Origin of the sequence: Corynebacterium mustelae (assembly GCF_001020985.1) — a bacterium.
GTDB lineage: Bacteria > Actinomycetota > Actinomycetes > Mycobacteriales > Mycobacteriaceae > Corynebacterium > Corynebacterium mustelae.
The window spans coordinates 2,594,231-2,651,901 of record NZ_CP011542.1; the positions used below are offsets into that span (position 1 = coordinate 2,594,231).

Here is a 57,671-nt window from a genome sequence, read left to right on the forward strand (position 1 = left end):
AGCCAAGGGGCTAAGTCCCATGCAGGCATTGCGAGCACACGGGATACGAAATGCCGCACTACCGGTGATAACCGTTACCGGCTTGCAGCTGACCAATGTGCTTATCGGTGCGGTTGTTATTGAGAAAGTCTTTGTCATTCCGGGACTAGGCACGATGTTGCTAAGCGCGGTGACCTCTCGGGATTTGCCAACCGTTCAAACCATCGTCATGGTTTTGGTGATCTTCGCCGTGGTGGTTAATGCCCTGGTCGACTTGGCTTACATAATCGTTGATCCTCGCACCCGAAAGGAAACTTCCGCATGAGAACCAGATGGCCGTTATCCGGCGTGGTCGGTGGTGTGATTGTTATCGGAGTAATTCTCATGGCGATTGTGTCGTTGTTGTGGACGCCCTATGACCCGCTGCAGGCGTATCCGGCCGAGCGGCTTGCCCCAAGTAGCACCAGCCACATTTTTGGTACCGACCGGTATGGCCGGGACGTTTTCTCCCAGATCATGGTGGGGTCCCGGATTACGTTGCTTGTCGGCGTTGTGGCGGTCACAGTTGCCGCGATCTTAGGTGTGCCGCTGGGTATGTGGGCAGCAATGCGACGAGGTGCGGTGGAAACCGTAGTAATGCGGGGCTCCGATTTGCTTTTGGCGTTTCCTGGCTTGTTACTGGCGATTATCGCCACGGCTATGTTCGGCGCCACCACGGTCACCGCGATGGTCGCCATCGGTTTGGCGAGTGTGCCCGCCTTTGCTCGGGTGGCACGTGCCGCCACACTTACGGTGATGTCATTGGATTACGTCGCTGCGGCCCGCACCGCCAAAAAATCCGGGTGGTATATTGCCAGACGTCATGTATTGCCTAATATCTTCGGGGTAATTATTGTCCAGGCATCCGTGTCGTTTGCACTAGCAATCTTGGCGGAAGCTGGTTTGAGTTTCTTGGGACTAGGCACCCCACCGCCGGATCCCAGCTGGGGTCGAATGCTGCAATCGGCGCAGTCCTCGTTGGCTACTGCCCCTACCTTAGCTTTGTGGCCGGGGTTTGCGATAGCGATCACTGTATTGGGGTTTAATTTGCTTGGCGACGGCCTCCGGGACCTCTACGACCCGAGGTTTAGCCGAGGTATGGCGGCTAAACGGAAGAAAGGGGCAGTTTAAGATGGCTGTGCTGTCAGTAACTAATCTCAACGTCAAAAACGTTGTAAGCGACGTGAGTTTTGACATTGCTCCTGGTGAACGAGTGGGGTTGATTGGTGAGTCCGGCTCCGGAAAGACACTTACCGCCCTGTCGATCATGCGGCTAATCTCATCAACCGGTGCCATTACGCTCAGCGGACACCGGATTGATGCGTTTGATGAAAAAACCATGTGTACCATTCGGGGCAAGCGGGTGGCTATGGTGTTTCAGGAACCCATGACTGCACTGAATCCGCTGATGAAGGTGGGCAAGCAGATCACTGAGGCAATCATGATTCATTCGCGTGTTCCCAAGAAGCTTGCCCATGCTCAAGCGGAGGAGCTTTTAGAAAAAGTGGAACTAGATCCGCAGCTTATGCGGCGCTACCCACATCAGCTATCCGGTGGGCAACGACAGCGAGTGCTTATCGCCATGGCGTTGGCTCACGACCCAGAACTGTTAATTTGCGATGAGCCAACAACGGCTCTAGATGTCACCAGCCAACGGGCAATCGTGGACTTGATCGTGAAATTAGTTCGAGAGCGCGGCACCGGTTTGTTGTTTATCACGCACGACCTGGGCTTGGTGGCGCAGACCTGCGAACGGGTGCTGGTTATGCGCCGGGGAGAAATTGTGGAATCCGGCGCGGTAACAGACATCCTGGAAAACCCACAGCAGGACTACACCAAGACTTTATTAGCTGCTTCCATTTTGCCTGCCGCCAAGCCCGCGCAACACAGCGACGAGGTAGTCATTCGCATCCAGGATGCGTCGAAAAGCTATCGCAACACTGTCGCCGTCGATCATGTCAGTCTTGATGTTCATCGCGGGGAACGCCTCGGTATCGTCGGTGGCTCCGGATCGGGTAAAACAACTACGTTGAAACTAATTGCGGGACTAATCCGCCCGCAACAGGGCACGATCGAAGTTGCCGATTCCATGCAGATGGTTTTCCAAGATCCCATGGGGTCACTCAACCCCCGGATGCGGATCAAAGACATCGTCGCAGAAACCCTGCCCACCCCCAACCCACAACGGGTCATTGAAGTGCTCACTGAAGTGGGGCTGGATGCGACCGACATGTTGGATCGATTCCCACACGAGTTTTCCGGTGGGCAGCGTCAACGAATTTCCATCGCACGGGCGCTAGCGCCAAAGCCAAAAATTTTGCTTGCCGACGAACCAGTGTCCGCGCTGGATGTATCCGTGCGGAAAAAGGTACTAGAGCTAATCGATACTTTGGTATCTGAACATAACCTCAGCCTAGTTTTCGTCTCCCACGACATTCAGGTGGTTCGGAGTGTCTGTACCACGGTTGCGGTAATGAATCAAGGAAGAATTGTTGAATATGGCCCTACTGCCGAGGTCCTTACTACCCCCGCTACCGCTTATACACGCTCTCTCATCGACGCCATCCCCAGCTTAAATACGACCACTTGTAACGCCCGTAAGCTGAGCTTAAGAGGACTGAATTAGTAGTAACACTGAATCGTCGAGAACATGCTCTTCGTCGTACTCGAATATGCTTGTCAGCTCGTCGAATTCAGCCGCTTCAGCCGAACTGATGACAATCTTTTCTCGCATAGTCTTCCATTGTAACCTAAGGCAGCCACCACCTAAGGAATGTCGATCATTACCCTAGATCGACTAGGTTTTTATCGCGCGGATACCTTTCTTGCGATGTAAAAAGAAAAACCGCACCCGTGCCGCAACACTATCAACCAGGTTACAGGCCGAGGGGTGGTGGCCTTTTCACCAGGGTGTTTACTTCCGAATAGTGATCATTGTTATGTGTTTTAGGAGTAATCCGGAAGTGTTGCACCAGGGTACGGTTTGGTGATGCCATAGCAGCAACACCGAGGATTAATTTATGCCATAGATCACATAATTTCAAACCTCGCGGGTGCCATGGGGGCACCCACACGACTAGTGGTCGGCTATCTTTTCGTCCAGAATCTCCGCAATACCAGCACCATCATGACGTATGCCATCATGCTGAAAGTAATTGGTGATGTGCGCACGCAGATCCCGGAATTTCGAAGCGGTATCCATCGAGAACTCAAAGGGGACGAAAATATCATCGACATACACAGCCGCAGCACACACGGGTGCCGAAGCGCTACCCAAGGCATCCTTATCATATGGCGAACGTTGCCACTGATGCTGCGCAAGTTCCTCCGCCACCGCCGCAAGCGGGCGCAGTGCTGGATCTTCTTCAAATTGCCATGGGTAGATATGCTCGCCTGTTAAGTAGTATTTTTCTGCACTGCGCGGATCCGAGCCTTCCTCGAAACCGGGAATCTCCGCCCGTATCCGGTGCGCGGACCACCGCGTTGCGGAATCTAGCGCTACCGTCTGCCCTACCCCACCATAGATCGACTCGTGAATAGCAGCATAAAGCGGTGCCGCCGCAAAACTAACAGCCCCACCAACATGGCTTAAGAAATCTGTTTTCAACTTCTTTTCGCCCCGCACAATACGAAACGGATCTTCCAAAGCATAGGCCAGCGACAAAAACCCATCCCCACGGCCTAATTCAATGCCAATGGTTCTAAACCGACGAGAGCTTAACCGTTCACCGGTGGGAAGAATCTCCTCCGCATTATCCAAATGATGGCCAATTTCTCTAATCCGATCCGCAGCCCACGGAACCTGGTGGAAAAATTCCTCCTGGCGGCGAGCCAATGTCGTATATGTTGCGCGATAAACATCATCAACTGGGGCTGCGACCGCCGGCAAGCCACCAGTGAGGTAGGCGTAGGTAACTGATTGCGGAAACAGCGAAAGATAGGTGGTAATACAAAACCCACCGAAACTTTGCCCAAACAACGCCCATTTTTCAATCCCTAAGGCACGTCGTAACGCTTCGGCATCGTGCACAATATATTCCTGACGCAACCGCGAAAGCCGCGCCAGGCACAGATCCTCAACGGGGCTGTTTCCGTCTATCCGATGCGACCTGCCAGTGCCACGCTGATCCAATAGAATCCACCGGAACTTACCCAACCCCCATCCAATCACGCCGGAGGCTGATACCGGCCGTGGCGCCGGAAATCCCGGTCCGCCCTGGAGATACACGATAACAGGGTAGTTTTCACCGCCATCTGGAACGATTTCGCGGGCGAACAATTCAAATGTGTCGCCGTGGGGGTCATCCGGCTCCCACGGAACCTCAATTCTGTGTTCGATAATCTGATGCCCAAAGCGGCGCACCGCTGGTGAGCTTTTGACAGTGGGAGTTACTGCGGTATTGGTCATGCCACTTATTGTAAATGCACTGAAAATCCCCCAACCCTATGCCAGTGGATCACACGGTACTGCCCACGGCTCAAGTTGGGGGATGATGTTGCGACTGAAAGCTAGCGAAACACGATAGCTTTACTATTTAGCCCTTATTTCTTGAAGAAATCAGCAATCTTCTGGAAGAACTTAGCAAAGAACTCCCACACTGGCTTGAAAATGCCCTTCAGCTTGGAGCTGAAGCTGTTGTCGGAGGACTTGTCGTTGGAGGACTTGTTGGAGCTCTTGTCGTTGGAGCTCTTATCGTTGGAGCTCTTATCGTTGGAGCTCTTATCGTTGGAGCTCTTGTCGTTGGAGCTCTTATCGTTGGAGGACTTGTCTTCAGACTTAGCGGTGGTTGCTGCAGCCTCTGCTGGAGCGGTCTGTGCTTCCTGAGCGAAAGCAGCAGGGGTGGTCAGCGCAGCAGCGGTGATAGCAGCGGTGCTGAGCAAAGCAATCTTACGGGTGATCTTCATGGAATAGATCTCGCTTCCTAATTCGAGGTTTCGCAGCGACATTTGTGTAAATGTTGCTGTGCTATCGCAGGCTAATGGGGTGAACATACCCCAGTCCACCACCTGATAAATCCCACAGCTTTAACTAACTTAAATCTCATAAAATAACCCCCTATCCGGGGGATTGTGTCACAAAACCGCAGGTTTACAATGAATCAAAACCCAGTTTCTTAATAAAAGCTGATGTTGAAAAACGCTACCTTCACACCAAGCCAACCACCCCCAAGTTGACAACCATGCCCATTGGGCACCTTTTCACCAAATAAAACATCACTGTTCTAGATGTGGTTTTCACGCACAATTCTTAGCCCCCATCACCAATATGTAACGTTTTCAAAACAACGATTTTTTGTTACAGGGCTTGCATCGAGAATACATGCACGTCAATAAAGTATAGAAAATTTGAAGCGTTTGAAATCTAAGGAAATCATATGAAAACTTCCGTCGGCGACAACGGGGACACCTAATAACGGATTCAACCATCAGACAATAAAAAATCGCTACAAACCAACCCTCATGAGGTTGTGTCGGTGGTCTTTTCATCGGCGCTAGTAATACACACTGCAAGATCGCTTTGACGGAATTAGAGCAATTCGTTTCACTGCAGCTTGACTTGCGACACGTTAATGCCGAAATTGCCCGGTCGAATATGGGAAATCTGCCGTTAGACGGAAAAATTCGTGCTGGCCCATTAAACGCAACTCGACTTTTTCATGCTTCGGTGGATGGTTTCGTAGCGTGGGCGACGAATAGGTCGAGTTGGGGTATATGCACTCAAACTGCCTGTTGCTTTTGCAGTGGGTCACAAAACCTATATCCGGGAAACAACGCGGAAAAGTACTTTTGCATCATCGAAAACCCAGCGCAATGCACTAAACATTCAGAGCATTGCCCGCAATAACGTAGAGATTCGACTACCAAACAATAAAAATCGCTGATTAACTCTCATGCATGAGTGTTAATCAGCGATTATCACTTACGTTAGGCGGGGTGGGATTTCAACACCGTACTGGTGTGATTAAGGCAATGAGCTTAGCTGCGAGCTGTTGTGCTCACTACTGTTAAGGGTGCTGATAACTGCAGTGCGCGCCAGCCACCGCATGGCCAATTGGACCTGCCCCAACCATTTTCCAATCGGGCCGAAATTCCCCAACCACTCCGCAGACATGATTGCAGTTTCCATCACTTTGTCGTAAGCGGTGGTGATGCCGTCAACGACGGAGCTGCCAGCGGTATGGGTGACCACAACTGGTTGCGGTTGTTCGGCCTGTGCGGGTGGGGTGAGCGTCGTAAAGCTCAATGCAGCAGCGGTGACGAGCCCGCAGGCAAACCGCGACATCTTCATAGTGACTCCTTATAACGAACAAATATTTTAAGACTCGGGCTAACAGAATGGGCGGTACTACAAATTCGCGCCACCTGCCGCGACACAACCAACGGTTCAAAAATCTGTTACTTAGATCTGGTTGGCAAAACCCGTCAACGCGAGCATGTCACGGCGCACGTGGCGTATCGGTCATAGCCATTCTAACGATTCGGTTACAAAATACCTATTGGAATCTACTATTACCCTGTTACAAATCCCATATATATCGCATGGTGTTAACGGCACCGACTACACTGTGCAGCTATGTCAATGCCGAGCACAGTTGCAGAATTTCGAGCAAATTTCTCCGCCGTATCCAGCACAGTCGCCGAAGCTGCCAGCGCCGCCGAGAGAAACCCAGAAGAGATTAGGATCATCGCTGTTTCCAAAACTTTCCCGGTCACACAAGCCTTACTGGCAGCCGAAGCCGGAATAAAAACACTCGGCGAAAACCGGCCGCAGGAGTTGACGGAAAAAGCCGCCGAATTTAACCAGCGTGGCATCACCGATGTCACCTGGTGTGCCATTGGTCACCTTCAACGCAATAAAGCGAAAGATATTGCCCAATGGGCGGATGAGTTCCATGCCTTGGACTCGGTGCGGCTAGCGCAGGCTCTTGACAGTCGGCTTGCAACTCTTGGCCGCACCCTTGATGTGTTTATTCAGGTCAATACCTCCGGCGAGGAGCAAAAAGGGGGCCTTGCCCCAACCGATGTAGAAAAATTTTTGACCGACATTGTGCCTCTTAATCATCTGAAGGTTCGGGGATTAATGACAATGGCGCGTTTTAGTAGTGAAGAAACTGTTGTGCGCCCCAGCTTTGCGGCACTGCGTAACTTACGCGACACGCTTTCACCTAACCTGCCCGAAGGTATGTCGTTAGCGGAGTTATCGATGGGGATGAGTGGCGATTTTCACTGGGCGATCGCGGAAGGTGCCACCAGCGTCCGCATCGGAACCGCCATCTTTGGGCATCGCCCTCATTCGCCGTACCAGAATTAAGCCTTACAGGTAGGGGAAGCTTTCGCGAGTGGCGAACCGGCATTTCTAGCACCCTTTGCTGTTAGCATACCTTCTACATGGCACCGGGTGTGCTGGGTAATGCGAGCAGCTGTGCGCTTAATTCCGTTATGTCAGCTACCCAGTATTCGCGGGGTCGGGGCCGAAGGCTTCCCGGACCTGGTTGGCAATTATCCACCACGGTTTTCCAACGATCTGGTATGCCGCTTGCCCCGCACACTGAGCCGTAAAGCGCACCACAGATTGCCGCATTGGTGTCAGTATCGCCACCACATGCGATTGTCCGCACCAGTGCTTCTTCAAAATTCGCAGCAGTGGCCAGCTGGTATAGAGCGTTTCGAAATGCGATTATCACCCAGCCCATATGGGTCTGATAATCCTGTGGCCTCACAATATCACCGGGGTTGAACATCGCTAATACTTCGGTTTTGTCCACCCCCTCCCCCACTGCGCGGGCGATAGCTGCGGCGAATTGTTCATTAATGGAAATACACCATGGATGTACATGAGTTAATTGTGCATCGCGGGCGGCGGCGTTTCTGGCCGCTTCTTCGTCACCGGCAAAGGCTACTCCTATGGGGCTTACCCGCATGAGTGCGCCATTGGCTTGGCTATCCGGATTGAAAACTCCACGTAGTAATGCATCAGCACAGGTATTCCCAATATCGAAGGGGTCTGACTGTGCCCAACGGCGATAACTTTCTGCCACATCGGCGACGTTGAATCCACCGCATCGCACCATACTGCGGGCTAAAGCTAGAGCCATTTCACTGTCGTCAGTTGCCTGTCCTGCGCTTAAGTTAAAGCACCCGCCATCGGTTAGTTCCCGCACCCCACCCGGATAGTCTGTTGCTATTTGTGCCGCCGTTTGAAATTCCACTAAGGAACCAAGACTGTCACCAATAATCTGTCCGTATAAAACTCCCTGTGCCCGGTCGAGTTGCGGTAAATCAACGGGGTGGTTGTTTGGCTGCCCCATTGTGGTTCTCCTCTTTTGAAGTTACTGCCGTTATGCAACAGATAGTTGCTTGTTTTGACTTTAGGTGCGATTACCAGCACACGGTAGCCGTAGTTGGGGCTTAGTGTCGGTGTGGGGGCAGGGCTTTTGTCATGTGCCATCTTGCACTTTTTATCAAACCGGCGCAGGCTAGGTGATCGAAGTGTGGTTTTATTTTTCTGCGCTGTTTTTTCTGTGTCTGTAATTTTGATGTTTGTAACCGTGGCTATAAAACTGGCGCAGCCGGTGTTAGCGCGGAGATTGGTGGATACCTGATGGTTGGTGTGTTAGAAGGCTTTGTCATTATTTTCACCATCATTTTCATTGGGTTTCTTCTTGCTAAGTTTCGGGTGATTTCTTCCGATGAACAGCGTTTGGTGCTTAATCGGGTAGCGTTTTTCGCAGCGACTCCGGCGTTGCTTTTCACTGTTGTGTCTAATTCCACACCGGAGGAGCTCTTTAGCTTAGTTATTTTGGGTTCCTCATTGGCTGCCTTGGCCACTGCTACGGTCTTTGTGCTGTTGTCCCGACTATTTTTCCGCATGGATCGGGGTAGCACGGTGATGGGCGCGGCGTCGACTGGCTATGTTAATTCCAATAACATTGGTTTGTCGGTAGGAATGTACGTCCTTGATAATCCGGCCTATGTAGCACCGTTATTAGTGGTGCAGATTGTGTTGTTTACCCCGTTGGTTCTGGCGCTGATAAGTGAGCCGAGTGGAGCTAAGAGTCGGCCGCGTCAGATTGCCAGTGCCATTTCTGCTGGGGTGTTTAGTCCGATCGTGGTGGGGGCGGCGTTGGGATTGGCGGTGACGGTCACGAATTTTTCCACACCGTTGCTGGTAGCTGAACCGATGCGAATTTTGGGTGGGGCAAGTATCCCGATGATTTTGCTCAGCTTCGGCGCTTCCCTGTATAAGGCAACACCGTTGGCTGATATAACGCAGCGGAGTGCTACGGTGACGGCAACGTTGTTAAAGGTTGTGGTTATGCCGTTGTTTTCAGCGGGTATCGGCTGGTTATTGGGGTTGCAGGGTGATTTGTTGTATGCGGTGGTTATTCTGGCGGCGTTGCCAACAGCCCAAAACGTCTACAACTATGCGGCGACCTATCAGCGGGGGATGACGATTACCCGCGACACTATTTTGTTGTCCACGTTCTTAGCGCTTCCAGCCATGTTGGTGATAGCTGCGGTGTTTGGTCGTTAGAGTTTCGCTGTAGCTAGGCAAGGTGGTTACGTATCAGTCAGGTTGAGCGATACATTCTAGGAATTAAAATTAACGGGTCCGATTGTGAGGTTGTTGTGAAGAAGGTTTCGTCTCGTTACGCTCGTCGATTGCGGTTACTATGTGTTCCGTTTCTTGCTATGTCGCTTTTCGACGCCACCACCGTGGCCGCCCAACCAGCGGTCGTGTCCGGCTCGACGGATGTAGGGCATTCGATCACTGCTGATCCCCGCACCGCTGAGCTGTTTGAGCACGTGGTTACCCAGCGGCAAAATTCCCCGTTCAAAGATCTGCCACTGCCGCCAATCTTTGAAAAGGAGGCGTGGTACCCCACCGCAGCGCCTCAGGATTTTTCCGCCCCACGGTTGGTGGGTATATCCGACGATAATGGCCTTCGGTTGCAACGTTGGTTTATCGAATCTCCCGCTATGCGACGCGTAGTTGAGGTACAGATCATGCAGCCAGTCGACGCCGAGAAACCAGCACCAATGCTATATCTTCTCGATGGTGCAACTGCCTCCACCAGAAGCGGCTGGGTACGTAGCGGTAAAATCGACGAAATCATGGCTAATGAACAAATCACTGTGGTCATGCCGACCCAAGCTTCGGGCAGCATGTATATGGATTGGGAGAAACCCGACCCGGTTATCGGCCACCCGAAATGGGAGACGTTTCTCACCACAGAATTGCCCACCATATTGGAAAACCCAACACACGGTTTACGGTTTGACGGCAAAAGAATCATCGCTGGTTTATCAATGGGGGCCAGTGGCGCAATTCGGTTAGCCAATGCGCACCCAGATTTATTCCACGGCGCTATCGGGCTTTCGGGATGTTATTCCTATACTTCACCGATGAGTATCTGGAAAACAAAGGCCGTTGTGGAATCTGTCCGTGCCAACCCGGCTAACCTGTGGGCTGATGGTTACACCGAGCAGGCGCGTCGAATGGATGTGGTGCACAACCCCACCGGTTTACGCACGATGCCGGTGTATTTGTTCACGGGCAACGGTGTAATTGGGCAACAAGAAAAACATCTGTATAACGGCCATGTCACCACGGATATGATTGGCGGGGTTGGGTTGGAATTTGCCACAGATAAGTGCACCCATGAGCTCGATCAGTCGATGCGAAACCATGGCATTACTCACCAGAAATTTGTCTATGAGCAAGGAATCCACGACTGGCCGTATTACACCACTCAGTTGCCGCGCGGGCTGGCACATATTCGATCCGCGTGGGAATAGGCGCGGCTATACGTCGACTAAAAGTTTCTGAGAGAACCTGGTCAAGCTGCTGGGTTACCCTATGCTCTCCCCCATTATCGGCCAATGAGGTCGCTTTGGGTTTCAGTAATCTTCCCCTCACCTTTAGAATTGATCGGCGATGAACGATAAACCTGGTGCCACTCGACGCTACTGCAACATAGTTGCAGCTTTTACTAACGCCCCTATTAGCGGTGCGATTATTAAGGCGGGTATCGCTACAGTTCAGAAATTCCCTAGCATTTGGCGACGCATTCCCCCGATCTACTTAGAGGAACGCGCTCAGCCAGCTTCCGGCTCCATGCGTTTTAATACACCGCGTCTTATCGACAGGATGCCGGATGAGGATCCTCGGGTTCAACGGTGGTTCGTGGAATCCCCAGCTATGCAACGCATTGTGGAAGTTCAAGTTATGCTTCCAACCCGCCTCGGCGAACCTGCCCCCATGTTGTACCTCCTTGACGGGGTTTCCGCACCACGCCGTTCGGGGTGGCTGCGGGAAGGCAGAATACTGGAAATAATGGGTGACCAACAGGTCACAGTTGTTATGCCTACTGAAGCATCCGGTTCTCTTTACGAGGATTGGCTTTACGACGACCCGATCTTAGGTCGGTGCCGCTGGGAAACTTTCCTCACTCAGGAACTCCCCCAAATATTGGAACATCCAGATCAGTGTTTGGCGTTTAATGGCAAACGGATCATCGGTGGATTGTCCATGGGGGCTACTGGCGCAGTACGAATTGCAGCAAAAAACCCCGAGTTCTTCCACGGTGTCATTGGGCTATCCGGCTGCTATTCCACCACCTCAACTATGGGCCGTGGCATGACGCTGGCCATGATCCGGTCGGTGGGCGGTGAACCAGACAACATTTGGGGTGCGGGACGCACCCCACGCAGCATCGCCGCCGATGTCACCCGCAATCCGGAAGGCTTGCGTAATATGCCAGTGTATTTATTTACCGCGAATGGGCATATCACCAATCACGATATTGGGCTTCATTTAGGGCGCCCACGTCACGAGCTGCCCGGCGCGGTTCTGCTAGAGCACGCAGCGTATGCCTCGACCAAGGAATTGGAGGCTGCGATGCGCCGGGCGGGAATGACCCACCAAGTGGTTCGTTACCAACTTGGTGGGGTGCATGACTGGGCCTATTACGGACCAGAATTGCTTAAAGGTTGGGAAACGGTCTATATCCGTCATCATTCCCGGGTGCGGTAGGTAGCCATTCTTAGGCTGCCGGACTGTTCATAAACCACGATCAGGTTGCCTTCAACATAAAGCGCGTCACTGTAGCCGAAGGCCTGATCGGTGATGGTGGCCACGGTGCGCCAGGTATCGTCGTCAAGCACAGCGATATGCCCGCCGATACGATCCGGACCAGCGTAACTCAACGCAATGGTTCCAGGTAGCTCCACTAAAGCGGCATTACACGCGGCGGCCGGTAGGCTGTTATCCCACGCGAGATCCTGCCAGCTTCGACCGAAATCGGTACTTTCGGCTTGCCACCGCCCCAGTTTTCCACTGGCATAGGCGCTGGTTGACCTCGCGGAAAGAAGCAGCCTAGTGCCGATTGTCGCCAGTGCCGTTTCGTCCATATCTATTCCGATAGGCTGTCCGGATTCCCACGTCTGACCAGCATCAGTGCTGATAGCTGCAACGAAGCTGGTGGTGCCGTTTAGGTTGCGGGCAATCATGGGAAAAACCCAATCGCCATTCGCTGCGATAACTCCATGTCCGCTGGTAACAAACGCTCCGGAAAACTCCCGCGCCACATCACCGGTAATTGTGCTTATAGACCAGCTTTTACCCGCATCATCAGAGCATGCGACGTCAATGTGTAACACGTTGCGGGCATCGTTTCCTGCCGGGTTATCACACCAGCGCCCAGAGCCGAAGAATCCAACGTCAGCGCTACGCGCGTGGGCAATGACTACCCGATTACCCGACGTTATTATCGCAGGATCGGAAAACCCACTCCGAGGGTCGATGCTTCCCTGCCGCAGAACAGTCGGTTCCGCCCAGCTGATCCCGCCTGCGATCGTGGCATCAAGACGCCCACGTAGCAAAAGGAGGGAATTTGGGTTGGGCAAATCCGCTGCCATGGCACCGCCTATGGCCGCCCAGTCATCATCGACTGGAGCCAACCGCGCGTCACATGCAACCAGGATCTCACTGGTTCCCACCTGCGCGATGGCGGGTACCCGCACTTCTATCGCGCCAGGAACCAAGTGTTGTATTGCTGCGGGACTGAGCAATGGTTCATCGGTGAGCTTAGTAAAGGTCACCATTTTAGTTACGGGAGTCAATAACTACTTCAAAGGACATGAGTGTTGCACCAGTAGCTGCTGGTTTGCGCTCGGCATCGTGGGCTCCGTGCCCACCATGTGCCCCATGCCCACCAGCTTGTGCCTCGGCTGCGCGCCACGCTTCATAGCTTTCCTCGTCGTCCCATTCGGTCACCACAAAGTACCGATCTTCACCTTCGACTGGCCGCAACAGTTTGAAGCCGCGGAATCCTGGCTGGTTATCCACTGCATGCTTACGTGCGGCGAAGCGCTTTTCTAGTTCATCTCGGTTTTCTGCTGGCACTTCAAGTGCGTTGATTTTTACAATGCTCATGCCTTTAGATCCTAGCCACGTTTTAGTAACCTGCACTAGCTGAACCGCATGGATTGAAGATTTCAAAAACCCCGCGGCGTGGGCGATATAATTGCCACAAAATCTTGTATTGAAACTTTTTAAGGGCTTCAAGTGTTTAACGTGTTTTCTTCAATTCACCGGTATCGTCCGACGACACGCCGCTTAGCTACAGTGGTGGCGGCGGTTATGGTTTCGGCCTCAGCAACGACAACCTTGTTTGCGCCTGCGGCTTTATCCCAATCGGTTTCCGGTTCCTCAGCACTTGACGAGGCTGGTTACAATCTTTCATCCGATGCGTTGGCTTCATGGTCTTATAATCCGCAGCTGGGCCAGCAGCTTAATTCCATTTTTCAGCAGTTTCATGCCACATCACCGTGGGGACAGCTGCCTATCCCCAATATTTACGGCTCCCCCACCCCATATCCGGCCAATTCGTTGCGCGATTACGACCAACCGCGTCTAATCGATCGCCGCCCAGATGACCGGTTCCCCTTTGTGGAACGACTATTTATCGAATCACCAGCAATGAAGCGAGTGGTTCAAGTACAGGTGCTCTACCCACGTGATCGTTCAACTCCCGCCCCAATGCTTTATCTGCTGGATGGGGTAACTGCACCTCAGCAATCTGGGTGGTTACGTGAAGGTGACGTCCAAGGCGCGATGGCACACGAACACGTCACCGTTGTCATGCCTACTGAAGCCACCGGCTCCAATTACACCAATTGGAATACTGACGACCCGTACCTGGGCCGTAGTCAGTGGGAAACGTTCTTGGTGGAGGAGCTTCCTTCGGTTTTGGAGGCACCACAATCAGGTTTCGCATTCAACGGCACCCGCTACATTGGTGGGTTGTCGATGGGTGGTTCTGCCGCGATTCGGATTGCTAATCTTTATCCCCAACGGTACTCAGGCACTTTTAGTGTCTCAGGTTGTTATTCCACCATTAACACCTCGGGCCGCGAGTTTTTCAATTTCATTACCCGCTCGGTCGGAGGTACCCCGGATCTGATATGGGGTGCGGGGATAACTAAAGAGCGTCGCCGCAATGATGTAGTATCCAATCCAACCGGGTTAAAGAACATGCCAGTATATGTGTTTACAGCTGACGGTAATGTCACTGAGGCAGATAAAGCACACTACCGACCGCATGGTGCCCACGAATTGGCAGGGGGAATCATTTTGGAAAAGGTAGTTCATCAATGTACCCGTGAATTTGATGATGCGATGCGGGCCCACGGCATGACGCACCATAAGGTGGACTACCAACGCGGTGGTATTCATGATTGGCCGTACTATAAGGCACAACTACCCATCGCATGGAAACATATCAGTTCCAAACCGCAGTAGCTTAAAGATACCCCTAGGGCGTCGACAAGCTGTATCGCCATTGCTTGTCGACGCCACCCTGGTTTCATTTAGCCACCTGTACCCAAAGACCTAGGCGTTGAGTTGTGGGATATGAGCAATACCCTTCACATCCCAGCTAGGGTCGGATTCAATTCCCTTGTCCACCAACGCCGGGTCAGCTGCAAGCGGTGTGCGCAACTTCGGGTACCGATGATCCTTGTGCCACCACGGCATGGTGCCCACCCAACCGTCGAGCGGCGGCGTTGTTGTCTCTGGCTGGTAACCCAATTCCGTCGGAGTTTGTCTAATCATGTCGGTGACAAAATACTTATCCGCATCGTCAGCATGTTCCCGCATGATGGTCTTGAATTCACCCAATTCAAAATACAACGCATTGGTCAATGGGTTTCGCTTGGTACGGACAATCTTGTATAACCAGTAGCCAAATAGCGCCACGTTAGATACCAACGCTGCCCATGCACATACTTGGTTTGCTACCGGATTCATGGTGGAGAAATTTGTCATGGCAGACGGCGGCACCAAGAATTCCGGTAAAAGATTATTAGCGGCGATCCAGAACATCAGTGTAAAGCACCTAAACCAAATCCACTGCCCCTTAGCCCACGTAAAGGCAGGTATCGTGCAGGCCAGTAACAATGCCAGGGTGCAATACCAGGTGTAATCGGACAATGCGTTATATAAAAACGCGTGGTTCCATAGGTCATAAGCAATAACCCACGGCCATACCATATCCACCCAGATCAACCCACGTACTTTCTGGTTGGCGTTGGATGTAATAAAAATCTTGCCCAAGCCAGTGATCGTAATGATATTGAGCACCCCAGCCACAGCAGTGATGAGGTTCCAATAACCGCCAATGGTTCGGAAGCCTGTCTCCGGGTCAATTCCGACCCCGGCTGCGGCGAAATTGGCTGCCACAGCGGCATACCACCCATCAGTGCCGACAGCTTCCGAAACACCACGGGTTTCCGGCAGACCATTGATCATGTCGATACCAACATGGGCGTCGTTGATAGCTTTTAAGCACTGCGGGTCAGCCGCGCAGCGCAGGTATTCTTCAGCATGGAAATATATGGTGACGTCTCGGATATTGGCTTCCATGATGTTCATGGCTAACCCGACCCAGAGTGCTACTCCGAACCAAACTGCATATCGATGAGCTTTCAGCGGATTGCGCTTTCCGTACCACAATAGGTAGCCGGTCATCGTGGCGGTAGCCACCATGATGACGTATTTACCAAACGGGAACCACCCCACCATGGGGGTACCATGCAAGGCAGCATACGGCATCAGCGCGATTCCGCCGATAGTCCACATAGCAAAAACCGTCCAATTCCAGCGGCGGTTAATTTCCGCCACTATCACCTGGGCCAGAAATACTATGATCCACAGGAGATAAACAGTGGGAGTTCCTATTTCCCACAAAAATAACGAAGACACAATCGTCTCCTTCATCTATGAATTTATATCGTGAAGACTACTTCTATGCTAGCACCGTGCTATCTGCAAAAATACCGAATGAAACATAGTAGAATAAGTAACTAAATGGCGGTATTGACCCGATAATATTCTTTTTGTTTACCTAATTAGATACACAAATACATCCGTAATTTTTCGCTACTTTCTCAAAAATTTCATCGAAATAAAATTCGTTTTTCCGGTGAAAATTTCGCTCTTTTTACATATCCATATCGACCACCTACCCAAGGAGGTTTTCACCATGCGTTCCCACCGGGGACTACGCGGCATGGCAACGTTAGCCACCGCGATCAGCGCGGCTCTAGCAGGCGGCATGTACCTTTTTAGCCAAAAGTACAATCAGGCCACCCCGGAAGAAAAGGCATGGCGTTATCCTGCCGATGATTTGATCGACGCCAATTACACCAACGCCTACTCCTCCACCTACGCCATCACCATTGACGCTCCCGCTTACGCCGTGTGGCGGATCTTCAAACAGATCGGCGCGGATAAATCCGGTTCATTTTCCTCCGAATGGTTGGAACGTGTCTTTGCCCGGTTGCCGTTTTTCAACAGCTACGAAATCCAAGAGGAATTCCAGCAACCCGACAGCCTCATGCCAGGTGACATAGCTGCCTTTGATTTTCACGGAATGTCCATGGAGTGGGCAGACGTGGTTCCCGGAAAATACCTGGTGCAGTGGGTTGACACCAAACACCCGCCCGCAGCGCCAGGCTCGTTTGCATTCCGCTACCCCAGCATGAGGCATTTCGCCGCAGCGTGGTGCTTCTACGTGGTGCCACTTTCTGGTGAACGCACTCGCCTGATCAATCACTGGCGCATTGGTTATGAGCCTGATGCACCGCTACCGAAGATCATCAACTGGGTCAATATCGAGCTCATTGGTGGCGTGATGACACAACTGCAGAACATCTATGTCAAACGCACGGCTGAATTTAAGAAAAAGCAGCAACACACTGGCAAATTCATGCGGGGTATGCTCGGCGGCCGATTCTTTAATTCCGAAACTCCAGCTGGCCGGTGGGATGGCACCCCACTATTTGAGGACACCTACACCCAGTGGTTCCGCTACGGGCGACGCAACCCGGCGGTAACAGAAATCCGGGAACCGGTAACTGATAACCCCAACTGGCCACCTACCGGACCGGGAACTCCGTGGGAAACAGAAGTCGACACCGATTACTTCACTGACTGGCAGGAGCCAGAGTTCTCCTGGGACGAGCAAATCCGACAGAAGCAAGAACGCAGCTATCTCAAAGGATGGGGGAAGAAGAAATAGTTTTTAGCAGGTCAGACTAGGCGGTGTCCTCGTAACGCTGCCATTGCGTTACGACGACACCTAAGTCCCACAAATACCTGATCGCTACAGCGAAAATACCTCTTTAATCTGCGCCAAGCGTTCCGGCGCGATGCTGCGATCAGCACCGATCAGCTTGCAATAAAACCCGAGTTTGCTCACGTGCTCTAAGCGTTCCATCTGATAGTACGCGTCCATGACTGAGCCGCCCCAACTGAGCGCGCCATGGTGTTCAAGCAGGCATACTGAGCTTTGCGGCACAATCGCGGAAATGGAATCAGGCACCTCTTGGGTGGATGGAACTGCAAATGGGGCTACCGGAATAGTGGGCATGAGCACTACAGTTTCAGCTACCAAGTCGGTTGGCGGTGCCGCACCGTTAACAGCAAATACCGTGGCGAAGGTGGGGTGGGCATGGACGACGCCGTGCACTTCCGGCGCCAACTCGTAGACCCGCAAATGCATTTTCACCTCAGACGATGGGTGGTTTTCCCCCGCGATTACTGCCCCGGATGGGTCGAGCAGCACGAGATCGGCGAGCGTCATTCCGCGTTTCGAGATTCCGGTCGGCGTGCACAGTATCCAGCCGTTAGAAAGCCGGGCAGAGATGTTGCCATCGTTGGCAGCCACCATCTCCCGCTGCCATACAAGGTCACCGGCAGCGATGATCTCTAGCGCACACTGCTTAGCTTCTTCGGCGACTTCCGGACTTAGGTCTGTAAGGATAGCTGGTAGTGGAAGGTTTTGTGTCATGTTGCCCGTTCCTTAGGAAAGTATCGATAGGTAGACCGAGTACCGGGGTGGTTGCCTATCCTGCACAACAGCTTCGCGTTGCGCAATTCCATTTGAAAATCTGGTATTGGTACGTTCCGCATGGACGATTTTCTGCCGAAACAGGTAACAACTTTGTCCCGTTACTCACCAGCATAACCCAAACTTGTATGACAAGTAAGTTAAATTAGAAACAACTTACCCAAACATAGCAAGCACGTAGTGAATGTATTAAGACATCATGAAACCGAGCGATGTACTGTAAAGGTATAGCGCCCTTCAATGAAATACGTCTGGCTATAGAGCAAAAGTTCACCGCGTGCGTCGTAATGCAATTGCTTCAGCAATACATAAAGATCATGCGCTGACTCTTCTTTACCCCAACCAACATGGCGAGAACTTACCGCATGCACCTCCGCAACAGACGAGTGCGGAAATAGGCCAAGATCATTTCGGAATTGCTCAAATAGCGACCCACCAACGATACTGGGGTCAAAATCCTTAGGAACAAGTGCGGCCGGAATGAGGTCGTAGGAATACGCAAGGGTAACCCCATCGCCGCTGATGATTCGCCTAATCTCCAATACCTCTTCACCGGCTGGCAGATTCATATATTCAGCTTCAGCAGGCACGACTGGACGCCGCATCACCATAGAATATTCCATGCCCGGTACCCGACCAGAACGTCTAATCGACTCAGTGATCGAATCCAATTCCTCCAAACCCGCCTGAACGTCGGGTCGCTCTTGGACGAAAGTGCCCGCTCCCTGCTTGGACTTCACCAATCCGATGGCTTCTAGCTGCTTGAGTGCGGCACGTACCGTCGAACGGGACACACCATAGTTTTCGCACAATTCATTTTCGCTGGGCAGTTTCTCACCGCCTGCTATCTCGTTGCGCATAATCGCAGCCTGAATATCTCCCGCAACCTTCCGAGACAGACTTTGCTGCGCCATTATTGCTCCTTTTACCCTGTTGCCGATTGGACGGCATTAACGTTGTGAAAATTTTAACCCACACAGGGGCATACAACTTTGCCGAAGCTATTGACACCCTGCGCATTTCAGACTTACCATCAACATAACTTGTAATACAATTTCCAATAGGGGGGATACAAGTCGTGTTCAAAGCCATTGAATGGGTTGAGTCCCCGCAAGAAGCCATCCGGCTACTTGATCAAACCGCACTCCCATCCGTCGAAAAGTATATCGACATTATCGAAACTGCTTCCCTAGTCGACGCGATTCAACGTCTTGTTGTCCGAGGCGCACCTGCACTTGGCGCTTCCGGTGCCTACGGTGTAGCCCTTGCCATGTCCGAAGCCGCGCGCAACAACTGGACTAAAGACCAATTGCAAGAAGCAATCCAATCCGTGCGTGATGCCCGCCCCACCGCTGTCAATCTCGCCTGGGGAGTAGACCAAGTACGTGATCTCGTACCCGATGGCATCGAAGCTGTTCTCACCGCCGCGCACCTCATCGCGGAGGCAGATGTGGCGAATAACAAGAAACTCTCGGAGCTCGGTGCTGATTGGATTTTAAAAAAGACCGGAAAAGACAAGGTCCGGGTGATTACCCACTGCAACACCGGCGGACTTGCCACCGTCGGCTGGGGTACTGCGCTTGGCATCATCCGCGAACTACATGATCGTGGGGCGCTAGAAATCGTCTATGCGGACGAAACCCGGCCTCTGCTACAAGGAGCCCGCCTGACCAGCTGGGAGCTGAAACAACTGGGCATCGACCATTTCGTCGAAGCCGATGGTGCGGCTTCCTCCACGATTCTCCGGGGGCTTGTCGACGTCGCAATCATTGGGGCCGACCGCATCACCGCTAATGGCGACACCGCAAACAAAGTCGGCTCGGTTGCACTCGCACTCGCCTGTCAACGCGCCGGTATCCCCTTCGTTGTCGCCGCCCCCGCCTCCACCGTCGATCTTGATACCGCCACCGGTGACGGTATCCACATCGAACTGCGCACGGACAGCGAGGTCCACGAATTCCAAGGAATGCGCGCCACTCCCGAAGGTGTCAAGGGATTTAATCCCGCCTTTGATGTCACGCCGTTCGATTTGATCTCCGCCATCGCCACCGAAAACGGCGTGGCAGAACCAGCCACCGCCAATGATCCCCGTGTGATGGAAACAGTCGTCACACGTTAATCCCCCTTCCCCCAATGTGAGGAACCATAATGAAAACATCCAAAATCTTAGGCGCCGTCGCCAGCGTCATGCTGCTTGCCGCGTGTACCCAAGAAACCACCTCTGATGCGCCTGCAACGAAAGCCGCAAACGAACCTTCCGCCTCGGTTGCCGAAGCAAGCGCCGATATTCCTGATTCCGTAAAAGGTGCTGCGATCGCCATCGTCCAAAACACCGGCCAAGGTGACTATTTCCAGCAATACCTCAATGGTACCCGGCAACAGGCCGCAGCACTTGGCATGGAACTAAGCGTCTATGATGCTCAAGGCGACAATTCCACGCAGGCTTCCCAACTAGATCAAGCCATTGCGTCTGGTGCCAAAGGAATTATTGTGCGGCACGGCTTTGCAGACACACTGTGCCCTGGCGTGAACAAGGCCATCGATCAAGGTATAACCGTGGTTGCGTACGACGTGGAAATCCAAGGCTGTGCGCCACGGGCCGTCCAAACCCAGCAGTCCGATGAACTCATGGCATCGTTGGTGCTTGACCTGATGAAAGAAGAAGTGCCATCCGGCAGTGAGGTTGGTTACGTCAACGTTGCTGGCATCGCACCGCTGGATCGTCGTGACGCGGTATGGCGTAAATATGTGGAAGAAAACAACTGGTCAGAGAAGTTCAAGACCGGCAAATACACTGCCTCCACCGCTACCGACTCCGCACCAATGGTGGACAACGCGCTTAAGGCAAACCCAGGGGTTACCGGCATCTATGCGCCTTACGACGAGCTGACCAAGGCAACGCTGACCGCATTGGCACAGAATCCGGGGCTTACCGACAAGGTCTTTGTCTACGGTGCTGATATCTCCACGGCGGATATCGCGCTCATGGTTGAAGATGGCAGCCCGTGGCGAGCCACCGGCGCTACCGACCCGAACGCCATCGGCGCCGCAGTGGTTCGTACCCTTGCCTTGCAATTGGCCGGGGAATTGACGGAAACCAAGGTGGAATTCCCGCCGATCCTCATCACCCAGGATTACCTGCGGGAGAACAAGATCACCAACATGGATCAGTTGCGCGAAAAGAACGACAAGTTGAATATCTCCGACGTTTCCAGCGCCGACTGGATTCCGGCAGTGACGTTCTAACTACCGCATGTCACGCACTGCAATAAGCGAGAAGTTTTAAATGTTCTATCGCAGTTCACCGCCACCCGGCTTTCTATTAAGCGAGGCCACGCATGTCTAACCACACCGACCAAGCGGTTTTGTCACTGGAAAACCTGGAAAAGTCCTTCGGCAAAAACCAAGTTCTCAAAGGTGTTTCCTTCACACTGCACCCCGGCAAAGTCACAGCGTTATTGGGGGCAAACGGGGCAGGAAAATCTACCCTCATCAAGGTGCTTGCCGGTTTGTACCCGCCTTCTGGCGGCACCGTCTATGTGGGCACCGACCCGGTGACGATCACCAGTCCGCGCGACGCTGATGCGCACGGCATTCAGGTTGTGCACCAGCGAGTGTCCGATTCCATCGTGCCGGGATTAACGGTGGCGGAGAATCTGTGTTTCGAGGAAATTGCCGCTAACGTTATCCACCCATTAACCAGCCCGGGCAAAATCATGGATCGGGCCCGAGAGATCATAGCCACCTTGGAATTGGAGTGGGATGATTCCTTCCTGCGCACAGACGTCGCGGACTTAGGCATCGCCGATGGGCAGCTACTCCTGCTGGCTCGGGCGTTGATTCACCAGCCAAAGGTCCTTATTTTGGACGAGCCCACCTCTACCCTTTCGCATAGCGAAGTGGAGCGACTGTTTGAAAAAATTCTGTGGCTGAAGAAAAACGGTGTGGCTATCTTGTACGTCTCGCACCGCATGGGCGAGATTGCCCGCCTAGCAGATGATCTAGTGGTGTTGCGCGACGGCCGGATTGTATTCGCCGACACCCGCCCCTTTGAATTAGGCCGCGCCATCGATGCGATGTTGGGCACCCAACCGACCGCAGCTGGTGCGGTCGGTGGCGTTGCGGCCGCCGGGGATGCAGCAGCAACTTCCTCCGATTCGGAGCACATCGTCGTCGAGGAGCAGCGCGGCACCGAGGTGACGATCGAGCTTTTCGACGTCCAAGTGCTCCCGCGCAGCGCACCGTTTGATTTGGAAATCCGCAGCGGTGAAGTAACCGGCGTCCTGGGTCTGATCGGCTCCGGAAAAACCGAGCTTGCCATGGGAATTTACGGGGTGCGCCCCTATATCGCAGGTTCCATCAAACTCCACGGCCAGCCGTTTACACCCCGCCACCCCCACGATTGTGTGGCGCGTGGAATCTACCTGGTTCCGGAGGACCGGGTGGAACAAGCAATGCTTCCGGATTGGAGCATCGCCGACACAGTGAACCTGCCGTTTTTGCATCGGGTCAGCACGAACGGAGTATTAAGTGCCCAAAGGCAAGCCCTCGTTGGTGAAAAAGTCATCGATAACCTGGGCGTAATCTGCACCGACGTTCACCAAAGTGTTGATTCGCTATCCGGAGGTAATCAACAGAAAGTAGTCGTGGGCCGGTGGTTGGTTAATGACCCGCAAATCTTCATTCTTGACGAACCATTCCGTGGCGTTGATATTGGTGCCCGCCGTGAAATATCCCGCCAGTTGCGCGAACTGGCGGCGGCTGGCGCAACAGTGCTGGTCTTGTCCTCCGATGTCGACGAAATCCGGGAGGTCTCAGACCGGGTATTGGTGTTGGTCGATGGTTCAGTCCGGTTGGATTCCTATAACAGCGAACTTGCATTTGACACAATCGTTGCAACTATGTCGGAGGTAGCATAAATGAATACCGAAAAGGCACACCCAGCCCGCTCTCTTGACTTGAAAGAAGTACTGGTCAAATGGGGCTTCATCGTGATTACGATCGTGCTATTTATATATTTCTCGGCCACCTTGCCCGCTTTTAGAACCACCGATTCCATGTTCGCGTTGTTGAAATTCGCATCGGTGACCGCGATCCTTGGGCTCGGGATCACGATCTCCATGGTTGTTGGTGGGCTTGATATGTCTATTGGTTCCACCGCCGGGTTATCAGTCCAGCTGGCCGCCATGACCATGGTGTTTTACAACTACACCGGTGGGGTGGCCATACTGGTAGTTCTGATCGGTGGCTTGATCGTGGGACTGTTAAATGCTCTTTTGATCGTGGTTCTTAAGGTTCCCGACATGTTGGCAACCTTGGGCATGATGTTTGTTATTCAAGGGGCAAAACTTATCCCGGTTGCTGGGCAATCGGTCTCTGCCGGAATGGTCATGAGCGATGGTTCTCAAGCACCCGGAAAATTCACCGAATCGTTCCTCATGATTGACCGGGGTGCTATTGGGCCAATCCCGATCCCTGTCATCATCATGATTCTGTTAACGGTCGTTACCTGGTTCTTCCTGGCTAAAACTAAATGGGGTCGGATCATGTACGCGGTGGGTTCTAATCCCGAGGCCGCCCGGATCGCTGGTGTGAAAGTAGGTCAATACCGGGCCATGGCGTATATCCTCTCCGCGATGTTCGCTTCCATTGGTGGCTTGATCCTTGCTTCCCGCATCGGCCAGGGCGATGTTAATGCTGGTGCATCCTCCCTTTTGGAAGCCGTCGCAGTTGCGTTAGTCGGCACCTCGGTCTTGGCCATGAATAAGCCGAATGCATGGGGCACTCTGCTTGGTGCGGTACTGATCGGCATCGTGCTGACCGGACTTACTATGAACGGTTTCCAGTACTACTACCAGGACACCGCCAAGGGGCTGGTGCTGATTCTCGGTCTGATCTTTGCTTACACCCTTTCTAAGAAAGCTGTCCGGTTTAAACCGGCGGTGTGACACTCGCTTTTTTAAGTTACGTCGATTTCATCAGGAGGTTTTGACGTGGTTTCCACTTACGGCTATGAGGCGATGAGCCTTGAAGAACTCGGTTCTTATATTGCTTCTCGCCCACAACTTGCAGGTCTTATCGATACCGATAATCTCACAGTCACCGAAGAAATCGGCGACGGTAACCTCAATTTCGTCTACCGGGCAGGCGATAACCAGGGGCGGTCTTTGATAGTTAAGCAAGCGCTCCCGTTTGTCCGCATGACCGGTGAGGGCTGGCCTATGACTCCAGAACGTGCCCGCTTTGAAGCTAGTTCGCTGAAGATTCACGGCAATCTGGTTCCCGATCTGGTGGTGCGGGTTCTGGATGAAAACATGGATCGCTATATTTTCGTGATGGAGGATTTGGCTGACCATACGGTATTGCGGAAATCCCTCAACGCCGACGAATCCATCGCTGGCGTTGCTGCGAAAATTGGTGCTTATGTCGGCGCGCTCGCGGTGGATACCTCCCCGCTCGGCGTAAACCGGGAGGTTTTCGGCACCTATCAGGCAGATTTCGTCAATTCGGAGTTATCTACCATCACCGACGATTTGGTTTTCACCGAGCCTATCCACGACATCGGCCGCAATTCCACCTTGGATGCCAATAAGGCCGACGCGGCGGATTTCGCAGCTGACCCGGTAATGAAGCGGCTTAATGCTAAGGCTAAGTGGGATTTCCTCACCCGCAAGGAGGCGCTGATTCACGGTGATTTGCACACCGGTTCCGTGATGGTGCGTGCCGATGCTGATGCTGAGCCAAGCGTAAAGGTGTTCGATTCGGAATTCGCCTGCTTGGGCCCGGTCGGTTTCGATCTCGGCGCGATCATGGCCAATTACGTTATTGCCGCCGCCCGCGCTGTGGCGTTGGAGCAGCCAGACCGGGCACAGTGGCTGGTGGAGCAATGCCAGGAGGTGCTTGATGGTTTCGACGCGGAGGTTAAGCGTCGAATAGCTGCGCAGGATCCAGATCCGTTGTGGGATACGGAGTTTATTACCCGCCATCTGCATCAGCGGCATATCGATGCCTGGATGTTTAGTGCCTGCAAGATGTCGCGGCGCGTGGTAGGTGCTGCAAAAACCGCCGACTTAACCACCCTCGACCCGGCGGTGCGCGAGGGAGCAGACCGGGGAGTTTTGCTGTGCGCCCGCCAAATCGCTCAGTGGACCGTTGGTGAGGAAACCGGCGACGATCTGTCTACCCGCCCGGCGCGGCTGTTGGAGATTTTAGCCAGCCAGCACTAAAACTTCGCGGTAGTAATCCCCATGTTCCCAGTGAAGATGGGGATTGTCGCTTTTCGACGCCGCCCGTGCTAGTTGTTCATCGTCGTGGTCGTGCGGTGAAGGGTTGTTGGAGAGCTTGCGTATAAGAAACCGGGGTGGTTACGCTGACCCATGTAACCAAATGTCGAAACATTTAGACGAATGGAGTTTTAGTATGACGCCCCGCCACATCGCCGAACCGATCACCCTGCCATCTGGTGCCGTTGTAAAAAACCGTTTCTTCAAATCGGCCATGCACGAAGCTTTGGGTACTACCGCAGGTGCCCCCGATCCGAAAATAGCGCAACTGTATCGCACCTGGGCTGAAGGCGGCGCAGGGGTGTTAGTGACCGGCAATATGATGGTGGATCGCAATCATCCGGGCGAGCCGGGGAATGTTTTTATTGAAGACGAACGTGACCTCGCGGTTTTAAAGGAATGGGCGGCAGCGGGCACTGTGAATGGCACACATTTGTGGATGCAGATTAATCACCCTGGCAAGCAAAGCCCCAAAAGCGTTAACACCGCACCAGTCGCACCCAGCGCGATACCTATGTCGAGTGATGCCGATGCATTCTTCGCCACGCCCCGAGCACTGACAATCACGGAAATCCATCAGGTACAACAAAAATTCGTTACCACCGCGGTTATTGCCCTGAAAGCGGGTTTTACCGGAGTGCAGATTCACGCCGCCCACGGCTATCTGGTCAGCCAGTTTTTGTCCCCGGAACACAACCAGCGCACGGACGAATATGGCGGCAGCCTGGAAAACCGCCAGCGTTTTCTGGTTGAGATTTACCAATCCATGCGGGAAGCGCTGGGGGCCGATTTCCCCATCAGTGTGAAAATGAACTCGACCGACGGAACGAAAGATGGGTTCTCCACTGAAGATTCGCTGGCCACGGCCAAAAGGTTGTCTGAGCTTGGGGTTGATGTCATCGAGATTTCCGGCGGCACTTACACCTCGCCGATCATGATGGAAACTGGGCAGTATAGCGGCGGCCGCAGCAAGGCCACCTTCAGCGACTATGCAGTTAAGCTACGCTCCGTAGTCTCCACTCCGGTTGCTGTGACAGGTGGATTCCGAGATGCCGCCGGGATGGAGCAGGCGCTTGCTGACGGCGTTACCGATTTCATAGGGATTGCCCGGCCGTTGGCGCTGTATCCAGACCTGCCGAATCAGATTCTTAGCGGCAATACGCAAACATACCTCCTCCCTCGCTTAAGCACCGGTATCAAAAAAAATCGATGACAGGCTTGGCAGTTTGCTGGGCATTGTTGGATACGAATTGCAGATGCACAAGATAGCGGAAGGCAAAAAGCCGCAGATCACGCGGTTTACCGCAAAACAGGCGCTGCTGCATGCACTGTGGCATCATGGCAAAGCCGCATTGGCTACTCGCCGGGCCTAAAAAGGAAAGTTTTATGCCTAAAGAATTCGAACCGCAAAGTCTGCCCTATTTACAAGAAAGTATCCCCATCTTTGACGCGTTAAAGGACGAACACCGACAGAACCTCTTGGTCACATTGGTCTGTCAGGGTCGGTTGAATATGACTGAGCTTGCACAAAGTTCCACACTTTCGCGCACCGCAGTGTCCCATCACGTGAAAATTTTGGAACGGGTGGGGCTTATCACAGTGACCAAACAGGGCACCACCCGCTTCTGCGAACCCAACCTGGAGCAGGTTCTCCGGCTCTTACATTCACTTGCCACTGCACTGGATTCTGATTTGGCTGCGGCGCGCCGACACCGGGAAGATTCGCCACAATGACAAAAACAATTCTGCATGTTGTTACCAATGTTGATGCTTATCAGGGCCACGATGTCCGTCCCACGGGTTTGTAGCTCACGGAACTTACTTATTCCTAGAAGGTGTTCGAAAAAGCAGGCTTCACGCAGCTTTTGGTCAGCTTCGTGATGCTCATACTAAAAACTGGATCGCGGAACCGGCTAAGTACTCACAAACGATCGTGCAGATTCTGCCCCGTTACTTCTTAAGGGATGCAGGGATTGTTGCGTGACGACGCCGCCATCGTCAGCTGTTTATCACGGTGGCGGCGTCCACATTGGTTAGGAGTGCGCCAATGGCCGAGCTATGTCGGGACTTATTTCTCTTTTTACCCTAAAGCCTAGTTCTTCTGCTTCTTTTCCTAGGCGGCTGGCAATGAGATCCATGTCCTCATCGGTGGCGTGATCGCGCACCATCTCCACGGATTCGGGTAGGTCAGAGTAGATTTCCTGTGTGAGCGGATTACGGCGCAAGGTGATAATCCGGTACAAGTGCCAGGCAAACACGCCGATATTGAGAGCAAGCGCAAGGGCCGATAGCGCAAATAGCGCGGTGGGGTTATGGGCGGAGCGGTGCGCAAACATGGAGTCGTGCATGAAGTGCGGGAAGGTGAGCACCACTGCCGACCAGAGGGTGAGGGTGTAGGCGCGGTATTGAATCCAGGAACCTTTGCCGAATTTGAAAAGCACCGGAATGGTACAGGCGGCCAGTAAGGCAACCCCGGAGTACCAGGCGCGGTCCGCAAGGCAGTTATAGACATAGGCGAGGTTCCAGGCGTCGTAAGCCAAAATCCACCAAATATTAAGATCGGGCCAGATGATGGCGCGGGACTTCCCGTTAGCAACAAAGATTCCCACCCAGCCGGAGATTGCCAGCAGGTTGAGCACCCCGGCGGCGGCGTTCATGAGGTTCCACGGCCCACCCCAGGTTGCCATGTGTTGGCTGGGGTCTATCCCGTGGATGAAGTAGCACTGGATGTCGCGGATCACTGCTTCAATGATATTAAGCGCCAGTATTGCTGGCGGGATAACCAGGTACCAGTAGTTATGCCGGAGTTTTTTGCGGTATTGCAGTGCCACGAGGCACAGCGATCCGGCGAGTGCGGAGTACTGCTTGACTATAGGGAACCATCCGGCGGAGCTAGTTCCCTGGGTTGAATGGGGCCACCAGAATATGGTGAGCAGGATGGGGGCTACAACGAAAACCGCGAGCACTACCCATTTATTGCGCTGGGCAAGCCACGCGGTGAATGCAAGGGCGAAGGTGACTACTGCCAGCATGGCGTAGTCCCACCATTCGCCGGTTTCGAAGAAGAATAGGGTGGCGTATTCCGGTGCCGGGATTTCAGTCCACATGATGGATAGGTTCTTTCACAACTAGTGCGGTGGATAGGAATGCAGCCCGGCACGTTAATGGTGATACGTCTTTTAACCACTGGTGTTTACTGTAGCGGTGCCCGTCGGTTTGTATTGTGCGCAAACATTTCTACGGCGCAGGTGTGCCGAACTCACTTCCCATTCTAAGCCCCACTCACGGTTAGCGACACATGAAACTTACCCCCAAACTGGACACATTCAAACTTTCTTATATAAAACTATGTAGGTTTGATCCACCTTTCCAATAACGAGCAAGGTTACGGTAACCAAGCTATAGCTGCGCGGTTAGAGCTGTTAGGATTACACACCTCACCAGCTGTCATACCAGCCCCCACCCGGTTACTAAAAGGTCGTTATGCGTTCGTTTTTCCAAATTTTCTCCACCACCCGCACGTTGTGGCCGCTGTATATCGCGGTAACGCTCACCTCCGTGGCAACAGCGCTCCTGGCGTTGGTCACGCCGTTTTTGGTGCGGGAAGCCACCGACGTCATCGTCGCGGCGGTCGGCGGGGAACCGACCAACTCGCAGCTTTCACCGACCACCATCGTGTTGCTGTTGGCGCTGGGACTGCTTGCCGCGGAGGTGGGCAACACCATCGTGCATAATATCGGCGGCTACATCGGCGACGTGTTGTCCGCCCGGCTGCGGCAGATTCTCTCGACCCGGTATTTTGCAAAACTCCTGTCGCTGCCGCAGGGGTATTTCGATAATCAGGTCACCGGCACAATCATTGCCCGACTGGATCGATCGATCACCTCGATCACCAGTTTCGTCCAGGGTTTCGCCAATAACTTCTTCTCCATGGTTTTAACGGTTGGCGCGGTTTTGGCGGTCACGGCGTATTTTTACTTCCCCATCGCGGTGCTTCTAGCGATCGTCTTCCCGATTTACATGTGGCTTACCGCACTCACCAGTAGCCGGTGGCAAAAGTGGGAGGCGGAAAAGAACGAGCAGATCGACGCCGCCAGCGGCAGGTTCGCAGAGGTTGTCGGCCAGGTGAAAGTGGTGAAATCCTTCGTTTCCGAAATCCAGGAATTAGCCCTTTTCGCCCGCCGGTTCGCCCGCACGATCACCGTCACCACACGCCAATCCCGGTGGTGGCATCTGATGGACATCGCCCGGGGTTTGGCGGTGAATGCGATTTTCTTCGGCATCTACCTCCTACTTTTCCGCCGCACGTTAACCGGTGATTTCTCTATCGGCACGATGGTTCTGCTGATCCAATTGGTCACGATGGCTAGACAGCCGATTTACCTCATGAGTTACCTGGTGGATACCGGGCAACGCGCGGTTGCTGGTTCCAAGGATTACTTCGCCGTCATGGCGCAGATACCGGAACCCACCGCTAACCCCCAGCTCGTTGCCGCCGCAACCGCCAGCGGCCCGCTTTCGCTTGTCGACGAACCCCCAACACCCCTTTCACCCGGCGAACCCGTATTGCGGCTTAGCGGGGTGTCCTTTACCTACCCCGGCGACGACCAAGAAACCCACGAGGTGCTTCACGACGTAAGCTTCGTCGCCCACCAAGGGCAACGCATCGCATTGGTAGGGGAATCGGGTGGTGGCAAGTCCACCCTGGTTAATCTGATCCTTGGACTCTATTCCCCCACCGCTGGCACGCTGGAGGTCTGCGGCCACGATATTGCAGGCGTTCCCGCCGATTCACTACGCGCCAGCGTCGGCGTGGTATTTCAAGAAGCAAGCTTGTTCTCCGGCTCCATTAAGGAAAACATCGCCTATGGCCGTCCCGGCGCGACTGACGCCGCGATCATCACCGCCGCCCAGAAGGCGAATGCCCACGATTTCATCGCGGAGTTTGCTGATGGTTACGACACCATCATTGGTGAGCGTGGTCTGCGGCTATCAGGTGGGCAGAAGCAACGCGTCGCAGTCGCGCGCGCCATGCTCAAGAACGCGCCGGTTTTGGTTCTTGATGAGGCCACCTCCGCACTGGACACCAAAAGCGAACGCGCCGTGCAGCAGGGGTTAGAAGAGCTCATGGAAAACCGCACCACGCTGATTATCGCCCACCGGCTTTCCACCATCGCTGATGTTGATACCATCATCACCCTCAAAGACGGCCGCGTTGATGAGATCGGCTCCCCCGCGCAGCTCGCCACCACCGGCGGCATCTATTCGGAACTACTAGCGATAACCGATAAGGAGAAACTCAAGAGCTTCGGATTGCAGTGATCTTTCATCTATCCCTCCAGCTGGAACTCGATCCTGGGCCCGGGATTTCCGCTGGCCTGCACAACGAGCGCATGGTCGCCTGGATACAACGTGCGGGTTTTAACTTCTTTAAACGAGTGGCGTTTTCGCAGTTCAACCTTATCCCCTGCCGCTATAGTCACCCTTGATAGTTTAAAAACCGTGGGCTTGAGCAAGCCATCGGCTTTCCGGTAGTGCAGCTGATAATCAACGATCACGTCGCGGTCGACATCGCCATCGTTACGCACCACCACCGCAATTTCAGCACCGGTTCCGATACGCGGATTCACTGGTGTGATACTGCACTGCTCGACGTACACCTGCGGGTCGGCCTGTACCCCGATAACCGCCAGCGCCTCCGGGTGCCCGGTTTTAATAAGACTTCGCAATCCCTTTTCCACTATCCACCGGGTTCGTGGACTATTGCTGTTGGCAAGCCATTGACGTGCGGTTTCCACCGCATAATCGGGGTGATCTTTGGAAATGTCGTTGAGATTATTTGCAACAGACGTCCGCACGTAAGCCGATGGGTCGTCGATAAGCACGGTGATGACATCAATGATCGGCTGCGGGTTGGCGATAAACGGCGCAAACCGCCCGGCCCACGGCAATCGGCTGCGAATCCCCTCGCTGGCAAGCCTGCGCACGTTATGGCTTTTCGACGTCGACCACCGCTTAACGTGCGCCATCGTCAGATCGTGCCACCGATCCAAAACGGCCGGATGGCGAACTCCCCCGTATGCCGCCTGGTTATCTGTTCGATCGCCGCGAGCGACTGCTCAGGGTGGTCCCCGCCGTAATCCTCAACCAATTGCGCAACCGGCATCAGATACCAGGATTCGGTGAACATCCCCTGGTCCTCGCGCAACTCCGGCCCCAAGGACGCAACTAAAATGTCCAGCTTTTCGACGTAATCACCCGGCAACCGTTCGTACAATTCCCGGGCGATAATCCGAACCCGATCTTTTAATTCCAAATCGGGAATCTGCCGCTCCACCGCGGCGCAGAAATCTTCCACATCCACGCCACCAGCCCGATCCCCCACCATCGCGCAGATCCTTCGGACGCAGTCACCATCAAAGTGTCTCTTCAACGAGTAATCGGACATACCAAACAGGCTACGCGAAGAGGCGAGCACCTGGTTCGACGTTCATACGGGACAATCACGCGCTTGAATCAAGAAGACTCTAGCTCGACCACAATGTTGACTTCGGATTCACCGCACTTTGCCAGATAAGCAATTGCCTCACGCATTTCGTCTACGGCTTGGTCAAGACGTCGAGTTTGAGAAACCGCACCCACCTCGGCGCATTCAAGAACCCATACGTCACCGGCACCTCGCTCAGCAGTGACTGTAAAAGTAGACTTCACGCTGACCTCTTTCCTACCCTTTTGAACAAACTGATTACCCCGATCCTGGTTTTTACAGATTCCAATCTTCCGGAGTGGACTTTGCATATTGAATACCAATCGCATCAAAATGACGACGTGCAGCCTTAATCTTTGCCCGTTCCGCTGGACGCAATGAATTCGGATCTGCTGTACTCTTTGTCTCGCGAATCATGTAAATACGATCCTGCCCATTTTCGTGTTTCAAAATCGCCCAGTCAGGATTATAAGCACCAACTGGAGTATCGATTTTAAACTTTGGCGGCAGCTTCATAAACAACTTGATGTCTTCGCGGTTATCGAGCAATTCAGCAAATTGCCTTTCTGTATCTGAGTCATAAACCACGTAATCAAAGTCGGTCTTTTCCTGGTTTTTCACCTTATACATGGCATCAATAAAGAACTGCTTTTCTTCTTCTCCATCGCGCATCAATTCCCGCAGAGCATACACACTACCGTTCTCGAGTTGCTCATACTGGACACCATCAATAACAATTTCGGCGAGAGCTTGCGTAATGCAGTCTTTCACCATCTTGATGAAATCATTTGGGTTCGCCAAAAACTGTCCAAGCTTTCCGCTGCCGATCAGAATATCAATGATGGTTTTTCGGGTAAGTGACGTGGCCTCTTGCAGTTCCCCAATAATGTCGGGAAGATCATAGCTACCTTGGAGACCCGTCTCTCGCTCACTGACGGCTACGCCTTTTGCCCCACCACGAGTCAGTTCTAATTTCGCCTTCGTTACCCTGATTCGTAGCGGTTTAATATCCTCCCGTTCCTCAATGTTCGCGATAGCATTCTTGATCAGTTCGTCTCGATCAACACGAACGGAATATGTCGTTTTCCTACTAATCGAATTCCAGAACTCTTCAAATAATTCTGAATTATAGATCCGTTTATTTAATTTACGAGTCTTGCGTTTTTCCGTTCTCTTCACAAACCGTTCAATATTGAGATCCTTGATCTTTTGGATGACAAACGGCTCCAGCCATGACAACTCACTTGGAAGGTCCAGAGTAAAACCAGTCTTGTCAGGTGTAAAAAGATCCGTTAAATGCCCGTCTTTATCGATGAACCCCTTGCGCCGCAGTTCTTCCCATACAAGCTCCGATTCAACATATCCGATCACTTCATTTTCGGTATCCGGAACAGGGATTTTTGCGAATTCTTCACGACGCACAACACCGATTTTGACCCCGGCCTTTTCGTATTCTTTTTGCAAGAATTTCGCGAAGCTCTGGTAGCTTTCGTCGGCAATCACGGTTAACTGAGCAACTGACCTGTCGATCACACGTGCACCACTGCTATCAACAGGCAAGCGCAATCCACGCCCAATTGTTTGGCGCCGTTCCGTTTCCTGCCCCATTTCCCGCAAAGCGCAAATTTGGAAAACGTTTGGATTATCCCACCCTTCGCGAAGCGCCGAGTGGCTAAAAATAAACCGCACTGGTTCATCTTCGGAAAGAAGTCGAGCTTTATCTTTCATGATGAGCTCGTAGGAATCGTGGTCAGCTTTCGATTTACCAGTTGTGTCGTTGAATACGCCTTTTTTAATTTGCGAAAAATAGGATCGGCGGTATTCCTGAGGCGAATCGGGAAATAGCTCACGCAGCTGTTGTCCTAGTTTGTCTCGTTCTTCTTTGAAAATCTCATCAAACCACTGAGCGAATTTACCATCAGCCGTGTCATTTGAAACACCATTACCGAGGAAATTGGCTACTTTGTCCACGAAAAACAGGCTTAGAACTTTTATGCCTTTAGACCGAAGAAGAAGATCCTTTCGGAAGTGTTCACGAATTGTCTCACGAATCATTTCCTTGTAGATTCCATCCTGGTTTCCGCCAGTTTGCTCACCTACGGCTAATCTACCGAAGTGGTTAAGCTCGATATTTTCTGGCTCGATCGATATTTCAGTTATTCGCCAATCTGTATAGGCATCGTTACCAGTTAGCCGAGCAAGCTCTTGATCGGGTTTCACCCAAAGCTGTTTTCGAGTTAATTCTCCTTTAGCATTTCGAATCGCAAGTTCAAGCTTCGCTTTGAATGGGTTCCCTTTGACTTCAATTAATTTTATGTATGGCGCAGCGTCAGCCCCCACCTGAACAGCTTCTGATACAGCAATTTGCTTAACCAAGTTCAGTTCATGGGCGGCAACTGGATCGAGTTGGTACACAAGATTTCTTTTTTTACGATGCGTCGCCGAATACCGCAAAATAGCCGTCGGCTCAAGATCACCGATTGATGTTTTGGATAAAACCGATTCCATGTTTTGCGGTTCATCCATGATGACAATTGGATGTACAGCTTGTAAGAAATCCACTGGCTTTAATCCGTTTAGTTTATCTCTTTGCTGGTGAAATACACGATGATTAGTATCACCTTTGATCGAGTCGATAGTCACCACCATAATTTGGATTGATGTTGCAGTCGCAAATGAATGAACTTCCTCCGGATTACTTCCGGAGTAAACAAAGTGGTCAAAGTTCAGCGACGGATAGAGCTGGGCAAAGTGACTCCGCATCAGTTCGATACTCGTGTTCACTCCCTCTCGGATTGCAACACTTGGCACCAAAATAACGAACTTCGTGAAATTGTATTTCTGAGCCAACTCAAAGATAGTGCGTAAGTAAACATAGGTCTTTCCAGTGCCTGTTTCCATTTCTACGTCGAATTGCAATCCATCAATCAATTGGTTGGAAATTGGCAAACCATTTCGTTCTTGAACCCTTTTTAGGTTCTCAAGGATCATGCCTTCACTCAGCACCAAGTTGTTTCCTACTGCACCAATTTCCTGTTGGATATCCAACGCAATTTGGTCCTCGGGCATGACCATGCCAGCCCTATGCGTGATTAAATCTACAAAGTTTCCATCAATCTTTGGTTGCCCCTCAAACAGATCAATAATCGAATTAATAGCATCGACCTGATATTGCTGGTTGCTTTCAAACTTGAACTTCATTCTGCTTCTCCCCTACGCAGTCCAAAGCTCAACGTTATTGGTCTTGCACATTTGAGCAAGATTTGTTTTCAATTCGTCGCTTCCCCCAAAGCAATCTTCGAGGATAATGAAACTAGTCGGTTTAGTGGCAATTACTTCCCGCAACTGTTCGATCGTAGGAGCCCTGTGCTGATCCAAGTAGGCCAGTAAAGCGACCCCCCCCCCGCTGGATTCATGGATAGCTTTCAATGGAAGACCCGAAATCTCGACATCACCAATTTTCTCCGTCAGTGAAAAACCCTGCTTTAACAAAAGCTCTATCAACAAATCATCAATAGACGCCGCACTATTTGCGGAATCATGAAGTTCCAAAAGCTGTTGCTCAAAATGGCGTTCGTCGATATCGCTAACTATATCCCACTTCGCGAAATTGGTTTTGGCCAGTTTAAAAGCTCGAAAACCTCTGTCAAAAGGCATCTTTCGCCTCTGCAGAACCTCAAAATAGTCCCTTTGGATTTGAGATGCAGCCCGTCGAATCCTCTCCCGAGATATGTTCGGTACATTTTCGAAACCTTCTTTTCTAGCCGTACTCTTGACACCGGTCGGCTCAGGCAGCTGAATTTGAATAAAACTTCTTTTACCTCCATCTTTGGCATTCAATTCCATAACTGCGTGTGCAGTAGTACTCGATCCTGCAAAAAAATCGAGAATAATTGAATCTGAGTGACTAGCCATCTGTAAAAGATGAACAATTAACCCAACAGGTTTCGGGCTTTCAAAGACTGCAGGGTTGCCAAATAAGGTTTCAATTTCGAGGGAACCAGATGTATTCAAAGGAGCAAAATCCCAAAGTGTCGTCCAAGTCGTACCTGGTTTAACAGAAGATAGGAATCGTTTGAGTTTAGGAGCCCCTTTTCCGTCTTGGCCAAAAAAGATTTCGCCATTTGAAAGCAATTCGTCCATACGAGTTTGACTAAATCGCCAATTTCCGTTGTTTGGAGGGTAATACTCTTTACCTGTATTGGGGTTAATTATTGGGTAGTTGAGACTCTCAACGTAACGCCCTCCTTTCACATTCGCACTCAGATCACCTGCTACCCATGGCCCTTTTGGATGCCCATCGGGATTTTTATATCTTGCAATTTGTTCCTCAGTGCGTGGACGTAAATTAAAGCCGCTGAGGTTCCGTTTTCCAATTGCTACCAAATAATCGTGTTGTGCCCCGATAACGCGATCGTTTGGTGGGGTGTTTCTTTTCTTCCAAATTATGTTAGCAGCAAAGTTATTTTCACCAAATAGTTCAACGCAGATTTGCCTTAAATTAGCAAATTCTGAATCGTCAATAGAAATGATAATTACACCATCATCTTGGAGTAAGTTTCGAGCAACTTTTAAACGCGGATACATCATATTTAACCAGTTAGAGTGATATCGTCCCTCCGACTGTGCATTGCTCGACAGCTTCTGTCCCTCTGCATTTACCTGTTTGGTCCACTCCAAATAGTGGCTTACGCTATCGCGATAGTCATCTCGATAAACGAAGTCTTTACCCGTGTTGTACGGCGGATCAATGTAAATCATCTTTATCTTGCCGTAGTAGTGGCGTTGCAAGATTTTGAGGACTTCAAGGTTGTCGCCTTCGATAAAGACGTTTTCAGTGGTGTCCCAGTCCACAGAATTTTCAAAGTCAGGCTTTAAAGTAGCTGTGGTTGGGGTTTGAGCGATGCGAATAGCTTCCCGTTTTCCTGGCCAGAACAAGCCAAACCGTTCCGGTGTTGTAGAAACATCATCGCCCAGAAGCTCCTTTAGTTTCTCAAAATCAACCTTGCCATCCGCGATGGCTTCAGGTGCGATCTCAGCAAGTTGCTTCGCTAACTCGGTTCGGAAATCTGGTGAAGCTGCTTCAATGGAGTTAATATCGTCGAGGTCCTCATCGATGTAGCAATCGTCAAAATTCTCGTTCATTTTTCTTCCTCTCGTTCAATACTGTTATGAGAATTATTCAGTTATACGCCATCTAATGGAAAATAGATGTTCTTCCTCTTCGCTGCCTTTTAGAGATTGCTCAACTGAAACCAAATAATCATCGGATTCGTCGCGAAGCTTTCGCTTTTCTCTTCGGAAACTCTCATCAAGTTCGTCAATTTTGTCCTCAAGTTGGTTTGCCTTCCTCTTCCAGGCCAACGACTCCATCGCATCGGTAGCTTGTTTGGATTGTTTCCGATAGTCTTTGATCTTCGCTTCCAGCTCACGAATCCGCTTTTCGTGTTCAGCTTTCCGATCTTGGATATTGCGATGGATTACTTCCTCTTGTTCATTGAAGTAATGAGAATTTCGAGTCTTGACTTCATTGTCGTAGGTTTTAGCCTGCTCCGCCAACGCAAGTTCTAGTTCCGATTCCCGGATTTCAGAGCTTTCAGAAACATCGGTCACCTGGAGATTTAGAATATCGTCAACGAATTCGTTGTCCAGAAGCTGACCATCATCTGTGGTAGCTGCTGCCAAAAGGTAGGATTCAGATAAGTCCTCACCATTAGCTTGAATCTTGAATGTAAGCTTTTTTACCGTGAGTTGGCCGGATTTGCCGGATAGCTTTTTCACGGCGGTTGAGACACGTTCAGAATCAGCAAGGCCAAAAGAAAGTTCCACATTTGGTGTTTCAGCCTCTAACGCACTATCAATGACGAAACGCGCTAATGGGCTGACGTAACGATACTGGTGAGCATTATCCCGTGGCGTCGACTTAAAATAATAATCACCGGTCTGAGTACCGTTAACCGGCGCTGTGTGAAGCCTGAAGTTATGACCATCAGATTCAAAATCAGCGAAGTTTTCAAGTTTGTATTGGGTGAGTGCAAGCAGCAACCGCTCGAATTGATTGAGCACGATCCCAGATTGCCTGTCGTAATCCTTGAGTCGATCCTGCACATGTGGATCTAAGTTATCGAAAACCTTGGCCTTGGCTTTTGACATCTCCGCATTGATTTCTTGAGAGTATTCCTCCGCCAATCTGTCGAACGCGGCATTGATTTCTTCGGCGGTTTTAAATTCCGACAATATTTCGTTAATCCGGCGCTCCATGTCGATGCCGTCCTCGATAGACCCTAGGATTTCATCGGAAGCTCCAAATACCGAGCTAAATAGCTGGAATTTCTCTCCTAATAGTTCAAGAATGCGTTGTTCGGCGACATTTCCTTTATTAGAGAAATTGGCTATAACCACATTAAATTTCTGCCCGAATCGGTGGATGCGACCAATCCGCTGCTCCACTCGTTGTGGGTTCCAAGGCAAATCGTAGTTAATCAGCATTGAAGCGAATTGCAGGTTAACACCTTCTGAAGCCGCTTCAGTGGCGATCATGATTGTGCCGTGCTCACGAAAATAATCAACAAGAGCTTTTCGGCGATCAGCGGTTGGAATTCCGGTAATAATGTCGCTGCCTTGGTTCTCCCGAAGCCAATCTTGGTAAATCTTTGTAGCAGCCTCTGAATTGTTTGTGCCGTTGAAAAGAACCAAACCATCACCATAACCAATGGTTTTTAAGTGTTCCGCCAGATATTGTTGCGTGACAGTGGAGTCTGTGAAAATGATTGCTTTTTCTGGGGCGCCTACTTCACGAAGCTTTTCAAAACCACGATCCAAAGCCTCTTTAACATGGACGGCTTTTTGGTTAAGGGTGATTGAACGTGCCAGTTCGGCAAAACCTCGTAGGTCGGCGATTTCCGAGCGAATTTCATGCTTGATAGCAGAATCGATGGTTTCTGGTTTATCAGCGTCTACAGCTTCAAAAGCCTCATGTTCATCACTGGTTAGATCATGGGACTCATAGTCGAAAAGCGCACCACGACTGTTGCGAAGAACCCCTGCATTAAGCTCACTTTCAAGGCGATCGGCAATATTTTCTAGCGTTGCAGCTACAGCGTGAGTTGAAGAACCAAGGCGTTTGCGAATAATCATCGCGGAGAGAAACCGTTGTGAACTCGCAAATGCATACAAATTATCCCGTTGCAGATAATCATCTACAAGGTTATACAGTTCTTTTTCCACCGGGGATGAATCAAACTCAATAGTCAGCGGGATTCGCTGGGTGAAACGAATATACTTTTCAGCATCACGTCGCAGCGTTCGCTTAGAAATACCACGAATTCGGTCAGCTAAATCATCACCACCAACTAGGGCGTTTCCTTTTATGTAACGCTCCCGAAAAGCTTCGATCGAATGGAAAAACTTCGGATCAAAGGTAGAGACTAAACCATACAATTCCTCCAATTTGTTTTGAAGAGGTGTAGCTGTCAGCAAAACAACTTTCGAAGCATTTCGGAATATTTCGGCCACCGCTTCAGCAATTTTTGAACGGCCTGTCCAAAAATTTCGAAGCCGATGGGCCTCATCCGCCACAATCAGATCCCAATGGCGTAACAATTGTTCTTTGTTTGCGCAAACGAATTCATATGAAGCGATAAGTACAGTGGGATTATTCGACGAAGCAGCACTGAGTAGATTTGGCAGGGATTTTTTGTCTAAAAGTTCGGCAGGTAAAAAGAACTTCTCCCATAGTTCCTGTTTCCACTGTTGCCGCAGACTGGCAGGTGCAACAATAAGAATCCGGCGTTTCCGCTCCGCCCAGTACTGAGTAAGGACGATACCAGCTTCTACCGTTTTGCCCAGGCCAACCTCATCCGCCAATATAACCCCTTTCATATAGGGGGTTTGTAATGCGAATAGTGCTGCATCAATCTGATGTGGCTTTGGTTCCACTTGCGCATCAAATAAGAGGCCAGCAAGTTTTCCTACATGGTCGTTAGCATAAGAACGTTCCAATTGATTGGCAAAATACTTTGCTTGATGATCCGTTAGGCCGGACAGGGCATTTTTGCTCACGATTTCAAAGCCTATAGAAATATTGCGAGATTACGACAATCCAACATTAGCTTGTCTGCCCTACAACAAGAAGAAACTCTTCTCACCGATTAGATCAATGATTCGAAAAGCGATAAAAGCAAAGACTGATACGGATCGGACTGACGACCTATCAGCGTTTTCCCAGTGCAGTAACTTAAGGACTATAGGCTATATTTCCCTTTAATTATAGCCACTAAGAAGACATCAACACCACTCATCGCCCCCAAATCGGGAACAGATTCTCCCGCCCCGGTACATAACCGATCGAAAATATAACCCCTTTTGGGTTGATATATATTTTCGATTAGCGGTAACTCTATCTTTTGCAAGCAACGACTTCTGATAGACCCTAAACCCGCACTTCATTTCCATTTCGCATTATCGACAGCCATGTCCGCTTGGACGTGGCTGTGCCTTGTGATTAATTGGACATTCACTCAACCCCTACACCGCCTGCGTTATCACCACCAGGAGTAGTTCCGCGCAGGTGACGGGGTTGTTCAGGCTTAGCTCGCAGACTGTTTCGATTTTCTGAAGCCGGGTGCGCATGGTGTGGCGGTGGATGCCAAGCAAGTGGGAGGCATCCGCCACGTGGTTCCCACTGCGCAGGTATGCCGATAAGGTGGCAACAAGATCGGAATTGGTTTTCTTGTCGTAATCGGCAAGCCGCCCAATGGTTTCGGCGGCACGGTTGCGCAGCGCCTGCTGCACGGAGGGTTCGTGCAACCAGCTAAGGCTGGTGGAGTCGGCAGTAGCGGTTCCCCCAGGTGGCAGAGCAAGGGCGGTGGAACACAATGCATCGACCGTCGCCGTGGTGACTGATCGCCAGGATAATACCGCACCGATGGCGATTTTTAGTTTGGGTTTGTGTTCGGCAAACATCTCGACGATTTCTGCTTGCGGCAGGGCGGCGGTAAGGAGGAATAGCTGAAAACCGCCAGCAAGCGGCATGGTGCATTGGCTGTAGCCGCGCAGTGCAAGATGCGCGTCGCAAGAGGCGATGGCACGAGCGGTTGTGGTGGCGCTGTCACTATGAATGACGACAGGGCGAACGTCGTCATTCCCGTCGCTCAAGGGGGAGAAAATTCGCGCCAACGCGCTTTTTCCATGTGTGGTTTCGTGCTTTTCGGCCAGCAGCATCTCCAACGCCAAGGTATTAAGTTCATTTCGGCCCTGACGGACGTCGACAGGCAAGTGCAACAAAATATCCGCCAAGCTGGCAGCGTAAGAAACAATGCGGTTGGCGAGTTTGGAATACGGTTGCGGCGCAGTGGTCACCAACACATAGCGGGACGCCCCTTGGGTGGAGAGCTTTTGAATGAGATGGTACTTTCCAGCGGTGGAAAACGCCCGGCTTAACGCCAGATCGTGCGGCGGTTGCTTCGCTGTGATCTCTGTCGCGTCCATGCCAGAAAACGAGACCGATTCCACCACGGTGCCATCAATATTGCATAGCGCCACAGCAGCAGAAATCTCATTAGCCAGGGTGCGCAATAAGGACGGTATACCACCAGAGATTGCGGCGGCATGCAGCTTACTTTGCAGTTTCAACTGAACTGCCTGCTGTTGACTTTCCCGCCGGGCGAATTCTTTGCGCACAGTGGTAAGAATCGACACGAACGGCACGTCACGCGGCACCTCGAACAGTGCGAGGTTTGCCTCCCGGGCGGCGTCGACAAGCGCGGGCGGAACGGTATCGAAACTTAGTCCCGTACCAAAACCGATAGCGGCAACCCCGGCTTGGGAAAGATTGCGCACATAGTCGGCGAACTTCGCAGGCGCCGACTCAAAAGCCAAGCCGACCAACAGCACAAGAGCGCCGGGGCTTAAAAACTCACTAGGATTCTCCAATTCCGTTGGCTGCACCACGGTGAAGCGGACGTCGGTGCGGGTGAGCTTTTTCAGCTTAAGTTTCTTCTGATTCATCAACCACTCCAGGCTGATGGTTTCACTTTCTGTCACCGCAGATTGCACCACCATAAACCTCCCGCCATTAGGTAGAAATGCCTCATTCCTTTTCGCCCAATGGTACATGGTTTCTTTCGGTATGCACCCCAGATAATGAAGCAGAAAACCAAAATTGAGCTGGCAAATAAAAGCAGAAAGCGAGCAGCGCATGATAGAAATGGACTTCCGTATCCCACAACAACGCGAAGTAACTACCGACGGGTTTGGGGCAAAAAGCGCCGAGCTAGATTCCCGGCGGCAGCATGCTCTCCCCCGAGCATTAAGCCCTGGCCTACCTGGATACGTCGCTGACGCTGACGGCGGTATCCTCGCCGATGTAGACGGCAACCGCTTTATCGACTTCGCCTCCGGCATCGCCGTGACTTCCGTGGGTGCCGCAAACCCGGCGGTCATCGCCGCAATCACCGAAGCCGCACAGCACTTCACCCACACCTGTTTCATGGTCTCCCCCTACGAAAGCTACGTGGCGCTGGCGGAAAAACTCAACGAACTCACCCCCGGTGACCACCACAAGAAAACCGTACTGCTCAATTCCGGCGCAGAGGCAGTAGAAAACGCGGTGAAGATCGCGCGGGCCTACAACGGCAAGAAAGCTGTCGTGGTTTTCGACAACGGCTACCACGGCCGAACGAACCTCACCATGGCAATGACCGCGAAAAACAAGCCATACAAGACCGGTTTCGGGCCGCTCGCCAGCGACGTCTACCGCGCGCCGATGTCCTACCCGCTGCGCGACGGCCTCGACGGGGCCGCGGCAGCACGCAGGTCCATCAAAATGATCGAACAGCAGGTTGGGGCAGAAAACCTCGCCTGCGTTGTCATCGAACCAGTCCAAGGTGAAGGCGGCTTCATCGCACCCGCGCCGGGCTTCCTGCCAGCGATCGCTGAGTGGTGCCGGGACAACGACGTAGTATTCGTCGCTGACGAAATCCAAGCGGGATTCTGCCGCACCGGCGACTGGTTCGCCTGTGACAACGAGCAAGTGGTGCCCGACCTCATTACCATGGCAAAAGGCATCGCTGGCGGTATGCCAATCTCGGCGGTAACTGGTCGAGCTGAGATCATGGATGCCCCAGTACCCGGCGGTTTAGGCGGCACCTACGGCGGTAACCCAGTCGCCTGCGCCGCAGCGCTTGCCGCAATCGAGCAGATGGAAACCTATAACCTCAACGCTCGCGCGAAGGCCATCGAAGGGGTCATCACCGAGGTACTCGGCCCGCTCACCGATCTTGACACTGTGGCCGAACTGCGCGGCCGGGGCGCAATGATCGCCCTTGAGCTTGTCGACGCCGCAGGGGATCCGAACCCTGACCTTACCGCCGCCGTCGCCGCCCGTTGTAAGAAAGAGGGAGTCCTCATTCTCACCTGTGGCATGGACGGTAACGTTATCCGACTGCTGCCCTCCCTTGTCATTCCGGAAGCTGTACTTCGGGATGGTCTTGAGGTACTCGCCACCGCCATTAAGGAGCTGTCTTAACCTATGACTTCACTACCCTGTGCCGTACCACTCGGCGTTCGCCTCGGATTCGCCGAGGTGACCACCGCCACTACCTTCGACGTCATCGACCCGGCCACCGAAAAAGTCCTGGCTGCCGTTAGCGACGCCACGTCCACTGAATGGAATGCGGCGTTAGACAAGGCCGTCCCAGCGGGTGAGATATGGGCCAAAGCAACACCCCGCGACCGCTCTGAGGTACTCCGACGGATTTTCGACCGCATCCATGAACGTGCCTCAGATTTCGCCGAGGTTATGACCTTAGAGATGGGCAAACCTGTGGCCGAAGCCAAAGGCGAAGTCGCCTACGGGGCCGAATACTTCCGGTGGTTCGCCGAGGAAGCTGTGCGCATTCCCGGCCGCGCCGGAACCGCCCCCGCCGGAATCGGCTCCATGATTATCACCCGTACCCCTGTTGGTCCAGTTCTAGCCATTACCCCGTGGAATTTTCCACTGGCAATGGCGACCCGCAAAATCGCACCCGCCCTGGCCGCAGGATGCCCGGTCATAGTCAAACCCGCCCAGGAAACCCCCCTGACCATGCTTCTGCTTGGCGAAGTCATTACTGAAGTTTTGCAGGAAGCTGATGCACCCGATGGGCTTGTCTCCATCATCCCTACCACGAAATCCGCTGATCTTTCTGCGGAATTAATGGCTGATCCACGGCTACGCAAAGTCACATTCACCGGTTCCACCGCCGTGGGTCGACACCTGGTACGGCAATCCGCCGACAACTTATTACGTACCTCCATGGAACTCGGCGGCAATGCGCCATTCGTGGTCGCCGCCGACGCCGACCTTGACCTGGTTCTCACCTGCGCAGCCCAAGCAAAAATGCGCAATGGTGGCGAAGCCTGCATCGCTGCCAATCGGTTCTTGGTGGACGAGTCCATCGCGGAGGAATTTACCGAACGGCTTACCGAGGTCATGGCGTCGTTTAGCACCGGCCACGGGCTTGACGACGGCACCAAGCTCGGCCCCATCATCACCGCGAAACAGCGCGACAGCATCCACGCTCTGGTCACCGACGCCATCGACAACGGCGCCACCTTAACCATCGGCGGTGAAATTCCCCCTGGACCTGGCTTCTTCTACCCGGCAACAGTTTTGGCCAATGTCCCACATGACACCAAGATTCTGCACGAAGAAATCTTCGGACCTGTTGCCACGATCGCCACATTCAGCACCCTGGACGAGGGCATTGCCCTAGCCAATAACACCCCATTTGGTCTCGCAGCTTACGGGTTTAGCGAAAACGTGCATACCGCTACCCGACTAGCCAACGAGCTCCAAGCAGGAATGGTAGGCATCAACCGCGCCGCTATTTCTGACCCAGCTGCCCCGTTTGGTGGGATCAAACAATCTGGATTCGGCCGCGAAGGTGGCACCGAAGGGATTGAGGAATACCTCGACGTGAAATACATCGCGCTCCCATAGCACCCTAGCTGAAACGAAACCCCAGTTGTTAGATCACAAGATCCTTATACAACTGGGGTTTCACATGGCGTTGCCCACCTTCATTTCTGAAGTGTCTCTGCGGCACTTCCCTTCCCCGACCTTCGAATTTGCTCATTTCGGCGCCTTTTATATTCCTTAAAGACACCCCCGCTTTTCTCACGGAAAAACTATACAAAAAGCCCACTTTCGCATTTTCGCCAGCGCTACCATGAGAAAGGTTTTCCAGCCAGACCATTTTCCTTATCAATTCACCCTTTGAGGACACACAACAATGAAAAAGCATGTTCTTGTAGTGACTGCACTTTCTTTCCTACTCAGCGGATGTGCAGCTATCGATGTTGCGAAAACACTACAAAAAGCCTCAACACAATCAGTCACGGCAAGCACCACCGCTACAAGTGCAACGACAGTAAGTATCCCGCCGGAAAAACCAAACAAGCCACGTGAAACTGCGATGGAAAATGACGATTTAGATGTTGGCTTATACGATCTCCGCGCCCCCGATGGTGTCCTTGATGTAAAACGCACCCTAAGCACCGAACATGACTTCACTGCGGTAAAAAATTACCCAGAGCTTTTGGACTACGATCCGTACTACTCAAAGTGGACGGGTGAATACGGAACGATGCCTTTCGAAGAGCTCGTGACGAAGGTTCGCGAGTCCCTGGAAAAAACCCATCCATCGACAACCATCGACGGCATGGAATACACGATAACTGAAGACGCACCCAACCCACTGGTCAGCGACACCATAGTCCCAGGTGCCATCTACTCCAATTTCGAATACTGCTGGCAAGAACAAATCGGTGAAAACGTCCACCGTATCCTCTACGTCGAAATCGAAGAAGTGGAATCTGAGTACGAACGCACCTCCGCTGTGAACTATTCCTATGTAACCCCCTCCCCATTAACCTGTGAGATTCAAAGCCATGGGCGACTAGATTACAACGCGGATATGTAACAACAAGCCTGATTCTTTAACAAACCCCCACCCACCGGATTTTCCCCCAATGGCTGGGGGTTACTTACTGCTATTCGCGTACCCAGTTTCCGATAACACCTGGAATTACTTTGGGTTGTTCGCCCAACAACGCTTTGAGGTTCACGTCTCGTTCCACGCTCGTGGTAATACCCCGTATCGGCTTTTTACGTTTCCGCTGATTCTCATTATTGTTGTTGTTCTGCCCACCGATCGGTGCACCTATCATCGGGGTACCCGCACGCCCGCCACTGTTTGCACCACCAGCACCAGCGGCTGACTTCGCACCAGCACTGGTGCCGTTTCCCACACCACCACTGCCGCTACCGGTTGCGTTCGGGGTTTTCGGTGACACACCAACCCCACCACCAGGACCCATGCCGGTGCCAAAGCCACGACCACCACTGCCGAATGCGCGGCCACCAGCACCACCGGTTCCGCCTCGCATGCCAGACGAACCAACCCCACCGGTCATACCGTAACCACCGAGTCCGTTCATACCGGCACCCATACTGGTACCAGTGGTACTACGACCACCACTGGTAGCGGAGTGCCCGCGGCGGAGCCCACCAGACGCAGGAACACTCCCACCACTGATACCACCAGACATACCTGGGGTGAGTCCACTAAACACCGGCGCATGTGTTGACGCACCGGAACCACCTGGTCCTGCTCCAGTAGGAAGCCCCGTGACCGGTGGCATACCCGGTGCTGGTGCTGCCGGTGCACCCACCCCACCACCAGTAACGGGGAGTGTTGCGGTTGATGCTGCCTGCGTGCCCACCCCCGCTGGATTAAGCGTACCTGTCGCTGGTGCTGGTGGTGCACCAGTAGAATCCGACCCAATCGCAGCACTACCACCACCAACACCATGACTGTTATCCATCATCAAATTCCGAATCACCGGCACAGCCTGAGACAACGCAGCACTATAGAACCCATGGAATGTGGCTAAATACGCTTTTTCGGCTGCTTCTTTCTCCGCAGGATTCGCAATAGTCTGCAACGCAGACAATGCTTGGGATGCCTGAGTGTGAAAATGCGGAGCAATCGTCGACAAAATCCCCACCGATCTCGCCATCTCTGTGGCGTTCGCTGCGAAATACATAGCTTTCGCCGCAGTAGCCTTCATCCCAGCAGTCGCCCGCAACACCGCAACCCCCTGATTCTGCGCTGATAATTGTCCGGCGATGCTATCCAATTTCGCTGCAATACTCGTTGCATACGTTGCCATCGACTGCCAGTCCGCCGCAGCTTGGGCAGCCTGACCGGACTGTGTCGCACCCAGTTGTGCGACTAACGTTTCCAACGACACCGACGGAACCGGCGCAGGTGGGAGGAATGGGAAATCCGCAAACGACGCCGCCGGTTTCGACGCGAACTCCGCAACATCCTGCTCAAACGTCCCACCCGAATCAGCGGTATCCAACCCACGCGATAACGCAAGATCATGGCCAGTAAACGCCACATGATTCAACCGCAGGTTCATCCCCAACCACTCCACCAAATCCCGGAAACTCGCCAACACATCCCGGGCACTACCCGCACCACCTTGAATCACCTGCGCATGATTAAGTCCTAATTCGTGCAACCCGGACAATGATGAAAACGCACCACTCAACGTGGCTCGAAGCGCAATACCGTAAGTTTCTTTGGCATTAAGTTGAGCATTTTTGATGCCGTTAAATGCATTTTCAAATGATGCTGAATTTATCAACATGGACATTGATTATCCTTTCAGAGCAAAGATTTTTTGCAACATATCTACTGCTTCCTGACAGGACATTTCGGGTGTTATCCCGTGGACCAAGTTTGATCCTGATGCCGTGAGACTTATCCGTCCTCGGTTCGTCGACACAGCTATAGTGCAATCCAACTCATCATCTTTGTCGGAAAGCCTATGCTGATACCAATGCTCCGGGAGTGCTACTAACGGTCGATCGACAATTAGATCCAATGACTCAATATGCTCATAAGTAACGACATCAGTTGAAATCGTAAAACCAAAATCACTTTTGGACACGTCTATCGGATTTACCGCGCAGACTGCAAAATCTTTGCGCGCCGTGTGGGAAACATCCCAAATAGTTAGTCCGAATTGCTCATATTGTTCTTTGGTTACTTCCCCGCAGGGATCAAAAACCGTTAAATTAGGATCGGTCGGGTCAAACGTTCCAGTACCAGCTTCCAACACCTCACCAAGCGTTTTCGGTTCAGCCACCTGCGATGACGCTGGTAGTTGTTGGGATTGCGGCTGGTTTTTAACAGCCAAGTACTGAGCCAAAGGCGTAGATAACCCGCAGCCAGAAAGCAGAAAGACACAACACACCACAACCGCAGACACGGTACAGCGTGCTGAACGAGCCGTTATCTGATCAGGCAGAGTCCTGGCACACATTGACATTTTCTCGACCATTTCCTCAAAACCGCCTTTCAACGCCACTGACAACCAGTGTAAAACCAAATAGACAACGTGCTCTATAGAGTTAGACTCACTCACCACCCCAATCGGTTCCATAAAAAATATTGCTACCCCCAAACAGGTAAACCCCCACCAATTCTTCAAGTCGGAGAATCCACCCACCACACCCCAAAAACCCAAGAAACAACCAAGCATTAATCCAAATCCCCGACTTCCAAAAACCGGCACAACAACCCCAACCCACACGCCACGCTGGTAGCGTCGACAAGCACCCACGCACTTATACAAGTCGGGGATTTACCCACAACCCGGCATCAACCCCAGCTAAAACTCATCAAACTGCCACAATCCCCGACTTCAATAAACCGGCATGAAGCACCGCCACATATGCCACAGGAAAACCCGCCGCACCGAAGCATTTGCTGCGGTGAAGCGGGCGGTGGGGCGTCGAAAAGCTTATGGTTAATCCAGGTTAAAAACGGAGTCGACGCTGATGAGCGGATCGCCAGGTTTGCCTTTGGTAAGCGTCTCGCCTCTGAAGAAGGCCGGGTTGCGCCACCACGTGATTGCTAGTGCCACAACGCCTAACACTAGAACTGTGGTACCAAGGATAAACACCAATCCCACTCCGAATAGCGAGCTACCGGAACCGTAGGATGGGTCCATGGCATCGTAGGAGGTTTGGAAGAAGAACACTAGCAAAAGCGTCCCGCCGATCAGTGGCGCGAAGAAGCGGTTAAATGCGTGGCTGATGGAGTCAAAGGCATCATGCCGGAAGTACCATACGCAGGCGAAAGCTGTGATTCCGTAGTAGAAGCACACCATCATGCCTAGTGCGGTAATGGTATCCCATAGAACGGCTTCACTGAGCACTCGCATGATTGCGTAGAACACAAATGACACTGCGGCAGATACTATCGTGGCGAATCCAGGCGACTGGAACCGCGGGGTAATGGAAGCAAATCGCTTCGGCAACGCGCCGTAATAGCCCATGGCTAGCATCGTTCGGGCTGGGCCAATGACGGTTGATTGCAGTGATGCTGCTGAGGAGCCTAGCACCGCGATTGACATGATGATCGCTAGTGGCCCTAAGACCGGGCCGGATAATGCGGCGAAAATATTTTCTTGAATGTCGGGGTTGCCCAGGCCGTATTCGCCGTCACCGGTACCGGCAAAGCCGATCATTGAGAATGCGATGAGCTGATATAGGGTCACGATCATGAAGATGGTTAAGGTTGCCGCTTTGCCAGGGGTGGCATGGGAACCTTTCGTTTCTTCTGTCATGGTGAGAACAACATCCCAACCCCAGTAGATGAATACCGACAGTGAGACGCCAGCGGCGAATGCGGAGAAGCTTTCCACACCAAATGGGTTGAGCCATTCCCAACTGTATGGGGTTGCATCAAAGGCTTGGCCATTAGCGGTTTTCCAAATAGCGACGACGCTGAAGAAAACTAATACTGCGATCTGGAACCCCACCAATGCGTATTGTACGAATTTGGTTGTATCCAAACCCCGGTAAGAAATAGCTGTGGCGATGGAAATCATCACAAAACATGTTGCGATGTTGATGGGAACGTTACGAGTGAGTTCCGCGACTTCCGGATTGCCTGTTATTTGAGATAACAGTAGATAAAAGAAATCCACTGCGATGCCAGCTAGATTACTCAGTACTAGGATGGTCGCGGCCAAAAGTCCCCAACCGCCCAACCATCCAACGATTGGGCCGAAAGCACGGGTAGCCCAGGTGAAAGTGGTACCGGAATCCGGCATGGATTGATTTAGTTCCTTATAGCCCATGGCTACCAGAAGCATCGGGATGAAACTCACCAGGAAGATGGCGGGAATGTATTCCCCGACAACGCTTGCAGTTGGGCCTAGTCCACCGGATAACGTGTAAGCGGGCGCAATACAACTCATGCCGATGACGGCGGCACTGATAAGGCCCACCCGGCCAGCACTTAGGCCTTTGCCATGCATTTTGTCACTCATGTGACCACCTGCCTCATATGGTATTCGCGGGGTACTACAACTAATGGGATGCTCAATGTCTTTAACAACCGCATAGCTACCGAACCTGCGAAAACTGTTTGTTTTTCTGCCACCCGGGAGCTACCGACAAACATGAGATCACCGGGGTTCCAGGCAACGCTGGAGAGATTGCTGGCGGAAACTTCGATATCAAATTCTGGTGCGGGTTCGTCTTTTATTACCCGTGCGACCACTGCGTGTGCATTGTCGATTGCTCGTTGCTGGGCATCAACACCTTCTTCTTCAGACATCAATGCGACTAGCCGCAGCGGTAGTTGTGCGCGTTTCGACAGCACAATTCCGGTTTCCACCAGGCTTCCGGCCCCAGGTCGGGTACCAACAGCACAGTTAATCCGATTGATAGGGGTGCTGAGGTACCCGCGTGGTGATAACGCTATAGGTACTGTGGCGCCGAAAAGCAGGTCTTGGGCGATGGTTCCTAGTCGGTGGCGCTTAAATGGGCTTGACGACGCCCCACCAACCACAATCATTTCCGCAGCCATATCCTTTGCTGCGCGGCTGAGACCTTCTGCGGTGGAGGTTCCGGAATAGACATGCGCACGCGCTTTGATGTCTTCAGGAATTTGATCCAATGCCCCGTGCAACCAGCGAAACGCCTGGTTGAGCAATACATCGTCGACGGTGCCAGTTGGCGGATATTCGTGACTGAAAATATCATGTCGGCGCAGAACCAATACAATTTCGAGGTCGATGTTCATCGCTCGGGCAATATCAATGCCTAGGTTGATTGCATCTATTCCTTGGGGTGTGGCTTCGTAGCCTACGACGCATTTCACCGCGACTCCCCCAACAACTTCGCAATATCTTTAGCCACTTTCTGCCCCATTCGGATGGCACCATCAACATGCTGATAGCCTTCGCCCGCAATATCGGAACAAGCGAAGTGGATTGGGCCCACCGGGTCGGTGTTGTACTTACCCCACCGGCTTAATCCACCAAGGTCATAGGAGGCAGCGTAGGCGCCCCGAGTCCATTCCTCCGCTCCCCAATCCGATTCGTAGTAGGCAACCGGCTCTAAAGTTTCTGGGCCGAGGAATTCCGCCATTGCTGTCAGAATCTTCTTCTTGCGTTCCTCCGCAGAAATCTCAAACATGGCGTCGGCGTTCTCGTCCGAGACGAAGCCCACCAGTGTGCCGCGCTCATCGCCGTAATTGGTGTTGTCATAAATCTCCTGCACCAGGTTTCCGGCGGCGAAGCAGGTACCCGATAGCCCCTTGTCCCGCCAGAATGGCCGGTCGTAGGTGGCGTGTACTTTGATAACCAAGCCCATCGACTGGTGCTGGTGCATCACGTGCTGCAGCCGTGGCATTTCCGGCACATAGGAAATCCGGTGATACAGGGTCGGTGGAACTGCCAGGACGGCAAATCGTGCCCGTACTTCCACACCATGATCGGCGTAAACGGTCACACCAGAATCGGAATATTCGATGGTGCGCACCGGTGCAGCCAAGGTGATGTTGTCCTCACCGATTTTCTCCGCCAGCTTTAACGACACCATTTGCATGCCGCCGACCACGCGGGCGTCAAGAATGAAGTCTTCATCTACCAGATTGGAGAAGCTTCCTGCAGACGCAGCCATGTGCAGGGCTTGCAGCGCGGAAAAAGCGTGGGCGGGTTTGGTCAACATACCGCCAGCGATAAACAAGCCGATGTTGTTACGGGCCTCTTCGTCGTCGCAAAGCGTCTCTAACCAGTGCTTAAAGCTAACAGTGTCCAGTTCACGGGCTCGTGGATGATCCCATGGTCGTGCGGGGTCCATCTCGGCGACCAATTCATCCATCATGGAAATGAGCCGCGCCATCTCCGCCTGGGTTGATTCGCTGCATGGGAACATCTCACCGGTGTAGCGAGAAACTGTGCCATCTGGCGCCATGTAGAGGCTTTCGCCTTCCCGGTAGCGCTGGTAGGTTTCCAAGTCCAGCTCGTCAAGCAATTCGATCAATACGGTCTGATCTGGTGAAACCCACTGTCCGCCGATTTCGTACCAAGCACCGTTCATCACGTCGGAGCGGGTGCGGCCGCCAACTCGGTCGCGCGCCTCAACAACCTGTACGCTGTATCCTTGTTCTTTCAGCCGCAGCGCCGCCATTAATCCCGCTGGTCCAGCACCAATAACGACGACATCTTTTTCAATAACGCCCATTTTTGTTCCTTAATCTTCTTTCAACCGTGTGTCCGCTACGCCAAACGTGCTGTTAGTGCGCGGCCATGACGTGCTTGATGCGGGTGTACTCTTCGACGGAATACAGCGACATGTCCTTGCCGTATCCGGAATCCTTGAATCCGCCGTGCGGCATTTCCGCGATGAGCGGAATGTGGGAATTGATCCATACACAGCCGAAATCCAATTCGCGGCTAGCCCGCAACGTGGTGGCGTGGTCGGTGGACCAGATGGAAGCAGATAGGCCGTAGCTGACGTCGTTGCCCATTTCCAATGCCTGGTCAACAGTGTCGAAGGTTTGCACAGTAATGATGGGGCCGAAAGTTTCTTCCTGAATTGCCTTGTCGGTCTGCTTCAACCCAGTGATCACGGTTGGCTCTAGGTAGAATCCAACGTCACCGATCCGATTGCCACCAGTAACAATTTGAGCGTGTTCTGGCAGGTCAGCTAGAACCTGACATACTTTGTCGAAGTGCTTGCGGTTATTGAGCGCCCCATAGAACGCATCCTCATCGTCCGGCTTCCCCGGCTTGAGTTTCTTCATTTCCGCCACCAACTTCTCGGTGAATTCGTCGGCAACACTAGCGTCAACCAGAACCCGCGTCGCTGCGGTGCAGTCCTGGCCCGCGTTGAACAACCCCGCAATGGCGATCCCCTCCGCCGCCTTGTCCAGCTCCGCGTCCGCGCACACGATAACCGGCGCTTTCCCGCCCAGCTCCAAATGGGAACGCTTTAAGTTTTCGCCCGCTGAACGCCCCACGGCCCGACCCGCCGGAACAGAACCAGTAATGGACACCATCACGACATCTGGGTGTGCGACCAATGCTGCGCCGGTGCTAGCATCACCCAAAACGATATTGACCACCCCTGGCGGCAAAACCTCAGCGATAAGTTCTGCAAGTTTCAGCGTCGATGACGGCGTTGTATCTGATGGCTTGAGTACCGTAGTGTTGCCAGCGGCGAGTGCCGGGCCGATCTTCCAAATAGCCATCATGAGCGGGTAATTCCATGGCGTGACCTGGGCGACTACACCGATAGGTTCCCGCCTAATGCTTGAGGTAAACCCTTCCAGGTACTCACCGGTGGCCATGCCATTAAGCACCCGGGCACAACCTGCGAAAAATCGCATCTGGTCCGCACTTGGAATGCACTCCTCTGACACGACGAGATGTTTAATTTGACCGGTTTCTTTCACCTGTGCATCAGCCAATTCTTCGGCATGTTCTTCGATCTTCTCCGCCAGTTCAAGCAGATACTTTTGCCGCTGGCCGGGGGTAAGGTCGCGCCACGCTGGGAACGCCCGCTTCGCGGCGGCCACTGCGGCATCAATGTCTTTTTGATTAGATACAGGGCTGGTGGCGATGACTTCCTCGGTGACCGGACTTACCAGGTCAATGCTGTCAGCCGAATCAGAAACAACGAATTCATTATCAATAAAATTCTTATACATATTGTGCACAACTCCTTCATCCAGTGGCGCAATCAGTCGAAGATTTTTCGACCAAGCACCATAAAAATGTGATGTAGATCAATATTGGCCGCCATGCCACCAGGCAACCACAGACATAGCGTATATTCCTGCAAAAACAATTATCCCAGACGTATAAAATCCCAGCGCAGTTCAAATAAGCCCACGCTAACCTGTCACCTCAAGCAATCACCCCCACCCCACCCTTTTCAAACAGCTTTTCGACGCTGTCACGTCGCCATATCAGCACCGTTTCCTATAATCCCGACGCCTACCCCAACCATCAAAGGAGAGCCAATGGCAACTCGCCCCGTTTTCGTATCCCACACCGCCGACAACCCCTGCCTAGAAATCACCACCGAATTCCAGTGGTTCCCCGGATTCTCACTCGCCCAGAAACAGCGCAGCATAACCAGCCTGCACGAAAGCTTCACCGCCGCCCACCCCGGTCACACGCTCCTTGAGATTTCCAGCAAATCCCCCAACCCCCTCGGCGTTAAACTCAGCGCATTTAACCTCACCCTGACCCACAACAACCACACCATGAGCGTTGAAGCCGCATTCCAGGGCTCCAAAGTCTTTGCCTCCGCTGGACCATTCACCGAAATCTATGAACTTAGTGCCCGGGAAGCCAAGCGGTTCCCACAATTAAAAGAAAGCGGCGCGCTTACCCATTTCAATTTCTTCGGCAGCCACTTCCCACTTACCCCCACCACGTTCTTCTACGACTACCTCTATATCACCGCACTGCATTCCCACCCCGACCTCGCCGAAAAGGTACAAAGCTTCACCGCTTTCACCGACATCGAATTCAACCCCGCCAAGCAACTTAACTGCCAAGCCCGCTCCGCTGCCACCTACGTCGCGCTTTGCACCCACAAGCTTGTCGACGACGCACTTTCATCACCGGAGGCATTTAAAGAAATTGTTTATCGGCGCTGATTGAAGGGACACTCCACTGGAATACAAAAAGACGTTAAGAACGCGCCAGGATTTTCTGGTACGAAAACCACAAAGCAGACGGAAAATATGAAACCTAAAGTAAATTATCTTACTCTAAAAGTTCTGAATTTGATTTTTCAGAACTTGCATTTTATTTGTGAAATCCGGATAAATTGATGCTCTATCTATCCCAATTAGCGAAAGCTCGTGTAATATTTTTTCTTTACTTTCAGCTTCGATGATAACAGATGTAAGACCTATTTTGTCATAGAGCCAAGGACCTTTCTTGAGATTAAAAGGCACAAAATCATATTCAGCATCATATTCAACAAAATTTTTAGATTTATCCAACTTTAGCTTTTCACAATGCATTCCACACACCAAAAAGGCACCCTGCTGGGCTTTCATCCGCTCATTCAGAATCGACGATCGAACGCCGACAAAAGGGAAAAATAATGCACTCGCTGACACAAACCCCTTCCAAAATATGTCTTTGGATTGGACAAAATCGTACCCATTTTCATTAATCCTCTCCTCGACTTTTATTATTAATTCCTGAACCTCATCTCCCCACAAGAATTTAGCTACGTAAACAAATTCCCTAAAAGCCGCCAAAACCAAGTTGTAAGAAATTTCCGATTCAAAGCTGGAATTATAAACAAACTTTTCCCATTTTCCTCTAAAGGAAAGTAAAGAAATCAATTTAATCAAAGAATTTTCTTCATCAAAAAGGGATACGTTTTTAAAAACGGAGACTTCTCCGTCTTTTCCGGTTTCTCCTTCGCAAGCAAAGAAAAGTGCTACGAGTGGATTAAAAGTCACATCTATCAGTCGAGTTGGAAAACCATGATGCTGAATGTGCGCCAACTTTTGAAAATCGGTCATTCCGATAAATTCTGTCGGATTTTCGGCAATAATTTTCTGGAATATCTCTTGCTCATGTTTCCAAAAACGTTCACCATAACGAAACAATGATGCACTGAGATCCCACTCCGCGTTGCTTTGCCCCCGATAAAGTGGCTCTGGAAACAGCGCGTTCGAGTTTCCATTGATAGAGGAGTTAATCTCTTGAACCCTATCCAGGAACTCGTTTAAGCTTGTTACCTTTCTTGGTTCGTTTTCTACTGCTTTCTTTGAATTGCTTTCTTCGCTGTTACTCATTGATAATCACCTATTCTTTTATTTTTGGCTTGTCTAAAGTTTTTCACTATCAAACTTGATGCTTCACTAAAGCCGCCAGGTTCCTAGCATCTAGGACTCTGGCGGCTGTGATTGTCGGAGCGGTTTATGCGTTACTTCTCATCATCCGTAGACAGCGCTGCAACGAATGCTTCCTGCGGTACGGATACGGAGCCGAGTGCTTTCATGCGCTTCTTGCCTTCTTTCTGCTTTTCCAGCAGTTTGCGCTTACGGGAGATGTCGCCGCCGTAGCATTTAGCGGTGACGTCTTTACGCATGGCGCGAATGTTCTCGCGGGCGATCACTTTGGAGCCGATGGCTGCCTGGATCGGCACCTCAAATTGCTGGCGTGGGATCAGCTCTTTGAGCTTCTTGGTCATCTTGTTGCCGTACCACTGGGCGGAGTCGCGGTGAACGATGGCAGAGAACGCATCTACCGGGTCGCCGTTGAGCAGGATATCCACCTTGACCAGGTTGGCTTCTTGTTCACCGGCGTCCTCATAGTTGAGGGAGGCGTAGCCTTTGGTGCGGGATTTTAAGGCGTCGAAGAAGTCGAAGATGATTTCGCCAAGCGGCATGGTGTAGCGCAGTTCGACACGGTCTTCGGAAAGATAGTCCATGCCGCCCATTTGGCCGCGTTTGGATTGGCAAAGTTCCATTGTTGTGCCGACAAATTCACTGGGAACAATGATGGTGGTTTTCACCACTGGTTCCCACACTTCGCGCAGTTTGCCGCCGGGCCAGTCGGAGGGGTTGTGCACGTGGATTTCTTCCCCACCTTCAGTGACTACCCGGTAGGAGACGGATGGCGCGGTGGAAATGAGGTCGAGGCCGAATTCGCGTTCCAGCCGGTCGCGGGTGATTTCCATGTGGAGCAGGCCGAGGAAGCCGCATCGGAAGCCGAAGCCGAGGGCGACGGAGGTTTCGGGTTCCCAGGACAGGGATGCGTCGTTAAGCTGTAGTTTTTCCAGGGCCTCCCGCAGGTCCGGGAAGTCAGCTTGGGAGATTGGGAATAGGCCGGAGTACACCATGGGCTTGGGGTCTTCGTAGCCTTGGAGGGGTTCCTCAGCGCCCTTGACTGCCCAGGTGACGGTGTCGCCGACTTTGGATTGCCGCACGTCTTTTACGCCGGTAATCAGGTAGCCCACTTCGCCAGGGCCAAGTCCGTCGCATTTCTTGGCGGTGGGCGACACGATACCGATTTCCAGTAGTTCGTGCACCGCGCCGGAGCTCATCATTTTGATTTTCTGGCGTGGAGTGA

The 57,671-nt window shown here is 52.2% G+C and carries 48 protein-coding genes (2 of these 48 running past the window's edge); 22 read left to right on the plus strand and 26 right to left on the minus strand.

Annotation, left to right across the window (positions count from 1 at the left end):
- The 3 genes in view from CMUST_RS11555 to CMUST_RS11565 are tightly spaced (at most 1 nt apart) and all read left to right on the plus strand, a layout consistent with a single transcriptional unit that may run on beyond the window.
- A protein-coding gene (locus CMUST_RS11555; RefSeq protein ID WP_047262645.1) for an ABC transporter permease crosses the window boundary here: on the plus strand, positions 1-304 show its 3' portion. 656 nt of this gene lie to the left of the window's left edge; 304 of the gene's 960 nt are visible here — the last part of the coding sequence; the start codon falls outside the window, past its left edge; the stop codon is at positions 302-304.
- A complete protein-coding gene (locus CMUST_RS11560) occupies positions 301-1,149 on the plus strand; it encodes an ABC transporter permease (protein ID WP_047262646.1) in 849 nt (282 codons plus the stop codon). The genes CMUST_RS11555 and CMUST_RS11560 overlap by 4 nt, the downstream gene beginning before the upstream one ends.
- 1 nt (position 1,150) lies before the next feature.
- Positions 1,151-2,644, plus strand: a complete 1,494-nt coding sequence (locus tag CMUST_RS11565; protein WP_047262647.1) for an ATP-binding cassette domain-containing protein — start codon at positions 1,151-1,153, stop codon at positions 2,642-2,644.
- On the opposite strand, the gene CMUST_RS17135 is transcribed toward CMUST_RS11565, so the two are convergent.
- The 4 genes from CMUST_RS17135 to CMUST_RS11580 all read right to left on the minus strand — a co-directional run bounded on the left by CMUST_RS17135 (position 2,627) and on the right by CMUST_RS11580 (position 6,307).
- Positions 2,627-2,752, minus strand: coding sequence for a hypothetical protein (locus CMUST_RS17135; protein ID WP_269082579.1), 126 nt, complete (start codon positions 2,750-2,752; stop codon positions 2,627-2,629). The genes CMUST_RS11565 and CMUST_RS17135 overlap by 18 nt on opposite strands.
- A gap of 342 nt (positions 2,753-3,094) precedes the next feature.
- Positions 3,095-4,426 (minus strand): alpha/beta fold hydrolase, encoded by a 1,332-nt coding sequence (locus tag CMUST_RS11570; RefSeq protein ID WP_047262648.1) that lies wholly within the window; start codon positions 4,424-4,426, stop codon positions 3,095-3,097.
- Between the two features lie 134 nt (positions 4,427-4,560).
- Entirely contained in the window at positions 4,561-4,965 is a 405-nt protein-coding gene (locus CMUST_RS11575) for a hypothetical protein (protein ID WP_144414204.1), read from the minus strand.
- A 1,015-nt stretch (positions 4,966-5,980) separates the two neighbouring features.
- Positions 5,981-6,307, minus strand: a complete 327-nt coding sequence (locus tag CMUST_RS11580; protein WP_047262650.1) for a hypothetical protein — start codon at positions 6,305-6,307, stop codon at positions 5,981-5,983.
- Between the two features lie 285 nt (positions 6,308-6,592).
- Between CMUST_RS11580 and CMUST_RS11585 the strand changes: the two genes are divergently transcribed.
- Positions 6,593-7,330, plus strand: a complete 738-nt coding sequence (locus tag CMUST_RS11585; RefSeq protein ID WP_047262651.1) for a YggS family pyridoxal phosphate-dependent enzyme — start codon at positions 6,593-6,595, stop codon at positions 7,328-7,330.
- Between the two features lie 73 nt (positions 7,331-7,403).
- On the opposite strand, the gene CMUST_RS11590 is transcribed toward CMUST_RS11585, so the two are convergent.
- Positions 7,404-8,327 (minus strand): ADP-ribosylglycohydrolase family protein, encoded by a 924-nt coding sequence (locus CMUST_RS11590; protein ID WP_047262652.1) that lies wholly within the window; start codon positions 8,325-8,327, stop codon positions 7,404-7,406.
- Positions 8,328-8,620: 293 nt separating this feature from the next.
- Between CMUST_RS11590 and CMUST_RS11595 the strand changes: the two genes are divergently transcribed.
- From CMUST_RS11595 to CMUST_RS11605, 3 genes are all read left to right on the plus strand, one after another.
- The gene (locus CMUST_RS11595) at positions 8,621-9,553 is read left to right on the plus strand and encodes an AEC family transporter (RefSeq protein ID WP_047262653.1); all 933 of its coding nucleotides are present in this window, start codon (positions 8,621-8,623) and stop codon (positions 9,551-9,553) included.
- A gap of 95 nt (positions 9,554-9,648) precedes the next feature.
- The gene (locus CMUST_RS11600; RefSeq protein WP_052844711.1) at positions 9,649-10,818 is read left to right on the plus strand and encodes an alpha/beta hydrolase; all 1,170 of its coding nucleotides are present in this window, start codon (positions 9,649-9,651) and stop codon (positions 10,816-10,818) included.
- Positions 10,819-10,957: 139 nt separating this feature from the next.
- Complete coding sequence (locus CMUST_RS11605; protein WP_047262654.1) at positions 10,958-12,055, plus strand: alpha/beta hydrolase; 1,098 nt, start codon at positions 10,958-10,960, stop codon at positions 12,053-12,055.
- Here CMUST_RS11605 and CMUST_RS11610 read toward each other — a convergent pair.
- Positions 12,037-13,125 (minus strand): sialidase family protein, encoded by a 1,089-nt coding sequence (locus tag CMUST_RS11610; RefSeq protein WP_047262655.1) that lies wholly within the window; start codon positions 13,123-13,125, stop codon positions 12,037-12,039. The genes CMUST_RS11605 and CMUST_RS11610 overlap by 19 nt on opposite strands.
- A gap of 1 nt (position 13,126) precedes the next feature.
- A complete protein-coding gene (locus tag CMUST_RS11615) occupies positions 13,127-13,456 on the minus strand; it encodes an antibiotic biosynthesis monooxygenase family protein (protein ID WP_047262656.1) in 330 nt (109 codons plus the stop codon).
- A gap of 141 nt (positions 13,457-13,597) precedes the next feature.
- Here CMUST_RS11615 and CMUST_RS11620 point away from each other — a divergent pair, with 141 nt between their 5' ends.
- Positions 13,598-14,824, plus strand: a complete 1,227-nt coding sequence (locus CMUST_RS11620) for an alpha/beta hydrolase (protein WP_052844849.1) — start codon at positions 13,598-13,600, stop codon at positions 14,822-14,824.
- 90 nt (positions 14,825-14,914) lie between these two features.
- Here CMUST_RS11620 and CMUST_RS11625 read toward each other — a convergent pair whose 3' ends face one another.
- Positions 14,915-16,285: a DUF5692 family protein gene (locus tag CMUST_RS11625; protein WP_201779201.1), complete on the minus strand. Its 1,371-nt coding sequence runs from the start codon at positions 16,283-16,285 to the stop codon at positions 14,915-14,917.
- 280 nt (positions 16,286-16,565) lie between these two features.
- Between CMUST_RS11625 and CMUST_RS11630 the strand changes: the two genes are divergently transcribed.
- The gene (locus tag CMUST_RS11630; RefSeq protein WP_047262658.1) at positions 16,566-17,603 is read left to right on the plus strand and encodes a hypothetical protein; all 1,038 of its coding nucleotides are present in this window, start codon (positions 16,566-16,568) and stop codon (positions 17,601-17,603) included.
- Positions 17,604-17,687: 84 nt separating this feature from the next.
- On the opposite strand, the gene CMUST_RS11635 is transcribed toward CMUST_RS11630, so the two are convergent.
- Entirely contained in the window at positions 17,688-18,374 is a 687-nt protein-coding gene (locus CMUST_RS11635) for a class II aldolase/adducin family protein (protein WP_047262659.1), read from the minus strand.
- 257 nt (positions 18,375-18,631) lie between these two features.
- On the minus strand, positions 18,632-19,348 hold the full coding sequence (locus tag CMUST_RS11640) for a GntR family transcriptional regulator (RefSeq protein ID WP_047262660.1): 717 nt from the start codon (positions 19,346-19,348) through the stop codon (positions 18,632-18,634).
- 164 nt (positions 19,349-19,512) lie between these two features.
- Here CMUST_RS11640 and mtnA point away from each other — a divergent pair, with 164 nt between their 5' ends.
- The 8 genes from mtnA (at position 19,513) to CMUST_RS11675 (ending at position 27,451) form a co-directional block, all read left to right on the plus strand.
- Entirely contained in the window at positions 19,513-20,553 is a 1,041-nt protein-coding gene (gene mtnA, locus CMUST_RS11645; RefSeq protein WP_144414205.1) for an S-methyl-5-thioribose-1-phosphate isomerase, read from the plus strand.
- A 29-nt stretch (positions 20,554-20,582) separates the two neighbouring features.
- On the plus strand, positions 20,583-21,680 hold the full coding sequence (locus CMUST_RS11650) for a substrate-binding domain-containing protein (RefSeq protein WP_047262662.1): 1,098 nt from the start codon (positions 20,583-20,585) through the stop codon (positions 21,678-21,680).
- Between the two features lie 92 nt (positions 21,681-21,772).
- A complete protein-coding gene (locus CMUST_RS11655; RefSeq protein WP_047262663.1) occupies positions 21,773-23,353 on the plus strand; it encodes a sugar ABC transporter ATP-binding protein in 1,581 nt (526 codons plus the stop codon).
- A complete protein-coding gene (locus CMUST_RS11660) occupies positions 23,354-24,382 on the plus strand; it encodes an ABC transporter permease (protein ID WP_047262664.1) in 1,029 nt (342 codons plus the stop codon).
- 45 nt (positions 24,383-24,427) lie between these two features.
- Positions 24,428-25,660 carry an S-methyl-5-thioribose kinase gene (gene mtnK, locus CMUST_RS11665; RefSeq protein WP_047262665.1) on the plus strand — a complete coding sequence of 411 codons (1,233 nt, stop codon included), beginning with the start codon at positions 24,428-24,430 and terminating at the stop codon, positions 25,658-25,660.
- Between the two features lie 193 nt (positions 25,661-25,853).
- Positions 25,854-26,930, plus strand: coding sequence for an NADH:flavin oxidoreductase/NADH oxidase family protein (locus tag CMUST_RS11670; RefSeq protein ID WP_201779202.1), 1,077 nt, complete (start codon positions 25,854-25,856; stop codon positions 26,928-26,930).
- 13 nt (positions 26,931-26,943) lie between these two features.
- Positions 26,944-27,090, plus strand: coding sequence for a hypothetical protein (locus tag CMUST_RS16970; RefSeq protein WP_201779203.1), 147 nt, complete (start codon positions 26,944-26,946; stop codon positions 27,088-27,090).
- Between the two features lie 13 nt (positions 27,091-27,103).
- Positions 27,104-27,451, plus strand: a complete 348-nt coding sequence (locus CMUST_RS11675) for an ArsR/SmtB family transcription factor (RefSeq protein ID WP_047262666.1) — start codon at positions 27,104-27,106, stop codon at positions 27,449-27,451.
- 299 nt (positions 27,452-27,750) lie between these two features.
- Here CMUST_RS11675 and CMUST_RS11680 read toward each other — a convergent pair whose 3' ends face one another.
- Positions 27,751-28,824, minus strand: coding sequence for a DUF5692 family protein (locus CMUST_RS11680; RefSeq protein WP_236690111.1), 1,074 nt, complete (start codon positions 28,822-28,824; stop codon positions 27,751-27,753).
- Positions 28,825-29,200: 376 nt separating this feature from the next.
- On the opposite strand from CMUST_RS11680, the gene CMUST_RS11685 reads away from it, so the two are divergent.
- Positions 29,201-31,039 carry an ABC transporter ATP-binding protein gene (locus tag CMUST_RS11685; protein WP_047262667.1) on the plus strand — a complete coding sequence of 613 codons (1,839 nt, stop codon included), beginning with the start codon at positions 29,201-29,203 and terminating at the stop codon, positions 31,037-31,039.
- 8 nt (positions 31,040-31,047) lie between these two features.
- On the opposite strand, the gene CMUST_RS16080 is transcribed toward CMUST_RS11685, so the two are convergent.
- The 7 genes from CMUST_RS16080 to CMUST_RS11715 form a co-directional block, all read right to left on the minus strand.
- A complete protein-coding gene (locus CMUST_RS16080; protein ID WP_052844713.1) occupies positions 31,048-31,746 on the minus strand; it encodes a hypothetical protein in 699 nt (232 codons plus the stop codon).
- 2 nt (positions 31,747-31,748) lie between these two features.
- Positions 31,749-32,165: a hypothetical protein gene (locus tag CMUST_RS16085; protein ID WP_144414206.1), complete on the minus strand. Its 417-nt coding sequence runs from the start codon at positions 32,163-32,165 to the stop codon at positions 31,749-31,751.
- Positions 32,166-32,233: 68 nt separating this feature from the next.
- Positions 32,234-32,428 (minus strand): hypothetical protein, encoded by a 195-nt coding sequence (locus CMUST_RS11695; RefSeq protein WP_047262668.1) that lies wholly within the window; start codon positions 32,426-32,428, stop codon positions 32,234-32,236.
- A gap of 52 nt (positions 32,429-32,480) precedes the next feature.
- Positions 32,481-35,405: a restriction endonuclease gene (locus CMUST_RS11700; protein WP_047262669.1), complete on the minus strand. Its 2,925-nt coding sequence runs from the start codon at positions 35,403-35,405 to the stop codon at positions 32,481-32,483.
- A gap of 12 nt (positions 35,406-35,417) precedes the next feature.
- Positions 35,418-37,349 carry a site-specific DNA-methyltransferase gene (locus CMUST_RS11705; protein ID WP_047262670.1) on the minus strand — a complete coding sequence of 644 codons (1,932 nt, stop codon included), beginning with the start codon at positions 37,347-37,349 and terminating at the stop codon, positions 35,418-35,420.
- 33 nt (positions 37,350-37,382) lie between these two features.
- Positions 37,383-40,265 (minus strand): DEAD/DEAH box helicase, encoded by a 2,883-nt coding sequence (locus CMUST_RS11710; RefSeq protein WP_236690112.1) that lies wholly within the window; start codon positions 40,263-40,265, stop codon positions 37,383-37,385.
- A gap of 465 nt (positions 40,266-40,730) precedes the next feature.
- On the minus strand, positions 40,731-42,266 hold the full coding sequence (locus CMUST_RS11715) for a PucR family transcriptional regulator (RefSeq protein ID WP_047262672.1): 1,536 nt from the start codon (positions 42,264-42,266) through the stop codon (positions 40,731-40,733).
- 136 nt (positions 42,267-42,402) lie between these two features.
- Here CMUST_RS11715 and gabT point away from each other — a divergent pair, with 136 nt between their 5' ends.
- From gabT to CMUST_RS11735, 3 genes are all read left to right on the plus strand, one after another.
- Positions 42,403-43,731 (plus strand): 4-aminobutyrate--2-oxoglutarate transaminase, encoded by a 1,329-nt coding sequence (gene gabT / locus CMUST_RS11720; protein WP_047262673.1) that lies wholly within the window; start codon positions 42,403-42,405, stop codon positions 43,729-43,731.
- A 3-nt stretch (positions 43,732-43,734) separates the two neighbouring features.
- Positions 43,735-45,186: an NAD-dependent succinate-semialdehyde dehydrogenase gene (locus CMUST_RS11725; protein WP_047262674.1), complete on the plus strand. Its 1,452-nt coding sequence runs from the start codon at positions 43,735-43,737 to the stop codon at positions 45,184-45,186.
- Between the two features lie 292 nt (positions 45,187-45,478).
- Positions 45,479-46,168 carry a hypothetical protein gene (locus tag CMUST_RS11735; protein ID WP_047262676.1) on the plus strand — a complete coding sequence of 230 codons (690 nt, stop codon included), beginning with the start codon at positions 45,479-45,481 and terminating at the stop codon, positions 46,166-46,168.
- A gap of 70 nt (positions 46,169-46,238) precedes the next feature.
- Here CMUST_RS11735 and CMUST_RS11740 read toward each other — a convergent pair whose 3' ends face one another.
- The 6 genes from CMUST_RS11740 to CMUST_RS11765 form a co-directional block, all read right to left on the minus strand.
- A complete protein-coding gene (locus CMUST_RS11740; RefSeq protein ID WP_047262677.1) occupies positions 46,239-47,912 on the minus strand; it encodes a hypothetical protein in 1,674 nt (557 codons plus the stop codon).
- 3 nt (positions 47,913-47,915) lie between these two features.
- Entirely contained in the window at positions 47,916-48,629 is a 714-nt protein-coding gene (locus CMUST_RS11745) for a DUF3558 family protein (protein ID WP_158408232.1), read from the minus strand.
- A 441-nt stretch (positions 48,630-49,070) separates the two neighbouring features.
- Complete coding sequence (locus tag CMUST_RS11750) at positions 49,071-50,600, minus strand: APC family permease (protein ID WP_201779204.1); 1,530 nt, start codon at positions 50,598-50,600, stop codon at positions 49,071-49,073.
- Positions 50,597-51,436 (minus strand): universal stress protein, encoded by an 840-nt coding sequence (locus tag CMUST_RS11755; RefSeq protein ID WP_047262680.1) that lies wholly within the window; start codon positions 51,434-51,436, stop codon positions 50,597-50,599. Before CMUST_RS11755 ends, CMUST_RS11750 begins: the two co-directional genes overlap by 4 nt.
- Positions 51,433-52,803, minus strand: a complete 1,371-nt coding sequence (locus CMUST_RS11760; protein ID WP_047262681.1) for a flavin monoamine oxidase family protein — start codon at positions 52,801-52,803, stop codon at positions 51,433-51,435. The genes CMUST_RS11755 and CMUST_RS11760 overlap by 4 nt, the downstream gene beginning before the upstream one ends.
- A 52-nt stretch (positions 52,804-52,855) precedes the next feature.
- Positions 52,856-54,271 (minus strand): gamma-aminobutyraldehyde dehydrogenase, encoded by a 1,416-nt coding sequence (locus CMUST_RS11765; protein WP_047262682.1) that lies wholly within the window; start codon positions 54,269-54,271, stop codon positions 52,856-52,858.
- A 315-nt stretch (positions 54,272-54,586) separates the two neighbouring features.
- On the opposite strand from CMUST_RS11765, the gene CMUST_RS11770 reads away from it, so the two are divergent.
- Positions 54,587-55,231, plus strand: a complete 645-nt coding sequence (locus CMUST_RS11770) for a DarT1-associated NADAR antitoxin family protein (RefSeq protein ID WP_047262683.1) — start codon at positions 54,587-54,589, stop codon at positions 55,229-55,231.
- Positions 55,232-55,345: 114 nt separating this feature from the next.
- On the opposite strand, the gene CMUST_RS16090 is transcribed toward CMUST_RS11770, so the two are convergent.
- Both CMUST_RS16090 and lepA read right to left on the minus strand, forming a co-directional pair.
- The gene (locus CMUST_RS16090) at positions 55,346-56,392 is read right to left on the minus strand and encodes an FRG domain-containing protein (RefSeq protein ID WP_052844717.1); all 1,047 of its coding nucleotides are present in this window, start codon (positions 56,390-56,392) and stop codon (positions 55,346-55,348) included.
- Positions 56,393-56,523: 131 nt separating this feature from the next.
- On the minus strand, positions 56,524-57,671 hold the 3' portion of the coding sequence (gene lepA, locus CMUST_RS11780) for a translation elongation factor 4 (RefSeq protein ID WP_047262684.1). Its footprint extends 703 nt past the window's final position; the window shows 1,148 of its 1,851 coding nt (coding positions 704-1,851); its start codon lies off the right edge, out of view; the stop codon is at positions 56,524-56,526.

Bases quoted from the DNA above. Each gene is read 5' to 3' on its own strand.
- CMUST_RS11560 (WP_047262646.1), top strand. From the start codon at position 301: ATGAGAACCAGATGGCCGTTATCCGGCGTGGTCGGTGGTGTGATTGTT.
- CMUST_RS11565 (WP_047262647.1), top strand. From the start codon at position 1,151: ATGGCTGTGCTGTCAGTAACTAATCTCAACGTCAAAAACGTTGTAAGC.
- CMUST_RS17135 (WP_269082579.1), bottom strand. From the start codon at position 2,752: ATGCGAGAAAAGATTGTCATCAGTTCGGCTGAAGCGGCTGAATTCGAC.
- CMUST_RS11570 (WP_047262648.1), bottom strand. From the start codon at position 4,426: ATGACCAATACCGCAGTAACTCCCACTGTCAAAAGCTCACCAGCGGTG.
- CMUST_RS11575 (WP_144414204.1), bottom strand. From the start codon at position 4,965: ATGTCGCTGCGAAACCTCGAATTAGGAAGCGAGATCTATTCCATGAAG.
- CMUST_RS11580 (WP_047262650.1), bottom strand. From the start codon at position 6,307: ATGAAGATGTCGCGGTTTGCCTGCGGGCTCGTCACCGCTGCTGCATTG.
- CMUST_RS11585 (WP_047262651.1), top strand. From the start codon at position 6,593: ATGTCAATGCCGAGCACAGTTGCAGAATTTCGAGCAAATTTCTCCGCC.
- CMUST_RS11590 (WP_047262652.1), bottom strand. From the start codon at position 8,327: ATGGGGCAGCCAAACAACCACCCCGTTGATTTACCGCAACTCGACCGG.
- CMUST_RS11595 (WP_047262653.1), top strand. From the start codon at position 8,621: ATGGTTGGTGTGTTAGAAGGCTTTGTCATTATTTTCACCATCATTTTC.
- CMUST_RS11605 (WP_047262654.1), top strand. From the start codon at position 10,958: ATGAACGATAAACCTGGTGCCACTCGACGCTACTGCAACATAGTTGCA.
- CMUST_RS11610 (WP_047262655.1), bottom strand. From the start codon at position 13,125: ATGGTGACCTTTACTAAGCTCACCGATGAACCATTGCTCAGTCCCGCA.
- CMUST_RS11615 (WP_047262656.1), bottom strand. From the start codon at position 13,456: ATGAGCATTGTAAAAATCAACGCACTTGAAGTGCCAGCAGAAAACCGA.
- CMUST_RS11630 (WP_047262658.1), top strand. From the start codon at position 16,566: ATGCGTTCCCACCGGGGACTACGCGGCATGGCAACGTTAGCCACCGCG.
- CMUST_RS11635 (WP_047262659.1), bottom strand. From the start codon at position 18,374: ATGACACAAAACCTTCCACTACCAGCTATCCTTACAGACCTAAGTCCG.
- CMUST_RS11640 (WP_047262660.1), bottom strand. From the start codon at position 19,348: ATGGCGCAGCAAAGTCTGTCTCGGAAGGTTGCGGGAGATATTCAGGCT.
- CMUST_RS11650 (WP_047262662.1), top strand. From the start codon at position 20,583: ATGAAAACATCCAAAATCTTAGGCGCCGTCGCCAGCGTCATGCTGCTT.
- CMUST_RS11655 (WP_047262663.1), top strand. From the start codon at position 21,773: ATGTCTAACCACACCGACCAAGCGGTTTTGTCACTGGAAAACCTGGAA.
- CMUST_RS11660 (WP_047262664.1), top strand. From the start codon at position 23,354: ATGAATACCGAAAAGGCACACCCAGCCCGCTCTCTTGACTTGAAAGAA.
- CMUST_RS11670 (WP_201779202.1), top strand. From the start codon at position 25,854: ATGACGCCCCGCCACATCGCCGAACCGATCACCCTGCCATCTGGTGCC.
- CMUST_RS11675 (WP_047262666.1), top strand. From the start codon at position 27,104: ATGCCTAAAGAATTCGAACCGCAAAGTCTGCCCTATTTACAAGAAAGT.
- CMUST_RS11680 (WP_236690111.1), bottom strand. From the start codon at position 28,824: ATGTGGACTGAAATCCCGGCACCGGAATACGCCACCCTATTCTTCTTC.
- CMUST_RS11685 (WP_047262667.1), top strand. From the start codon at position 29,201: ATGCGTTCGTTTTTCCAAATTTTCTCCACCACCCGCACGTTGTGGCCG.
- CMUST_RS16080 (WP_052844713.1), bottom strand. From the start codon at position 31,746: ATGGCGCACGTTAAGCGGTGGTCGACGTCGAAAAGCCATAACGTGCGC.
- CMUST_RS16085 (WP_144414206.1), bottom strand. From the start codon at position 32,165: ATGTCCGATTACTCGTTGAAGAGACACTTTGATGGTGACTGCGTCCGA.
- CMUST_RS11700 (WP_047262669.1), bottom strand. From the start codon at position 35,405: ATGAAGTTCAAGTTTGAAAGCAACCAGCAATATCAGGTCGATGCTATT.
- CMUST_RS11705 (WP_047262670.1), bottom strand. From the start codon at position 37,349: ATGAACGAGAATTTTGACGATTGCTACATCGATGAGGACCTCGACGAT.
- CMUST_RS11715 (WP_047262672.1), bottom strand. From the start codon at position 42,266: ATGGTGGTGCAATCTGCGGTGACAGAAAGTGAAACCATCAGCCTGGAG.
- gabT (WP_047262673.1), top strand. From the start codon at position 42,403: ATGATAGAAATGGACTTCCGTATCCCACAACAACGCGAAGTAACTACC.
- CMUST_RS11725 (WP_047262674.1), top strand. From the start codon at position 43,735: ATGACTTCACTACCCTGTGCCGTACCACTCGGCGTTCGCCTCGGATTC.
- CMUST_RS11735 (WP_047262676.1), top strand. From the start codon at position 45,479: ATGAAAAAGCATGTTCTTGTAGTGACTGCACTTTCTTTCCTACTCAGC.
- CMUST_RS11740 (WP_047262677.1), bottom strand. From the start codon at position 47,912: ATGTCCATGTTGATAAATTCAGCATCATTTGAAAATGCATTTAACGGC.
- CMUST_RS11750 (WP_201779204.1), bottom strand. From the start codon at position 50,600: ATGAGTGACAAAATGCATGGCAAAGGCCTAAGTGCTGGCCGGGTGGGC.
- CMUST_RS11760 (WP_047262681.1), bottom strand. From the start codon at position 52,803: ATGGGCGTTATTGAAAAAGATGTCGTCGTTATTGGTGCTGGACCAGCG.
- CMUST_RS11765 (WP_047262682.1), bottom strand. From the start codon at position 54,271: ATGTATAAGAATTTTATTGATAATGAATTCGTTGTTTCTGATTCGGCT.
- CMUST_RS11770 (WP_047262683.1), top strand. From the start codon at position 54,587: ATGGCAACTCGCCCCGTTTTCGTATCCCACACCGCCGACAACCCCTGC.
- CMUST_RS16090 (WP_052844717.1), bottom strand. From the start codon at position 56,392: ATGAGTAACAGCGAAGAAAGCAATTCAAAGAAAGCAGTAGAAAACGAA.